Consider the following 56,284-nt stretch of genomic DNA (forward strand, 5'->3'; position numbering starts at 1 on the left):
AGGACGCCCCCGGAAGCGCGGGGGCGACGAGGGAGGACCACCCGATGCGCACCACCGCCGCCCGCCGTCGCGCACGCCGGACGTCCGTGGGCCTGGCGGTGGCCCTCCTGGCCGCGGCGGTCACGGGCTGTGACTCCGCCACCCCGCCGGCCGGCGGCGAGCGGGGGGCGCAGGCCGCGCCGCGCTGGAACACCGCGCCCGCCTCGGTGGCGGCCGTCGGCGACTCCATCACCCGTGGTTTCGACGCCTGTTCCGTGCTGGCCGACTGCCCGGAGGTCTCCTGGGCCACCGGCAGCGATCCCGCCGTACGGTCGCTGGCCGCCCGGCTGCTGGGCGACGCCGAGGTGCCCGCGCGCAGCTGGAACTACGCGGTGACCGGCTCGCGGATGGCGGACCTCCCGGGGCAGGTGGCCTCGGCGGCCCAGCACAAGCCCGGCCTGGTCACGGTCATGGTGGGCTCGAACGACGCCTGCCGGCCCACCCCTTCGTCGATGACCCCGGTGGCGGAGTTCCGCACCGATTTCGAGCGCGCCCTGAAGGACCTGCGGAGCGCGTCGCCGGAGTCCCAGGTGTACGTGTCCTCGGTGCCGGACCTCCAGCGGCTGTGGCAGCAGGGCAAGGACGACCCGCTCGTACGGCAGATCTGGAAGCTGGGGATCTGTCAGTCCATGCTGGCCGAACCGCTGTCGGCCGAGCCGGGGGCCACCGCCCGCCGGGAGAAGGTGCGGGCGCGGGTGGTCGAGTACAACGAGGTGCTGCGCGAGGTCTGCAAGGCCGACGCGTTGTGCCGCTACGACGGCGGCGCGGTCTTCCAGTACCCGTTCGGAGCGGACCAGCTGAGCCACTGGGACTGGTTCCACCCGGGCCGGGACGGGCAGGCGCGGCTCGCGGAACTCGCGCACCGACAGGTGACGGCGGCCGCGCCGCCGCGTTGACGCGCGGGGGGCCGGGAGCGGTGTCAGGGTCCGCCCCCGGCCCGGTTCACGGGTTGTTTCCGGCCAATTCCGCGCTACGGCGTGTCGCGGCGGCCCGCCGTCACAGGTCGAGGGTGGCGGTCAGCCGGGTGTCGGCGTGCGAGCGGCTCGCGCGGACCTCGTAGGTGCCGCCGATCCGCCGCCAGCCGTGCGCGTCCTCGTCCCAGATCTCGAAGGTCCGGGCGGGCAGCGCGATCTCCGCTTCGACGCTCTCGCCGGGGCCGGCCTCCACGCCCGCGAAGCCCGCCAGCCAGCTCGCCGGGCGCCCGTCGCGGTCGGCGGCGGGTGCCAGGTAGACCTGGACCACCTCGCGGCCCGGCCGGGTCCCGGTGTTGGTGAGCCGGACCCGTACCCGGTCGGGGCCCGCCTCCAGGGACTCGTACGCCCAGTCCGTGTAGCCGAGGCCGTGCCCGAACGGGTAGGCGGGCTCCACCCCGTGGGCCTCGTACGCCCGGTAGCCGATGAACAGCCCCTCGCGGTACTCCAGCCGCCCTTCGGCGGGGACGACCTCGGTGACGGGCGCGTCGGCGAGCGCGGCGGGCCAGGTGGTGGGCAGCCGGCCGCCGGGCTCCGCGTCGCCGAGGAGTACGTCGGCCAGCGCGGCCCCGCCCTCCTGCCCGGGGAACCAGGTCAGCAGCACGGCGGCGACGTCCCCGCGCCAGGGGAGCTCCACCGGGGAGCCCGCGTTGACGACGACCACGGTGTTCGGGTTGACGGCGGCGACGGCCCGCACCAGGTCGTCCTGGCGGCCCGGCAGCGCGAGGTCCCCCCGGTCGAAGCCCTCGGACTCCACCCGCTCGGTGGTGGCGACGACCACGACCGCCGTGTCGGCGGTGCGCGCGGCCTCCACCGCCTCGGCGATCAGCTCGTCGGCGTCGCGCCGGGGCCCGAGGTGGAGCAGGGAGAACATGACCGCCCGCAGCGGCAGCGCGCTCATGTCGGGGACCTGGTAGGTCAGCGACACCTCGACCGGCTCGCCCTCGCTGAGGACGGCCCTGGCACGCTCGCTGGGCGCTCCGAAGAAGGCCTCGAAGGGGTCGGCCTCGTCGCCCATCTCCTGGATGCCCTCCCACAGGACGCGGCCGCCGACGGCGAGGGCGAAGGCGCCGAGTCCGCGGGTCCCGAAGGCGTGCTCGCCGCTCTCGCGCGGCACGTACGTGCCGGTGACCTCGATGGACGCCATCGTCTCGTACGAGGCCCCCGCCGGCAGGTCGTCGCCGATCCACTGGACCTGCCCGCTCGGCAGGCCGCCCTCGCCGATGACGGCCCCGGAGGCGTCCCGGCAGACGGCGCGCAGTTCGAAGCCCTGCCCGGCGGGGACGAGTTCGTCGCTCGGGTCGGCACCGACCGCGAAGGTGAGCGCGCCCTCGGGCAGCGCGGCGGTGAGCCCGTCGAGCGGGGACACCACCCGCTCGGGGAAGACGGTCGCGGAGCCGCCGCCGAGGACGCGGGCGTCGCGGGCGGCGGCACCGATCAGGGCGACGGTGCGGCCGGGACCGGCGTCCAGCGGCAGGGCGCCGGCTTCGTTGCGCACGAGGACGAACCCGCGGGCGGCCAGCTCGCGGGCCAGCGCCTGCCCGTCGAGCGGGGCGGGCGGCTGGGCGACCGCGGCGGGGGCGCCCTCCAGCAGGCCCGCGCGGGCGGCGAGCCGCAGTACGTTGCGCACGGCCGTGTCGACGGCGGACTCGGGGACCTCCCCGGCGCGGACGGCGGCGGCGAGGGCGGGTCCGTAGACGGTCTGCGGGCCGGGCATGGCCACGTCGAGGCCGCCGAGGACGTCCCCGGTGGTGGAGCGGGCGGCCATCCAGTCGGAGACGTTGCAGCCGTCGAAGCCCCACTCGGCGCGCAGGACCTCGTTCACCAGGTGGTGGTGCTCGGTCATGGTGGTGCCGTTGACCCGGTTGTAGGCGGTCATGATGCCCCAGGGCCGGGCGTTCCCGACGATGGCCTCGAAGGGGGCGAGGTAGACCTCGCGCAGGGGGCGGGGGGCGATGACGCTGTCGACGGTGAAGCGCTCGGTCTCGGCGTCGTTGCCGACGAAGTGCTTGACGGTGGTGCCGACGCCGCCGTCCTGGACCCCGTTGACGTAGCCGCTGCCGATGGCGCCGGTGAGGTAGGGGTCCTCGGAGTAGCACTCGAAGTGGCGGCCGCCCAGCGGGGAGCGGTGCAGGTTGACGGTGGGCGCGAGGAGGACGTGGACGCCCTTGCGGCGGGCCTCCTGGGCGAGCAGCCGGCCGGCGCGGCGGGCGAGGTCCGGGTCCCAGGAGGCGGCGAGGGCGGTCGGGGAGGGCAGGGCGATGGAGGGGTCGTCGGCGGTCCAGCGCACGCCGCGGACCCCGATGGGCCCGTCGGACATGACCAGGGAGCCGAGTCCGATCCCGGGGAGGGCGGGCAGGCTCCACATGTCCTGCCCGGCCAGCAGCCGGGCCTTGGTGTCGAGGTCGAGCTTGCCGAGCGCGGCTTCCACGGCGTCCTCGCGGGCCTGGCTCTCTTCGCGTACCTGATCGGCATCGGTCACGGCCGTGCCTCCTCGTCGATTGCGTGCGGGTGCGGTGCGGATGGCCCCCATCGTGGACCCGTTACCTGTAGAGCGGTAGGTCTTGTAATGTTTTCGTGATGTCATCATGTCGTACGGTCCTGCTGGCAGGTGTGAGCGGAAGGAGTGCCGGGCGATGGCCAGAGCGAAGAGCGAGGAGCGGCGCGGCGAGATCGTCCGCGCGGCGGTCGAGGTGATCGCCGAGCGCGGCTACCGGGGCGCCTCCCTGGGATCCGTGGCCGAACGCGTGGGCCTGACCCAGCAGGGGCTGCTGCACTACTTCCCCTCCAAGGAGGCCCTGCTCGTCGCGGTCCTGGAGGAGCGCGACCGCTGGGACACCGGAGGCGGCTCGCGCGCCGCCGCCGGCACCTGGCGCCTGGACCTGCTGGAATCGCTGGTGGAGTACAACGCCATGCGCCCCGGCATCGTGCAGACCTTCTCGGCCCTGCTCGGCGAGAGCGTCACCGACGGCCACCCGGCCCGCGAGTTCTTCACCGACCGGTACGCGCAGGTGCGCGCGGAGATGGCCGCGCTGCTGCGCGCCGAGTTCGGCGACCGCCTCCCCTCCGGCCTCACACCGGAGCAGGCCGCTCCGCTGCTGACGGCGGTGATGGACGGCCTCCAGTACCAATGGCTGCTCGCCCCGGAATCGGTGGACATGCCCGCCGCGTTCCGCTCGTTCATCACCCTGCTGAGGGGCCCCGGCGCATAGCCGTGCCGCCCGACCGGGCATCCTTTCCCCGAACTTCCAGTGGGGGGGGACACGAGATGGAGTCACGAGAGCCGACCGGGCACGGGGCCGGGACGCGGGAGCAGCCCGGGGAACACGAGGAACCCGGTCAGCCCGGGCACCCCGAGCAGCCTGAGCAGCCTGAGCAGCCTGAGCAGCCTGAGAAGAAGGTCGCCTGGTCGGAGCTGTTCTTCGACCTGGTGCTCGTCTTCGCCGTCACCCAGGTCTCCGCCCTGCTGCACCACGACCACGGCTGGGCCGGCACCGGCCGCGCCCTGATCGTCTTCGTGCCCGTCTACTGGGTGTGGGTGGGCAACACCGTCCACGCCAACACCCATGACGCGGACCGGCCGCTGAACCGGATCGCTCTCTTCGCGGCCGGGCTGTGCGGCCTGCTGATGGCCCTGGCCCTGCCCGAGGCCTTCGGGGACCGCGGAATCCTCCTCGCCGGCGCCTACTTCTGCGCCCGCCTGGTGCTCGCCGCCCTCGCCCACGGCCGCAGCCGGCGCCCGAGACTCACCCCGGTCACCCTGTCGGTACTGATCAGCGGACCGCTGCTGCTGGCCGGCGCCTTCCTCGACGGCGGGCTCCGCGTCGGGCTGTGGGCCCTGGCCGCCGCCGTGGACCTGGCCGCGCCCCGGCTGACGCGCGCCAACATGGTCCGGCTGAACTTCGACTCGGGCCACCTCGCCGAACGGTTCGGCCTGTTCGTCATGATCGCGCTGGGCGAGTCGATCGTCGCCGTCGGCGCCCCGGTGGCCACCTCCCCCGACCTGGACGCGGGCTCGCTGACGGCCGTCGCCGTGGCCTTCGTACTCGTCTGCAGCCTGTGGTGGGTGTACTTCCACCTGGCCGCCGGAGCCGTCCGGCACGGGCTGGAGACCGCCGCCGTACGGGCCGACGTGGCCCGGCAGGTCCTCTCCTACGGGCACCTCTCGCTGATCGCCTCGATCATCGCGGTCGCCGTCGGCATGGCCGAAGCCGTCGCCCACCCCGGGGCGCGGCTCCCGCTCGGCGTCGCCGCCCTGCTGTACGGAGGCTGCGCCCTCTTCCTCGCCACCTTCGGCTACACCCGCTGGCACCTGTTCCGCTCCTGGTCGGTGACCCGGCTGGCGGCCGCCGCGGCCGTCCTGGCCCTGCTGCCGGTGGCCGCGCTGCTGCCCTCCCTCGGGGCGCTCGCGCTGCTGACCGCCGTGGTCACCGCCCTGAACCTGGTGGAGCTGGGCCTGGTGCGCCGCCGGGGCCAACTTCCCGGCGGCCCGGAGCAGGAGGCGCCCGAGGGGGCTGAGATCCTGAGCGCATGAAGATCGCCGCAGCCCAGCTGACCTGCGTCCCCGCCGACGTCACCGCCAACTCCGCGAGCGCCGCCGCCCTCGCCGACCGGGCGCGCGGGCAGGGCGCGGAGCTGGTGGTGTTCCCGGAGTTCACGCTCACCGGGTACGAGCTGGAGCACCTCGCCGCCGACCCCGGCCTGTGGCTCGCCGACGCCGAGGACCCCCGCCTGGACGGGCTGCGCTCCGCCGGCCTCGCCGTGGCCGTCAACGCCGCCCTGCGCACCGACGGGCCGCTGCCCGCCATCGCGACGCTGGTCTACGACGCGGACGGCGCGCACGTGACGACGTACGCCAAGCAGCACCTCTACCAACACGAACAGGGCGCCTTCGCCCCGGGCACCGCCGACGGCCGCTTCGAGCTCGGCGGCATCCGCTTCTCGCTGGGGGTCTGCTTCGACAACCACTTCCCGGAACTGGCCGCCCGGGCCGCCGCCGACGGCTGCACGGTGCACCTGGCGAGCTCCCTGTACGGCACGGGCGACGGCATCGCCGAGCGGGCGACCGTGCACCCGGGGATCGCGGAGGAGCACGGCCTGTACGTGGTCCTCGCCAACCACGTCGGCCCGGCGGGCCCCTGGACGGGCTGCGGCGGGGCGGCCATATGGGCACCGGGCGGTGCGCTGCTGGCCGAGGCCGACGGCCGCCGCCCGGACGTGGTCACGGTCGAGGTGCCCCGGGCCTGATCCGTTCCCCTGCCGAGTCCGGGAGGAGGTGCTTCGTGCCCCACTCCCCCAGCGCCTCCAGGGCCCCGTTCAGCTCCTCGCCGAGCGGGGTCAGGGAGTACTCCACGCGCGGCGGGACCTCGTCGTACACCTCGCGGTGGACTATGCCGTCGGTCTCCAGCTCGCGCAGCTGCGCCGCGAGCACCTTCTCCGACACCCCCGGGACCAGCCGGCGCAGCTCGCCGAAACGGCGGCGCGGGCAGCGCTCCAGCTCCCACAAGAGGGAGACCTTCCACTTGCCGTCGATCACCGACATCGCCGCGGCGATCCCGCAGTGATCCGCCCCCGGCCTCCGTGCCACCGCCATCGCGCCCACCCCTCCCACCTGCTCGCTCACCTCGGGGTAACCACCCACTCCGAAGTGCGTACTTGAGCGACCCGACGCCCGCCACCAGGCTAAACGGCATGACCGACACACACGTGACGAACCGTCCGCTCACCCTGCTCGGCCTCGGCGACATGGGCACCGCCCTGGCCCGCACCTGGCTCGCCGCCGGGCACCCCCTGACCGTCTGGAACCGCACCGCCGCCAAGGCCGAGGCCCTGGCCGCCGAGGGCGCGGCCGTCGCCGTGAGCGCCGCCGAGGCCGTCGCCGCGAACACCCTCGTCGTGCTCTGCCTGCTCGACGACGCCAGCATCGGGGCCACCCTCGACGGCATCGACCTGACCGGCAAGGACCTGGTCAACCTCACCACCGGCACCCCGGCCGAGGGACGCGCCCGGGCGGCCTGGGCCGAGGAACGCGGCGCCCGGTTCGTGGACGCCGGGATCATGGCCACCCCGTCGATGATCGGCGTCCCGGAGGCCGGCGCCTACGTCTTCCACAGCGGCTCCCGCGCCCTCTTCGACGCCCACCGCACGACCCTGGAGGTCCCGGCCGGGGCCCGCTTCGTCGGCGAGGACCCCGGCCACGCGGCCCTGCACGACGTGGCGCTGCTCAGCGCGATGTACGGGCTGTTCGGCGGGATCTCACACGCCTACGCCCTCATCGAGGGCGAGATCGCACCCGCGTCCCTCGCGCCGCTGCTGTCGGAGTGGCTGGGCGCGATGGGCTTCTTCGTCGGCACCGCCGCCGAGCGGCTGGCCTCGCGGGACTTCACCACCGGGGTGGTGTCCAACCTGGCCATGCAGGTCGCCGGCAGCGGCACCCTGCTGCGCACCGCCGCCGACCAGGGGGTCAGCCCCGAGCTGCTCAGCCCGTACCTGGACCTGATGCGCGAGCGGCTGGAGGCCGACCCGGCGGCCCACGCGGGCGAGGACACCGCCGGGGCGATCACCCTGCTGCGGCGGCGTTAGCCCGGGTCAGCCCTGGCTGTAGGGGTTGGGGGCCTGACCGTAGGGGTTGGAGGTCTGGCCGTAGGGTGCGCCCGGAGCCTGGCCGTAGGGGCCCTGCCCGTACCGCTGCCCGTACGGCCCCTGGGGCGCCGCCGGGTCCGTGCCGTACTGCTGCCCGCCGTCCCCGTCGGCCTCGTCCTCGTCCCCGCCCTCGGAGGAATCCGCGCCGACCAGCTCCCGCGCCATCAGGGTCGCCCCCGCCACCGCGCCGGGCATCAGGAACACCGCGACGAACGGGATCAGGAACGCCAGCACCAGCGGCACGCCGAAGCCCAGCGCCTGCGCCCGCCGCCCGCGCAGCAGGACCAGCTGCTCGGCCAGGTCCACCCGGCGCCGCTGGAGGGCGACGGAGGTGAGCTCCTGGGTGAGGAAGAACCCGGAGACGCAGAACCCGATCGCCGGAACGACGGTCTGCCCGAGCACCGGGATGAAGCCGAGGGCGAAGAGCAGGATCCCGTACAGCAGCACCCGCACCAGCAGCCGCACGCTGTCCCGGGCGGAGATCCACAGGTCCTCCCAGAACGAGCGCCCCGACTCGGGGACCTCGCCGCCCTCGGTCCGGTCGACCTGCTCGGAGAGGGACTCGTAGAAGGGCTGCCCGACCAGCAGGGTCACGGCGGTGAAGGTGATCACCGAGAGGAAGAGCCCGAGGGAGACGACCACGGCCGTCAGGAAGCCGCGGAAGAGCCGGAGCCAGGTCGAGGACCAGTCCGAGGCGAAGGGCGTGGCCCACTGGACGAAGTCGTCGGCGCCGTAGAGGAGGCCGACGAGCGCGGCGGCGTACAGCGCCAGCGCGACGAGGCCCGGCAGCAGGCCGAAGCCCAGCCAGCGGCCGTTCCGGAACACCCATCTCTGTCCGGCCAGCAAGTACCGGAAGCCCCCCGCAAGATCACGCATGGGGCCAGTTTATGGGCCGGGTACGGCGGAGGCCGCACCCCCCGGGGGGTGCGGCCTCCGCGAGGCCTGCGACGCGGTCAGGCGACGTTCAGCTCGACCGTGATGTTGCCGCGGGTGGCCTTGGAGTACGGGCAGATCTGGTCGGCCTTCTCGACCAGGCCCTTGGCGGTGGCGGCGTCCACGTTCGGGATCGAGGCCGTCAGCTTGACGATGATGCCGAAGCCCTCGTCGTTCTTGCCGATGCCGACCTCGGCGGTCACCGTGGAGCCGGTGACGTCGAGGTTCTCGTTGCGGGCGGCGACGCTGAGGGCACCCTGGAAGCAGGCGCTGTAGCCGGCGGCGAACAGCTGCTCCGGGTTGGTGCCGGCGCCGCTGCCGCCGAGCTCCTTCGGCGGGTTCACGACGACGTCGAGCTGGCCGTCGTTGGTGGCGACGCGGCCGTCACGGCCGTTCTCGGCGGTGGCGACGGCCGTGTACGCGACGTCGGTCTGCGTGATGGACATGAAGAACTTCCTCCAGATGAATCGCCGCGATGCGCGCCCACGATCGCGACGGTCGTGGAGTGAGCCTAACCCGAGAAGGAAACGATCATCTTTCCGGTGTTCTCCCCGCGCAGCATTCCGAGGAAGGCGTCCGTGGCGTTCTCGACGCCCTCGACGACGGTCTCGTCGTAGCGGAGCTCGCCGGAGGCCAGCCAGCCGGCCACGTCCTTGACGAACTGCTGCTGCAGTCCGTAGTGGTCGCCGACGAGGATGCCCTGCAGCCGCAGGCGCTTGCCGATGACCATCATCAGGTTGCGCGGGCCCGGGGTGGGCTCGGTGTCGTTGTACCCGGCGATGGCGCCGCAGAGGGTGGCGCGGCCGTGGACGTTCATGGCGGAGATGGCCGCTTCCAGGTGGTCGCCGCCGACGTTGTCGAAGTAGACGTCGACGCCGGTGGGGGCCGCCGCGGGCAGCTGCTCGGCGACGGGGGCGTTCTTGTAGTTGAAGGCGGCGTCGAAGCCGTACTTCTCCGTGAGGAGCGTCACCTTCTCGTCCGAGCCGGCGGAGCCGATCACCCGGGAAGCGCCCTTGATCTTCGCGAACTGGCCGACGAGGCTGCCCACCGCACCCGCGGCGCCGGAGACGAAGACGGAGTCGCCCTCCTTGAAGGAGGCGACCTCGAAGAGGCCCGCGTAGGCGGTCAGACCCGGCATGCCGAGGACGCCGAGGTAGGCGGAGAGCGGGGCGAGGGAGGCGTCGACCTTGGTGGCGTGCTGCGCGTCCACATCGGCGTACTCGCGCCAGCCCAGCGGGTGCAGGACGTGGTCGCCGACCTGGAAGCCCTCGGCGGCGGAGGCGACGACCTCGCCGACCGCACCGCCCTGCATCGGCTGGTCGAGCTCGAAGGGCGCGATGTAGGACTTGCCCTCGTTCATCCGGCCGCGCATGTAGGGGTCCACCGACATGTGCAGGTTGCGGACCAGGATCCGGCCGGGGGCGGGCTCGGCGGAGACGGGTACCTCGCGCAGGGCGAAGTCCTCGGCCACGGGCCAGCCCTGCGGACGGCGGACGAGGTGCCACTCGCGGCTGACGGCGGGGATCTGAGACATGAAGGACTCCTGAGGAACGAAGATTTACTTCAGAACGTGAAACAACCATGCGCCTGGATATTTCACGTTGTCAAGTAAACCGTTACTCTGGAGCCATGCCCAGTCGTCGCGCAGATCCAGTGACCGTCGAGGTCGTCGAGCTCATCGGCGATGTCGTGGCCCGCTACCACATGGAGTACGAGGAGGCGGCCGCCCGCCACCAGCTCACCGGTGCTCAGGCCAAGGTGCTCAACCTGTTGTCCCTGGAGCCGCTGCCCATGCGCCGCATCGCGCAGAAGCTGCGCTGCGAGCCCTCGAACGTGACCGGCATCATCGACCGGCTGGAGACCCGCGGCCTGGTCGAACGCCGCCCGGACCCGGCCGACCGCCGGGTGAAGCTGGCCGCCCCCACCGAGGAGGGCGTCGAGACCGCGGAGCGGCTGCGTGAGTCCCTGGACTTCGCGCGCGAGCCGCTGGCCGGGCTCTCCGAGGAGGAGCGCACGGCACTGCGCGACCTGCTCAGGCGGATGCTGGCCTGAGCCGGGAGCTGGCGGGCCGGGCGTAGCGCCCGGCGGGGCCGGCCACGGCCAGACCGGCCCGCGACCAGACCCGGTCCTAACCAGGCCGGACCCGGTCAGGACACGTCAGCAGAAGATCCAGAAGACGCAAGTGTCAGTCGGCTCGGGCTGTGGCTTGCCCGGCTTGGTCTTCGTCGGGGACGGCTTCGCCGTTCCCGTGGGGGCCGGCGCGGGCTGCCCCGGCCGGGACGGCTGTACGGACACCCCGCCGCCGGAAGCTTTCTGCGAGGGCGTACCCGCCGAGGCGGAGGCGCTCCCGCTCGCCGAAGGCGTCGCGGACCCGCTCGGGCTCCCGCTGGACCTGGCCGTCTTCGCCACCCCGCCGGAAGCCTTCGGCAGGACCGCCGGCACGGAGGGCCCCCCCACGCTCGGCAGCGCGTCCGGCTGTTTGGGCCCGTCGTCGGTCAGCACCACCTTGTCGGCCCGGTCGATGCCCTCGTCGTCGCCGACGATCCGGGCCACGGCTATCGAGCCGCCGGTCGCGAGCACCAGACCGAGCCCGAGCGCCAGCACGCCCCGGCCCCGTCTGCGGCGGGTGGCGGCCCGCTTGCGGGTGCCCGCGCGGCCCTCGTTCGGGCCCGACAGCACGACGAGCGAATCGGCGAACACCTCGGCCAGCGCGGGCTGCGGCTCGGGGCCCGGAGTCGGCGCGCTGGGCGCGGCGACCACCAGGTGCTCGGCCGGGGATCCGCACCCGGCGCAGGCGAGCGCGCCGTTGAGGTGCCTCTGACAGGCGGGGCAGAAGTAGTTCATGGCGCCCACAAACTATGCGGTCCCCGGCAACATAAGCATTCCGGGATCGTAAGGATCCTGTGTGGAATGGTTACGTCCATGACAGCGACCCCGAGTCCGGGGCGTCCGGGAGCCTTCGGGCCGGCCGCCTTCCAGCTGGTGCTGCTGCGCAGGATGGCGGACTTCCAGCCCGACCTCGCCGAGCGGGCCCGGCTGCGCCTGGGCGCCTCGCTCGCGGAGCAGCGGGAGGCCAACCGGCGCTGGCAGGCGATGGTGCGCTCCCCCCGCTCCCGCGGGGCCCTGGCGCGCTACCGGTCGGTACTCGGCCCGCCGGAGTCCGCGGAGCGGCGCCGCATCGGGGACCTGGAGTGCGAGGCCCTGCTGTGGCCGGTGCCGCTGTGGCCGGAGCTGCGGTTCGAGGTGCTGGCCGCGCCGGACGGGGCGGTGTGGAACGAGTGGCTGGTCCGGGCCCCGGGCGCGCGCGGGCCCGTACTGGAGACGGCCGGGGACCTGCTGCCCTGGTCGGCGACGGTGGACGAGGTGGCCCGGGCCTTCGCGCCGGCGCGGCCGATGGAGGGCACGGCGCCGACGCGCTGGCGGCTCGCGTTCACCGCGTCGGGCCAGCCGCTGGTGGCGGAGTTCACGTACGGGCTGCTCCAGCGGGTGGAGCCGGGTTAGGCGTGTCTAGGACCGCAGGAAGGCGCGGACTCCGGCCGAGGTGGCGTCGTCGCCGAGCAGGTCGTTGTGCTTCAGGCAGCCGACCGGCGTGTTGAGGGCGCCGGAGAGCGGGACGCTGCTGTCGGGGTTGACCACCTCGTCGCACTCCGACCAGAAGGTGGCGTACTTGACCGCACCCGGGGTCTCGTCACCCGCCGCCAGGTTCTTCGCCACGTACGAGCCCGGGGTCATGTCCCGGCACGCCTGGTCCCACAGGGCGCAGGCCCAGGCGGTGGACGTCCCGTGGTTGGGGCCGGCCAGCGAGACCCAGTGGTCCACGGTCGAGGAGCCGCCGCCGTACCTGACGTACCAGCGGCTGACGAGCGATCCGAAGGAGTGCCCCACGATGTCCACGCGCGCGGCGCCGGTCCGCTGCCGCACCTGGTCGACGTAGGCGGCGAGGCGGCCGGAGAGCACCTCGTTGACGGACTGGTGGGTGTCGTAGCCGAAGGAGAAGAGCTCGGAGTCCGCGTACCCGTCCGCCCTCAGGTCCTCGCGCAGCGACCCCCAGACCCCCGGGTCGGCGTTGTAACCGTGGACGAAGACCACCGGATTGCGGGCGGCGGGCGTGTCGGCCGCCCGGGAGGCGGCCGCCTGGGCCGGAAAGGGCGCCAGGAGGGCGAGGCAGAGGGTCAGGAACGCCAGGATCCTCTGGCGGGGCGTCAGCATCGGGTCCCCTTTACCTTGTTACGGGTGAGTAGCGCGGGTGGTCCGCGCATGCTGCTGCCTGTCGGTACAGAAATCCACCCCCGTGCAGCACCCCTCACCCGTACGCCACGCCCCACCCGGAGCATTCCAACGGGCGATATGCCCTATTTATCCGAGAAGATATGGAATGCGATCGGCAACCGCCGGTCTCATCCTTCGTCAGCGCTCTCGGGAGGATCTGCCGTGACCGTCAGTCTTGAGCAGTTGCGCCGTTGCCACGTCGCCGTCGACCTGGGAGCCGCGAGGACCCGCGTCTACGTCAAGGGAGCCGGACTGGTCGTCGACGAGCCCAGCGTCGCCGCGGTCAACACCCGCACCGGCGCCCTCATCGCCGTCGGCACCTTCGCCGAACGGATGACCGGACGCACGCCCGACTACATCCGCGTCGCACGCCCCGTCTCCGGCGGCACCGTCGTCGACATCGAGATGGCCCAGCGGATGCTGCGTCACCTGCTCGGCGAGAAGCTGCGCCGCGCCCTGCGCCGCAAGCCCCGCCTGCGCGCCGCCTGCTGCACCCCGCACGACGCCGACCCGCTCGCCCAGCGGGCGGCCGTGGAGACCATGGTCGGGCTCGGCGCCCGGCGCGTCGAACTGGTCGACACGCTGATCGCGGCGGCCGTCGGCTGCGGCCTGCCCGTGGAACAGCCGACCGCGACCATGATCATGGTGTGCGGAGCTGCGGCCACCCAGATCGCGGTGCTCTCCCTCGGCTCGATCGTCACCGCCGAACGCATCCCCGTCGGCGGCGAGGCCATCGACCACGCCGTCGTCCAGCACCTGCGCCACGCCCATGAGCTGATGCTGCCCAGCCAGGCCGTACGCCCCCTCCAGCTGGCCCTGCACGGCAACGGCATCACCCCCGAGGGCCCCGCCTCCACCCTGATCCACGGCCGTGACGTGGCCACCGGACTCGCCCGCTCCGTCCACGTGGACACCGCCGCCGTCCGGGACGCCATCCACACCCCGCTGACGGCCGTACTCGACGGCATCGGCAAGGTGCTGCGCGACTGCCCGCCCGACCTGGTCGCCGACCTGACGGACCGGGGGATCATGATGGTGGGTGGCAGCGCCCTGCTGCCGGGCCTCGACCAGATGCTGCGCGACTCCACCGGAATGCCCGTGGCCATCGCCGAACGGCCCGACGTGTGTGCCGTGCTGGGTCTCGGCGCGATGCTGGAAGGAAAGATCGCCCCCATGGTCCTCAACCCGCTGGCCGGATGACCCTGGACGGACCCGCCGGGGCCTCCGGGGCCGACGACGCCACCGGACCCGGCGGGGCCGGTGCGCCGTCGAGCCTTCCGGTGCTGCTGGAGGCGGTGCTCAGCGTCGGCTCGGAACTGGAGCTGCACACCACCCTCCAGCACGTCGTGGACTCCGCCACCGACCTGTGCGGGGCCCGGTACGGAGCGCTCGGGGTCGTCGACCCCGAGCGCGTCCGGCTGACCCAGCTGTTCACCTCCGGGATGACCGAAGCCGAACGCGCCGCGATCCCCCGGCTCCCCGACGGCCGCGCCGGCGTGCTCGGCGCACTGATCAGCGACCCCCGGCCGCTGCTGCTGGACGACCTGACGAAGGACCCCCGCTCGGCGGGCTTCCCGCCCGGCCACCCGCCCATGCGCAGCTTCCTCGGCGTGCCGATCCGGGTGCACACCGAGGTCTTCGGCAACCTCTACCTCACCGAGAAGCACGGCGGCGGACCCTTCACGGACGAGGACCTCGCGCTGATGCGCGTACTGGCCTCACAGGCCGGGATAGCGATCGGCAATGCCCGGCTGTACGAGACCGCGCGCCGGCGGGAGCGCTGGATCGAGGGCGCCGCCGCCGTCACCACCACCCTGCTGGCCGGGCGGCCCGCGGCGGACGCCCTGATGTGCGTGGCCGAACGCGCCCGGCTGCTCGCGGACGCGGCGGCGGGGGTGGTGCTCCAGCCCACGCCGGAAGGCGGCATGGAGATCGTGGCCGCCTCCACCCACGGCGACCCCGGTGACCTGATCGGGACCGCCATCGCACCCGGCTCACCGGTGCTGGAACAACTGCTGGGCGGGGAACCCGTCTTCATAGAGGACTCCGCGACCGACCCCCGGATGACCACCCACGTACGGGAACGCTTCGGGCCGAGCATGATGCTGCCGCTACAGAGCGGCGGACAGCTGATCGGCACCCTCGCCCTGCCGAGGGCCCGGGGCGGACCGCCCTACGACGCGGTGGACCGGCTGCTGGCCTCGCAGTTCGCCTCCCAGGCCGCACTGGCCCTCGTCCTGGCGGACGCGCAGCACGACCGCGAGCAGCTCGCCGTCTACGAGGACCGCGACCGCATCGCGCGCGACCTGCACGACCTGGTGGTGCAGCGGCTGTTCGCGACGGAGATGATGCTGGAGAGCACGCGGCGGCGGTCCGCCAACGCGGCCGCCGGCGAGGGGCCCGGCGACGGGACCGGCGACGAGGTCGGGGAGGAACTGGGCCGGGCGGTGGACGAGCTGGACTCCACCATCCAGGAGGTCCGCACCGCCATCTTCGCCCTCCAACAACCCCCGAGCGACGCCCCCACCACCTTCCGCGGCCGGGTGCTGCGCGAGACGGGCGGAGCCGCCGTCCTGCTCGGCTTCCAGCCCTCCGTGCACTTCGCGGGCGCGGTCGACGCCCTGCTCCCCGACCCGGTCACCACGGCCCTGCTGTCCACCCTGCGCAGCGCCCTGGCGGCCGCCCACCGCCGCACCGAGGTCACGTCGATCGAGGTGGAGATCGACGCCACCCCCTCCCGCGTCCGCCTCACGGTCTCCGACGACGGCCACACGGAGGCCGGCACCCGGGGCACGACGGTGGTGTGGGAGGCGGGGCTGTAGGGGATACGCGGCTCGCGGCACGGGCCCGCCATCTCCCCCTCGACGAGGGGGCGGGGGCGGCTCGGCGGCTGCCCACCCGCCCTCACCCGCTCGAGGGGGAGACAGGGGGCCCGCGCCGCAAGCCGCGTACCCCAGCCCCCGAACCGCAGGTAGCGGATGGCCCCCTGCGCAGGCTCCGCCTAGGGTGGCCGGGTGACGACCCGTCTCTCGGCCCGTGCCGCCATCGCCGCCCTCATCGATCCCGACACGTTCACCGAACTCCCCGCACCGCGCGCGGAGTCGCCCGCCGACGGGCCCATCGGCTGGGCCGGCTACGACGCCTCCCGGGGCCGGGCCGGCGCGCGGACCGGCGAGTCGGAGTCGGTGGTCGTCGGGACCGCCCTCGTCGGCGGCCGGCCGGCCACCGTGATCTCCTTCGAGTTCGGCTTCCTCGGCGGCTCCCTCGGGCAGCGCACCGGAGACCGGCTGGAGGCCGCGTACACGCATGCTCGGGAGCAGCGCCTGCCGCTGGTGTCCCTGATCGCGACCGGCGGCTCGCGGATGCAGGAGGGCATGCTGGCGCTGACCCAGCTCCAGCGGGTGGCGCGGCAGTGCGTGCTCACCCGGGCCGCCGGGCTGCCGCAGATCGCGGTGCTGCGCGACCCCACCACCGGCGGCGGGTGGGCCACCCTCGGGGCGGGGGCCGATGTGGTGCTGGCGCTGCCCGGGGCGCAGGTCGGCTTCGCCGGGTCCCGGGTGCGGCCGGCGGACGCCGATCCGGCGGCCTACACCGCCGAGGGGCAGTACGGGGCCGGGCACGTCGACGCCGTCGTGCCCGCGGCGGAGCTGCCGGGGGCCGTGGCGGACTGGCTGCGGGTGCTTGCCGCGCCCCGCGCCACCACCCCCGTCGAGCCCCCGGCCGCGCTGGCCGGCGTAGTGCCCCCGGAGACCGGCTGGGACGCCGTCCGGCAGGCCCGGCACCCGGACCGCCCGCGGGCGGGGGCGTACCTGGACGCGTACTTCGAGCTGCGCCTGCCGCTGCGCGGGGACCGGGCCGGGGCCGCCGACCCCGGGATGCTGTGCGGGTTCGGGCTGCGGGAGGGGCGGGCGGTCGCGTACGCGGCCCAGTGCGGCACGGCCACCCGCCCGGCGGGCTACCGTACGGCGGCCCGGGTGATCCGGCTCGCGGACCGGCTCGGCATCCCGGTGCTCACCCTGGTGGACACCCCGGGCGCGGCGAACGACGCTGCCGCCGAGCACGCCGGTGCCGGTCCGGCCATCGCCGACACGTTCGCGGCGCTCGCGGAGGCCGCCGTACCGGTGACCACCCTGCTGATCGGGGAGGGCGGCTCCGGCGGGGCACTGGCGCTGGCCGCGCCCGGGAACACGTGGGTCACCCCGGACAGCTACTTCTCGGTGATCGCCCCGGAGCTGGCGGCGGCCATCCTCAAGCGCCCCGCCGAGGAGGCGCCCGCGACGGCGGACCAGCTGCGCATCCGGCCGCAGGACCTGGTCGCGCTGGGCGTGGCCCGGGGAATCGTTCCTCCCCTGCGCTGATCCCGCAGACTGATCTCAGCCACTGAACGCCGTTTCCGGTCGGCGGAGTTGGGGACGTACGCTCCGCCGCATGTCACAGCCCGTGCAGCTCGTCGTCCTGATCACCACCCTCCCCGGCCGGGGCCCGGAGCAGGTCGAGGCGTACGAACGCCTCGCGCCGGTCGTCCGGGCCGAGGAGGGCTGCCTGCGCTACGACCTCCACGGGGTGAGCGGCGACCCCGACCGCTTCGTCCTCATCGAGCGGTGGGCGTCGCGGGCGGCGCTCGCCGCTCACGACGTCACACCGCACATGGTCGAGTCCGACGCCGCCTGTGCCGGGTTCCGGGCGGGCCCGGCGGAGGTGATCCGGCTGGACCCCGAACCGCTGGCCTGAGCGGACCCGACCCGGTCAGCGGTCAGCGGTCAGCGGTCAGCCGAAGCCGCGCGGCGGCCTCGGCGGCGGGGGTGTTCCCGCGGGCCGCCTCCAGCCGGGCAGGGCGCCGACTTGCCGGAGACCCCGGCGACGCCCCGGCCCGTGCACCGGCGGCGCGTCGAAAGGGGGGCGCTACGCCTGTGGCGAGCGGGCGTCGTAGCGGGCGAACGAGCGCCACCGCGCGGCCAGAGCGCCCAGCACCAGTACGCAGGCCAGCCCGCCGCCCGTGACGGCGACCGTCGGAGAGGCCAGGTCGGCGGCCGACCCCGCGAGGAAGTCCCCCAGCCGGGGTCCGCCCGCGACGACCACGATGAACACGCCCTGCAGGCGCCCCCTCATCGCGTCCGGTGTGGCCGCCTGGAGCATCGTGCTGCGGAACACCATCGAGACGGTGTCGGCGCAGCCGGCCGCTGCCAGGAAGAGCAGCCCCAGCCAGAGGTTCCGCGTCAGGCCGAAGACGGCGATGGCCAGCCCCCACGCCGCGACGGAGAGCAGGATGGCCAGCCCGTGCCGCTGGATCCGGCCCAGCCAGCCGGAGAACAGTCCGCCCAGCAGCGCGCCCACCGCGGGGGCGGCGACGAGCAGGCCGACGGTCTTCGCGTCGCCGCCGTACCAGAGCACGGCGACGGCCGGGAACAGCGCCTTCGGCTGCGCCAGCACCATGGCGGCCAGGTCCGCGAAGAAGGTCATCCGGACGTTCGGCCGGGTGCCGAGGAAGCGCAGGCCGTCGAGGACGGAGGCCCGCCCGCCCTTGCGGCCCTCCGGCAGCATCGAGGGCAGCCGCCACATGGCGTACAGGGCGGCGACGAAGGTCACCGCGTCGATCAGGTACGCCGCCTGGTAGCCCCACCAGCCGACGATCACGCCGCCCAGCACCGGGCCCAGCATCGTCCCGGAGGTCATGGTGACGGAGTTCAGCGCGTTGGCGGCGGGCAGCTGCTCGGGCGGCAGCAGCTTCGGGATCATGGCCGAGCGGGCGGGTCCGTTCAGCGCCCCGCAGACGGCCTGGAGGGCGACGACCGTGTAGAGCAGCCAGACCCGGTGGTAGCCGAGCAGGGCGGCGGCGGCCAGGCCGACGGAGAGGACGGTGAGTCCGGTCTGGCTGTAGAGGCCGAGCTTGCGCCGGTCGACGGTGTCGGCGATGGCGCCGCCGTACAGGCCGAAGGCGACGAGCGGGACGAGCGAGAACAGCCCGACGAGGCCGACGGAGAAGTTGGAGCCGGTGATCTCGTAGACCTGGAGCGAGATCGCGAGGGCGGTCATCGCCTGGCCCATCCAGGAGATGGTGCCGCCCACCCACAGCCGCCGGTAGTCGGCGGAGGTGCGCAGCGGGGTCAGGTCGGCGAATATCCGTCGCTTCGGTCGTGGAGGGGAGGCGGTTCCGGTCACAGGGGATGGTAACCAGGCCCCGCTGGGGCGGCCCTGGAGACCGGGGAGCGTTCACACACCCGCAACGCCCTCACCACGCGGATCCGGGGCCCCAGGCAGGGACCGGCCTTGCCGCTAACCCGCCACTGTCATCAGACATTTGACCAAATCGGCGTACCCTCCACGCCCCCTGTCCGCTCATGATGAAAAGACTCGTATGTCCAGGGAGGCGTAGTGATCGAACCTGGCAACAGCACAACGAGCACCAGCGTGAGCGGCGTTCCCACCCCCCTCACGGTCGGGGTCGAGGAGGAGTTCCTGCTCGTCGACGCCACCACCTTGCGGGTGGTCCCGGCCGCACCGCTCGTCCTCGCCACCGCCGCCGGGCTCCCGCAGCAGCTGCACGCCGAGGGGACCCGGTACCAGGTGGAGATCTCCACCCCGGTCGCGGATTCGGCGGTGACCCTCCGCGAGGAGCTCGCCGTCCTGCGGCGCGCGCTGTCCGCGGCGGCACGTGCGCACGGCTGCCGGCTGCTGGCCGCTCCCTCGCCCGTCGTGGCGGTGGAGGGGCCCCTGCACCTGACCGACGACGAGCCGCGCCAGCGGGAGCAGCACCGGCGGTTCGGCGCGCTGACGGACACCCTGGTGAGCTGCGGCCGCCACATCCACATCGGCACCCTCGACGTGGACACCGCGGTGGCCGTGTCCAACCGGGTCAGACCATGGCTGCCCACGCTGATCGCGCTGGCCGCCAACTCCCCCTTCTGGGGCGGCCGGGACACCGGGCACTCCAGCTGGCGGGCGATGGCCTGGTCGGGCTGGCCCTCGGCGGGGCTGCCCCCGCACTTCACGTCCACGGCCCACTTCCGGCACTCGGTGGAGACCCTGCTCGGCTCGGGGGCGGCCCTGGACACCAAGATGGTCTACTGGGACCTCCGTCCGTCCGGAAACTGGCCCACGCTCGAGATCCGGGCGCCCGACATGTCCCCGGACATCGACACGGCCGTGCTCCAGGCGGAGCTGGGGCGGGCCCTGGTGGCGTCGGCGCTGCGCGCCATCGCGGAGGGTCTGCCGGATCCGCCCGTACGGGACGACGTACTGCGTCTCGCGCGCTGGCGGGCGGCGCACGACGGCCTGGAGGGCTTCGGCCTGGACCCGTACACGGGTGCCGAGGTGCCGGCTGCCGACCTGGCGGAGGCGCTGCTCGACCTGGTGGCCCCGGACCTGGCCGCCGTGGGCGACCTGGACCACGCGGCGAAGACCCTGGGCGGGCTGCTGCGCGACGGATCGGGGGCCGCCCGGCAGCGTACGGCCTTCGCCCGCCGTGAGGACCTCACGGACGTGCTGCGCCACCTGGTGGAGGAGACGGAGAACTTCTAGCCGGTCCGTCCGGCGGCAGCGGCCGCGGGTGCCCGCTGGGGGCGTCCGCGGCCGCGGCGCGTCTCAGAGCCAGCCGCGCTGGGCGGCGCGCAGTCCGGCTTCGAAGCGGCTGGTGGCGTTGAGGCGTTCCATCAGCGCGGACATCTGGCGGCGGACGGTGCGCAGGGAGACCCCGAGCCGCTTGCCCGCGGCTTCGTCGGTCAGGCCGGAGGCCAGCAGCTTGAGCAGTTCGCGTTCACCGGCGGTGATCCCGTCCTCGGCGGCCTGTGCGCGGGCGGCGCCGAGCGGGACGGCCTGCTCCCAGGTCTGCTCGAAGAGGCTGACGAGGGAGGCGACGATGCCGGGGGAAGTGGTGCAGAGGGCACCGAGCTTGGAGTTCGCGGGGTCGATGGGGACCACGGCGGTCTTCCGGTCGAAGATCACCAGGCGGGGCGGCAGCACCGGGCTGGTGCGGACCTGCCCCCCGAGGTCGGTCGACCACTGCACGTAGGCCAGGGTGACGGGGTCGTTGCGGACGCTGTCCTGGTAGACCGAGCGCAGCTGGATGCCGCGTCGCAGGGCATCCGTGTCGAGGGGCCGTGAGGCCTCCAGGCTGGCCTGGGACTGGGCGCCGCCGGGAATGATCGAGAGGCATTCGACGGTGAGGTCCCGGGCGAGGACCTCCAGCCGGGACTGGATGGCGTCGAGGCCCACGAGCCGTTCGGCGCCGTCGGATTCGGTGTTGGGCCGCAGGCCCGCGAACTCCGCGACGGCGCGGGCCGCCGCCGCCTTGCTGGCCGCCAGTTCCTGCTGGCGGCGTATCAGTTCCTCTTCCTGGCGGCGCAGTATCTGCTCCAGCCCGGCTTCGGGGCTGACGGCCCGCAGTCCGCCCGCGTTGTCCCGCGAGGGGGTGAGCAGTTCGAGGTCGACGAGCCGGTCGAGCCCCTCGCGCACCTCCGCCTCGGTCATCCCCAGGCGTGCGCCCAATTCGGCCACTCCGCCGGTCGGATCGGCGAGCATCTCCCGGTAGACGGCCTCTACGAGGGTGTCCAGTCCCAACGCTTCCAGCATGCTTGTGCCCCCCGGCGTGTTGGTCCGACGGATGAATTCCCGCCGGTTGTCTTGATCCTAAAGGTGCGCAGGTCCGGCCATGGGCAGTCTCTTTCGATCTTGTCTCCGCGGCACCTTGGTGCCTGTCACCTTGGTGCCATCCGATTCCTCTTCTGCACCCATACGCGGGCTTGCAGGATGGTGTTCACCGGGACGGCGGGGCACGGAGCCCCACCCCAGGCCAGGGCCGAAAGGCCGGACCGGTGCAGCGCGCCCCAACCGCACCACACCGAAGCCGTTCGTGTTCCAGGGGGATCCATGTCTCGCACCGCTCGCCTGATCGCTGCCGCCGGCCTCACCGCCCTGCTGTCCTGCACCGCCGCCTTCACCGCCGCAACCGTCGGCCCGGGTCACATCGTGTGGGACTCGGTCCAGGCGGCCACGGCGCCGGGTCACATCGTGTGGGACTCGGTCCAGGCGGCGGGCCCGCAGACGGTCGGCGCGGACTCCTCCGCCGCGGACGAGAGCCTGATCGGCTGAGACCGACCGCCGACGCCCAGGGGCCGAACGGGCGAAGACCGGCAGCGGGAGCCGACCACCCCGGCCCTGCCGTGACGTACGCCACACCCCGCCCGCACGGCCTCCCCCCGGAAACGCCGAAGCCGCAGGTGCAATCGTTTCTGCACCTGCGGCTTGCGGTGGGGCGGGTGGGACTCGAACCCACGGCCGACGGATTATGAGTCCGCTGCTCTAACCGGCTGAGCTACCGCCCCTTTACGGCGTGGCGCGTACATGTGTGCGCGCCGTCTGCCGCAGCATAGCCGCTCATACGATCTCCTGCCTCGGATGCCCCGCATGATCGGCTGCGCTTGTTCAGAGAGACCGCGCTGAAGGCTGCCCGGTTCCCGGATCAGGACAAAAAGAAAGAGGACCCTCCCGGGTCCTCTCCTCTTCCTGCTCCCCCGACTGGACTCGAACCAGTAACCTGCCGGTTAACAGCCGGCTGCTCTGCCAATTGAGCTACAGGGGACCGCGCTCCCCCGACTGGACTCGAACCAGTAACCTGCCGGTTAACAGCCGGCTGCTCTGCCAATTGAGCTACAGGGGATTGCTGCGGTGCACCGAACAGCCCACCTCCGGCCTTGCCGGGGGGCGAGCGCCCGTTGCGAGTCATAGATTAGCGCAAGCAGGGGGGTGCTCCGCCAATCGGTATCGCAGCAGGCCGGGCACCGAGACAACGAAGGGTGGCAGGCATGCGCTACAAGGTCACGTTCCTCGCCGGGGTAGCCCTCGGATACGTGGTGGGCGCGGCGGCGGGACGCGAGCGGTACGAGGAGATGAAGAAGTCCGCCCGGCGCATCGCGCAGAACCCGGCGGTGCGCAACGCCGCCGAGACCGCCGGGCAGACCGGGCGGCAGTTCGCGGGCAAGGCGTTCGCGGCGGTGGGCGACAAGGTCGGCGACGCCGTCCCCGCCTCCGTGGCGAAGCACGTCCGGTCACTGCGCGACCGGAGGCAGGGTTCCGAAGACGAGTGGGGCACGAGCAACACCTGAGGCGGCTGGTTCCGGCCCGGCGTGCGGCAGAATTCTCCGCATGGGGATAGTCGCCGGGCTGGACAGCTCTTCCACCTTCACTCGCATCGTCGTCTGCGACACGGACACGGGGGCCGTGCTGCGCCAGGGCTACGCGCCCCATCCGCAGCCCGCCGGTGAGACCGTCCCCCATGAGACCGACCCGCAGGCCTGGCTGCTCTCCCTCGGCGAAGCCGCCGGGGGCGGGCTGCTGGAAGGCGTCCAGGCCATCGGCGTCTCCGCGCAGCAGCACGGCCTGCTGCCGCTGGACGCGCAGGGCGCGCTGATCCGTCCGGCCCTGATCGGCAACGACAAGCGCGGCCAGGTCGCCGCCGCCGACCTGATCGGTGCGCTCGGCGGCAAGGCCGCCTGGGTGGCCGCCGTCGGCGCCGTCCCGCACGCCGCGCAGCCGATCACGAAGCTCGCCTGGATGGCCCGCAACGAGCCGGAGGCCGCGCGCCGGGTCGCGGTGGTGATGTCCCCGCACGACTGGCTCGTCTGGCAGCTGCTCGGCCGGCCCGCGCGCCGCACCACCGACCGGGCCGGCGCCTCGGGCACCGGGTACTGGTCGGCGGCCACCGGCTCCTACCGGCCCGACCTGGTCGAGCTGGCGCTCGGGCACCAGGCGCTGCTGCCCGAGGTGCTCGGTCCCGCCGACGCCGCCGGGATGACGCCCGAGGGGCTGCTGATCTCCGCCGGTACCGGGGAGACCACCGCCGCCGCGCTGGGGCTGGGCATCGGCCCGGGGGACGCGGTGGTCTCGCTGGGCGCCTCCGGTTCGGTGATGGCCGTGCACCACGAGGCCCTGTCCGACCCGGGCGGCCTGATCACCTCCCTCGCCGACGCGGGCGGCATGCACCTGCCGGTGGTGAACACCTCCAACGCCGTACGGGCCCTGCGCGGCACAGCCGACATGCTGGGCACCGACCTGGAGGGGCTGAGCGCGCTCGCGCTGAAGTCGACCCCGGGTGCACACGGGCTCGTGCTCCTGCCGTACCTGGAGGGAGAGCGGACCCCGAACCTGCCGCACACCGCGGGGACCCTGTCGGGGCTGCGCCGGGACTCGATGAAGCCCGAGCACCTCGCGCGGGCCGCCTTCGAGGGGATGCTGTGCGGGCTGGTCGACGCCCTCGACGTGCTGCGGCACCGGGGCGTGGGGATCCGCCGGGTGTTCCTGCTCGGGGCCGCCGCCGAGCTGCCCGCCGTACAGGCCGCGGCGCCGGGGCTGTTCGGGACGCAGGTGGTCGTGCCCGCTCCGGCGGACTACGCGGCGCTGGGCGCGGCCCGGCAGGCGGCCTGGGCGCTCGGGGTGCGGCAGGGCACGCTGGCCCCGCACGTCCCGCCGCTGTGGCCGGCCCCTCCGGCCCAGGTGTTCGAGCCGGGCGAGGACTACCCGGCCTGGCAGGCCGTCCGCCAGCAGTACGTCACCACGCGGGAGCAGCTGCACCCGGGGGCGTTCGGGTTCTAGGGCGGGAGTCCGGACGGCCCCGGTCCTTTTGAACGGGCTTTGCGAAATCCGGTGGGGTTCGGGCCACCCGTTGGCCGAAGATGGAGTGAACCCCCTCGATCTTGCCTACCGGAGCCTGCGCGTGCTCATACGACTGCTGCGGACCCACCTGGGTCCGTACAAGAAACCCATCGCCGCACTGGTGCTGCTGCAACTCCTGCAGACCAGTGCGAGCCTCTACCTGCCCACCCTCAACGCGGACATCATCGACGACGGTGTCGTCAACGGGGACACCGGCTACATCCTGCGCTTCGGCGCTCTGATGCTCGGGGTCTCCCTCGTCCAGCTCGTCTGCAACGCCGGGGCCGTCTACTACGGTGCCCGCACGGCGGCCGCCCTCGGCCGCGACGTCCGCGCCTCCGTCTTCGACCGGGTGCAGAGCTTCTCCGCTCGGGAGCTGGGCCAGTTCGGCGCCCCCTCTCTGATCACCCGTACGACGAACGACGTCCAGCAGGTCCAGATGCTGGTGCTGATGACCTTCACCCTGATGGTCTCGGCACCGATCATGTGCGTCGGCGGCATCGCCATGGCGCTGTCGCTCGACGTGAAGCTGTCGGGCGTCCTGCTCGCGGTGGTGCCCGTGCTCGGCGTCTCGGTCGGCGCGATCGTCTGGAAGACGCGGCCCCTGTTCCGCCTGATGCAGGACCGTCTCGACGTCGTCAACCGCGTGCTGCGCGAGCAGATCACCGGCAACCGCGTGATCCGCGCCTTCGTCCGCGACGGCTACGAGGAGGAGCGCTTCCGCCGGGCGAACACCGAGCTGACCGAGGTCTCGCTGGCCTCCGGCAAGCTGCTCGCCCTGATGTTCCCGGTCGTCATCCTGGTCGTGAACATCTCCAGCGTCGCCGTCATCTGGTTCGGTGCGATGCGGGTGGACGGCGGCGGCATGGAGATCGGCCAGCTGACCGCCTTCCTCGCCTACCTGATGCAGATCGTCATGGCCGTGATGATGGCCACCTTCATGTTCATGATGGTGCCGCGAGCCGAGGTCTGCGCCGAGCGCATCCAGGAGGTCCTGGACACCGGGTCCAGCGTGGTCCCGCCCGCCGACCCGGTGCGTACGCTCGCCCGGCGCGGGCAGCTGGAGCTGCGCGGCGCCGACTTCCGCTACCCGGGTGCCGAGGCCCCGGTGCTGCGCGGGGTGGACCTGGTGGCCCGTCCCGGCGAGACCACCGCGGTGATCGGCTCCACGGGCAGCGGCAAGTCCACGCTGCTGGGCCTGGTGCCGCGGCTGTTCGACGCGACCGGCGGTGACGTGCTGGTCGACGGGGAGGACGTGCGCCGGATCGACCCGGAGCTGCTGGCCCGGACGGTCGGCATGGTCCCGCAGAAGCCGTACCTGTTCTCCGGGACGATCGCCTCCAACCTGCGCTACGGGCGCCCGGACGCGACCGACGAGGAGCTGTGGCGGGCCCTGGAGGTCGCCCAGGCCAAGGGCTTCGTGTCCGAGCTGGAGGGCGGGCTGGAAGCACCCGTCGCCCAGGGCGGGACGAACGTCTCCGGCGGTCAGCGCCAGCGTCTGGCGATCGCCCGCACGCTCGTGCAGCGCCCGGAGATCTACCTGTTCGACGACTCCTTCTCGGCCCTGGACTACGCGACGGACGCGGCGCTGCGGGCGGCGCTCGCCCAGGAGACCGAGGACGCGACGGTCGTCATCGTCGCCCAGCGGGTCTCCACGATCCGCGACGCCGACCGGATCATCGTCCTCGACGAGGGCCAGGTGGTGGGCGAGGGCCGTCACCACGAGCTGATGGCCGGCAACGAGACCTACCGGGAGATCGTGCTCTCCCAGCTGACGGAGGCGGAGGCCGCATGAGCGGGCCCGGAGGACGGATGATGACGGGGCCGGGCCAGCGGTCCCTGGACTTCAAGGGGTCGGGCAAGCGCCTGCTGCGCCAGCTGGCCCAGGACCGGGCGAAGCTGGGGGGCATGGTCGCCGCCGTGGTCGGCAGCGTCGGCTGCGCGGTGGTCGGGCCGAAGATCCTCGGCGAGGCCACCGACCTGGTGTTCGCGGGGATCGTCGGGCGGCAGATGCCGGACGGTCTGACCAAGCAGCAGGCGCTGGACGGGCTGCGCGACCGGGGCCAGGGCGGGATGGCGGACATGCTGTCCGGCACCGACTTCACCCCGGGGCAGGGCATCGACTTCGGTGCCGTCGGGGTCACCGCGCTGTGGGCGCTGGTGGTGTTCACCCTGGCGGGCCTGCTGATGCTGGTCGCGACGAGGCTGTCGAACCACGTGATGAACGGCACCGTCTACCGGATGCGCGAGGAGCTCCAGGCGAAGCTGTCGCGGCTGCCGCTGTCGTACTTCGACCAGCAGAAGCGCGGCGAGGTGCTGAGCCGGGCGACGAACGACATCGACAACATCGGCCAGACCCTCCAGCAGACGATGGGCCAGCTGATGAACTCGCTGCTCACGATCGTCGGCGTGCTGGTGATGATGTTCTGGATCTCGCCGCTGCTGGCGCTGGTCGCGCTGGTGACCGTACCGGTGTCGGTGGTGGTCGCGGCGAAGATCGGGAAGAAGTCCCAGCCGCAGTTCGTGGCGCAGTGGAAGAGCACGGGCGCGCTGAACGCCCACATCGAGGAGATGTACTCCGGCCACTCGCTGGTGAAGGTCTTCGGGCGGCAGAAGGAGTCGGCGGCGGTCTTCGCCGAGCACAACGAGGAGCTGTACCGGGCCTCCTTCAAGGCGCAGCTGGTCAGCGGCATCATGCAGCCGGTGATGTTCTTCATATCGAACGTCAACTACGTGCTGGTCGCGGTCGTCGGCGGTCTGCGGGTGGCCTCGGGCACCCTGTCGATCGGTGACGTGCAGGCCTTCATCCAGTACTCGCGCCAGTTCTCGATGCCGCTGTCGCAGGTGGCGTCGATGGCGAACCTGGTGCAGTCGGGCGTCGCCTCGGCGGAGCGGGTGTACGAGCTGCTGGACGCGCCGGAGCAGGAGCCGGACGCGGAGGTTCCGGAGCGTCCGGAGGAGCTGCGCGGTCAGGTCACCCTCGACAAGGTGGCCTTCCGCTACGAGCCGGACAAGCCGCTCATCGAGAACCTCTCGCTGACGGTGGAGCCGGGCCAGACGGTCGCCATCGTCGGCCCGACGGGCGCCGGCAAGACCACGCTGGTCAACCTGCTGATGCGGTTCTACGAGGTCACGGGCGGGGAAATCGCCCTGGACGGGGTGGACATCGCGAAGATGACCCGCGAGGAGCTGCGGGGCGGGATCGGCATGGTGCTCCAGGACACCTGGCTGTTCGGCGGCACGATCGCGGAGAACATCGCCTACGGCGCGTCCCGTGAGGTGACGCGCGCCGAGATCGAGGAGGCCGCGCGGGCGGCGCACGCGGACCGCTTCATCCGCACCCTGCCGGACGGCTACGACACGGTGCTGGACGACGAGGGCGCGGGCGTCAGCGCGGGTGAGAAGCAGCTGATCACCATCGCGCGGGCGTTCCTGTCGGACCCGGTGATCCTGGTGCTCGACGAGGCGACGAGCTCGGTGGACACCCGTACCGAGGTGCTGATCCAGAAGGCGATGGCGCGCCTGGCGCACGGCCGTACGTCGTTCGTGATCGCGCACCGGCTGTCGACGATCCGCGACGCCGACGTGATCCTGGTGATGGAGGGCGGTTCGATCGTGGAGCAGGGCACGCACGAGGAGCTGCTGGCGTCGGATGGCGCGTACGCGCGGCTGTACGCGGCGCAGTTCGCGCAGGCGGTGGCCGAGGTCGACTGACCGGCGGGCCGTGAGCGGGTGGGGGCGTCCTCCGGGGCGCCCCCTTTCCGTTTCCCTGCTCCTCGTGCGGGTCAGTCGAGGTAGCCGCGCAGCTGGTCGGCGAAGGCGTGGTCGCGCAGCTTGTTGAGGGTCTTGGACTCGATCTGGCGGATCCGCTCGCGGGTGACGCCGAAGATGCGGCCGATCTCCTCCAGGGTACGGGGGCGGCCGTCGGCGAGCCCGTAGCGGAGCTGGACGACCTTGCGTTCGCGTTCGCCGAGGGTCGAGAGGACGGCTTCGAGGTGTTCGCGCAGCAGGAAGAAGGCGGCGGACTCCATGGGGGAGGCGGCGTCACCGTCCTCGATCAGGTCGCCGAGGGCCACGTCGTCCTCCTCGCCGACCGGGGCGTGCAGGGAGACGGGCTCCTGCGCGAGGCGGAGCACCTCCAGGACCCGTTCGGGGGTCAGTTCCAGGTGGACGGCGACTTCTTCGGCGGTGGGTTCGTAGCCGCGTTCCTGGAGCATGCGGCGCTGGACGCGGATGACGCGGTTGATCAGTTCGACGACGTGGACGGGGACGCGGATGGTGCGGGCCTGGTCGGCGAGGGCGCGTGACATCGCCTGCCGGATCCACCAGGTGGCGTAGGTGGAGAACTTGTAGCCGCGGGCGTAGTCGAACTTCTCGACGGCCCTGATCAGGCCGAGGTTCCCCTCCTGGACCAGGTCGAGCATGGTCAGTCCGCGGCCGACGTAGCGTTTGGCGACGGAGACGACGAGCCGCAGGTTCGACTCGATGAGCCGGCGTTTGGCCATCCGGCCCATGACGACGAGTTTGTCGAGGTCCACGGCGAGCTGGGAGTCGAGGTCGGTGGCGCCGGCGAGTTTCTCCTCGGCGAAGAGGCCCGCTTCCACGCGCCGGGCGAGTTCGACCTCTTCGGCGGCGGTGAGCAGCGGGATCCTGCCTATCTCGCGCAGGTACTGGCGGAAGAGGTCGGCGGAGGGCCCGGTCCCGGCGCCGTTGTCGCGGCCGCGCACGCGCTGCGGGGGTGCCGGCTCGATGAGTTCGAGGACCTCGGGCTCCTCGTCGCCGGCGTCCTCCACCGTGTCGGCCTCGGCCTCGGGATCCGGATCGGAGGCGTCGTCGGCGGGGCGGCTCGCGTTCACGGTCAGGGTCTGGGTCTGCACGGGGGCGACCTCCAGGGCTCCGAGGACGGTGGCACCGCACCTCAGTGTGGGGTACGACACATCGCTGCCACGAGGGGCGTGCGAGCACTTTCTGAGCCCGCTGCGTGACGGATGGTTACCCCCTGGCGGGAATCCCGATGCGGATCGGACTCATGTCCGACCGGAGTTACGCGGGTTCCACGCGGACCGCGCAGACCTTGAACTCGGGCATCCGCGAGACGGGGTCCAGGGCCGGGTTGGTGAGGGTGTTGGCGCGGCCCTCGCCGGGCCAGTGGAACGGCATGAACACGGTGTCGGCGCGGACGGTGTCCGTGACGCGGGCCGGGGCGACGGCCCGCCCCCGGCGGGAGGTCACCGCGAGCGGGGTGCCGTCGGTGACGCCGAGGCGGGCCGCGAGGCGCGGGTGGAGTTCCACGAAGGGGCCGGGGGCGGCGGCGTTGAGTTCGGGCACGCGGCGGGTCTGGGCCCCGGACTGGTACTGGGCGACGACCCGGCCGGTGGTGAGCAGCAGCGGGTACTCGGCGTCGGGGACCTCGGCGGCGTCGCGGTGGGAGACGGGGGTGAAGCGGGCCCGGCCGTCGTCGGTGGCGAAGCGGTCCAGGAAGAGGCGGGGCTGTCCCGGGGAGCCTTCGGGGCAGGGCCAGAAGACGCCCTGTTCGGCTTCGATGCGGGAGTAGGAGATGCCGGAGTAGTCGGCGGGGCCGCCTTCGGAGGCGCGGCGGAGCTCTTCGAAGACCTCCTCGGGGTCGGTGGGGAAGCCCTTCTCCACGCCGAGGCGGGCTGCGAGCCCGTGCAGGAGGTCCAGGTCGCCGCGGACGCCGGGCGGCGGGGTGAGGGCGCGGCGGCGCAGCAGGACGCGGCCCTCCAGGTTGGTGGTGGTGCCGGTCTCCTCCGCCCACTGGGTGACGGGCAGGACCACGTCGGCGAGTGCGGCGGTCTCGGAGAGGACGACGTCGGCGACGGCGAGGAAGTCCAGGGAGCGGATCCGGTCCTCGACGTGGGCGGCGCGGGGGGCGGACACCACCGGGTTGGAGCCCATGAGGAGGAGGGCCTTGACGTCGCCGCCGAGGGCGTCGAGGAGTTCGTAGGCACTGCGGCCGGGGCCGGGCAGGCTCTGCGGGTCGACGCCCCAGACGCGGGCGACGTGTTCGCGGGCGGCGGGGTCGGTGAGCTTGCGGTAGCCGGGGAGCTGGTCGGCCTTCTGGCCGTGCTCGCGGCCGCCCTGGCCGTTGCCCTGGCCGGTGAGGCAGCCGTAGCCGGAGTGCGGGCGGCCGGCGCGGCCGGTGGCGAGGCAGAGGTTGATCCAGGCGCCGACGGTGTCGGTGCCCTTGGACTGCTGCTCCGGTCCCCGGGCGGTGAGGACCATGGCGGAGGAGGGGGTGCAGAACAGGTCGACGGCGCGGCGCAGTTCGGGGACGGGGATCCCGGTGATGCGCTCGACCAGTTCGGGCCAGTGGGCCATGGCTGCGGCGCGGGCGTCCTCCCAGCCGGTGGTGCGTTCGCTGATGAACTCCTCGTCGGCGCGGCCCTCGGCGACGACCAGGTGCAGGAGTCCGAGGGCGAGGGCGAGGTCGGTGCCGGGGCGGGGCGCGAGGTGGAGGTCGGCCTGCTCGGCGGTGCGGGTGCGGCGGGGGTCGACGACGATCAGGGTGCCGCCGTTGGCCTTGAGCTCGGTGAGGTAGCGCACGAAGGGGGGCATGGTCTCGGCGGGGTTGGAGCCGACGAGGACGACGCAGCCCGAGCGGGGGATGTCCTCCAGCGGGAAGGGCAGTCCGCGGTCGAGGCCGAAGGCCTTCTGGTGCGCGGCGGCGGCCGAGGACATGCAGAAGCGGCCGTTGTAGTCGATCTGGGAGGTGCCGAGGGCGACGCGGGCGAACTTGCCGAGGGCGTAGGCCTTCTCGTTGGTCAGGCCGCCTCCGCCGAAGACGCCGACGGCGTCGGGGCCGTGGGCGCGGCGGGTGCGGGCGAGTCCCTCGGCGACGGCGTCGAGGGCCTCCTCCCAGGTGGCCGGGACGAGCGGGCCGCCGGCGTGGGTGCGGACGAGCGGCTCGGTCAGGCGTACCCGGGAGGAGAGCACGGCGGGGGCGGTGCGGCCCTTGCCGCACAGCGCGCCCCGGTTCACGGGGAAGTCGGTGCGCTCCTCGACCGTCACCGCGTCGCCGTCCGGGGCCGGGCGCAGGTTCATGCCGCACTGCAGGGCGCAGTAGGGGCAGTGGGTGGCGGTGGCTTCCGGGGAGCTGTGCATACGGCCCAGGGTGCGGCCCGGGTGTTACGCGGGGGCTTCACCCCGCGTTACGCGCGGGGTACGCCGCCCTCCCAGGTCCCGGCCCCGCACGGTGAGCCGGACCCGATACGGCCCTTCCGACGGCGGGCGTGGCTAGGCTGACGGGGTCAGGACTGGAGGAGACCATGACCGCCACGCTGCCCGAGTGGCTCTACCCGCCGCGTGCCAGCGGCTGGGAGGCCGACGACCTCGACCACATCCCGAACCTGCCCCGCCACACCGAGCTCATCGACGGTGCACTGGTCTTCATGATGTCGCCCCAACGGTCCTGGCACGACCGTGTCATCCGCCGCCTGACCGCCGCGCTGGAGGACCGGGCCCCGGAGGAGAGCACGGTCGAGGCGCAGATGACCGTGCGACTGAGCGTGAAGAGCCGTCCCGAGCCGGATGTCATCGCCGCGTCGGTCGCCTACGACCCGGACCGGACCTGCTTCCTGCCCGAGGACGTGGCGCTGGTCGTCGAGGTGGTCTCCGAGGAGTCGCAGGAGCGGGACCGGGAGACGAAGCCCTTCAAGTACGCCCGGGCGGGGATCCGGCACTTCTGGCGCGTCGAGGAGGAGCACGGCCTCCCGGTGGTCCACGCGTACGAGCTCGACGACACGACCCGCACCTACGTCCCCACCGGTATCCACCGGGAGCACCTCAAGACGAGCGTGCCCTTCGACATCGAGATCGATCTGGCACGCCTGACTCGGTGAGCCCGGCCTACTGGCCGGTGAGGTACTTGACCGTCAGGCCGGCCGTCCAGCCGCCGTCCACGGCGAGTTCGGCGCCGGTCATGTAGCCGGCGGCGTCGGAGAGGAGGAAGGCGACGGCGGCCGCGATCTCCTCGGGGACTCCGACGCGGCCCAGCGGGGCGCCGGGGTAGTTGCCTTCGCCGGCCTGGATGCCGACGGGGGCGGTCATCGGGGTGAGCGTCATGCCGGGGTGGACGGAGTTGACGCGGATCTTCGCCTCGGCGAGCTCGACGGCGCCGATCTTCGACAGTCCGCGCACGCCCCATTTGGAGGCCCCGTACCCGGCGGTGAGGGCGAGTCCGGTGAGGCCGGCGGCGGAGGAGATGTTGACGACGGATCCGCCGCCGTTCGCCCGCAGCAGGGGTATCGCGGTCTTGATCCCGATGAACACGCCGACCAGGTTGACCTCGATGACCTGGCGGAAGTGCTCGACGCTCTCGTGTTCCAGGAACTGGCCGGTGGAGATGCCGGCGTTGTTGACGAGCCCGTCGATCCGGCCGAACTCGGCGACCGCGTACTCCAGCGCCGCCCGCCAGTCGGTCTCGCTGGTCACGTCGTGCCGCAGGAAGCGGGCCGCGTCGCCGAGCTCGGCGGCGGTTTCGGCGCCCTCGGCCTCCAGCAGGTCGGTGACCAGCACCCGGCCGCCGCCGTCGACGACCGCCTGCGCGGCTGCCGCGCCCAGGCCCCGTGCCCCGCCGGTGATGACGACGACCTTGCCGCTCAGATCCACCACAGCCACGATCCACACCCCTGACGCAGACACATCGGTATATGACTAATCGGCATATGCCGATCGCGGCGTCAGTCTGCCAGAGCGGCCAGGACCCGCGACACCCCCTCTTCCTTCGGGCCGAGGAACCTCGGCTCCGGCTGGAAGGCCGCGTCCAGGGCCGCCTTGCCGGCCGCGAAGACCTCGCGGGCGCCGCCGTAGTACCAGGTGGAGTCGTGCTCGTCGTCCACCCCGACGCCGTAGGAGTCCACGCCCGCCGCCTGGCACAGGGCCACCGCGCGGTGGATGTGGAAGTGCTGGCTGATCAGCACCGCCCGGCGCACCCCGAATATCTCCCGGACCCGCACGCAGGAGTCCCAGGTGTCGAACCCGGCGTAGTCGCTGACGATCCGGTCGTCGGGTATGCCGTGCCCCCTGAGGTACGTCCGCATCGCGCCCGGCTCGTCGTACTCGGTGCGGCTGTTGTCCCCGGTCACCAGGACCACCTTGACCTTGCCCGCGCGGTAGAGCTCCACGGCCGCGTCGAGCCGGTACGCCAGGTACGGCGTCGGGCGGCCCTTCCACAGGCCCGCCCCGAAGACCACCGCCACCCCCGCGTCGGGCGCCCCGGCGGTGGTCCGCAGCCGGTCGGCTGCCGCGGCGTGCGTCCACGTCGAGGGCAGCAGGGCCAGCACGCACAGCGCCATCACCGCCTGCACGGCCCGCCGGCGCGCCCGCACCGTCCGCGCCGTCCGCGCCGTCCGCGCCGTCCGCAGCAGCGCCCTCCACCGGCCGGCGCCGAACCGCCCCGCCCGCCCCTGCTCCCGCTCCCCCATGACCGATCCCCCTCGTCCCACACACCTTTCGCACGGATTGACGAACCACCCCCTCCCCCCAGTTCCACCCACCACGCCTTTCACTCGTACGAATGACCGAGTGAGCGGCAGGAAACCACCCGTCACCCCCGCGCAACGCCCACGCAATCCGGACCCCGCAGGATCGGTCCATGACGGAGCCGGTGCACCCTCCCGCCACCCAGTCCTTCCCCTTCGGCAGCGCGGCCGAGCTGCTGACCCGGATCACCGACCAGCTCGGCACCCAGCTCAGCGGCCTGCGCCCACCACGCGCCCGGCACCACGGAGTCCCCACATGCACCCCGCCCTCGTCGCCGTGGCCCACGGCAGCCGCGACCCGCGCGCCCCGCACACCGTCCTCGCCCTGCTCGAACGGGTCCGCGAGCTCCGCCCCGCCCTCGACGTCCGCCTCGGCCACATCGAGCTGAACCGGCCGCTGCTGGCCGACACCCTGCGGGACACCGCCGGGGCGGCCGTCCTCGTGCCGCTGCTGCTCGGACGCGGCACCCACGTCAAGCGCGACCTACCCGCCGCCGCGGCCCGGGCCGGACACCTGCGGATCCGGATCGCCGACCCGCTCGGCCCCCACCCGCTGCTCGTGGAGGCCCTGTTCGAGCACCTCCTGGAGGCCGGCTGGACCCCGGGCACGGCCGTCGTACTGGCCTCGGCCGGGTCCCTCGACCCCGACTCCGCCGCCGACACCCGCCGCGGCGCCCACTTGCTCTCCGAACGGCTCGGCGGGGTCCCCGTGGTCCCCGCGTACGCGTCGGCGGCCGCCCCGAGCGTCGCGGACGCCGTCCGGGCACTGGCCGCCCGGGGTCACCGCCGGACGGCCGTGGCCTCGTACTTCGTCGCCCCGGGCCGGTTCGCCGCCGCGAGCGCGGCCGCCGCCACCGGCCCGGCGGCGGCCCCGCTCGGCGCGCACCCGGCACTCGCCCGACTGGTGCTGCACCGCTACGACCAAGCGCTCGCCCGCAGCGCGCGGGAGCCGGAACTGGCCACCGCGTGAAGGCCGCGCAGGTTCGGTAGGTTCCGATTGCTCGGATTGTCGGTGACTCCGGTTAACGTCTCAGCATGGAAGGCACCGCGCACGTCCCCGCCTACGAGTCCTACGATCCGGCCGCCACCGAACGATGGGCCGCCGAGCCGGACAAACGGCCCGGCCGCACCGCCTTCCAGCGCGACCGCGCCCGGGTGCTGCACTCGGCCGCGCTGCGCCGCCTCGCCGGGAAGACGCAGGTCGTCACCCCCGGCACCCGCTCCTTCGACTGGGACGCGAGCCCCCGCACCCGGCTCACGCACTCCCTGGAGTGCGCGCAGGTCGGCCGGGAGCTCGGCGCGGCCCTCGGCTGCGATCCGGACCTGGTCGAAGCGGCCTGCCTCTCCCACGACATGGGCCACCCACCGTTCGGGCACAACGGCGAGGAGGCGCTCAACGAGTTCGCCAAGGACTGCGGCGGCTTCGAGGGCAACGCCCAGTCGCTGCGCCTGCTGACCCGGCTGGAGCCCAAGCGGTTCGTCGCCGGCCCGGACGGCGAGCAGCTGAGCGTCGGCCTCAACCTGACCCGCGCCTGCCTCGACGCGGCCACCAAGTACCCCTGGGCGCGCGGCGGCCACCCCACCGACCCGGACTCGGTGAAGTTCGGCGCCTACGAGGACGACCTGCCGGTCTTCGAGTGGCTGCGGCGCGGTGCGCCCGCCGACCGCAAGTGCTTCGAGGCCCAGGTCATGGACTGGGCGGACGACGTCGCGTACTCCGTGCACGACTTCGAGGACGGCCTGCACGCCGGTCACCTCGACCCCAACCTCCTCTTCGCCGAGCCCGAGCGGGCCGCCATCTGGCAGGTGGCGATCGGCCGTTACGTGCCCGCCGACACCTCCCCGGAGGAGCTGCGCGAGGCGCTGGACCGGCTGATGGAGGAGGACTGGTGGCCGCACGGCTACGACGGTTCGGCGGTGGCGCAGGCCCGCCTGAAGGACGCCACCAGCCAGCTGATCGGCCGCTTCTGCCTGGCCGCCGAGGGCGCCACCCGCGAGGCGTACGGCTCCGGCCGGCTCACCCGGTACGCGGCGGAGCTGGTGGTGCCGCGCGACGCGCGCAACGAGTGCGCGGTCCTCAAGGCGGTCGCCGACCTGTACGTGATGCAGCGCGACGAGCAGGAGCGGCTGAGGGCCGACCAGCGCATCGTCCTGGCCGAACTGGCGGAGGCGCTCAGCGCCCGCGCGCCGGAGGGCCTGGACCCCCAGTTCCGGGCGATCTTCGACGCGGCGGCGGACGACAGGGCCCGCAAACGCGCGGTCATCGACCAGATCGCCTGCCTGACCGACGCGGCCGCCCGTTCACTGCACGCGCGCCTCACCCGACGCGGGCGGCGCGCCGAAGGGTGAGCCGATCGGGCCACTCCCCCTTCACGCGGCAGGCTGGGTGCGGGACGCTCGCAAGATGGCCGCAAGTGGCCGACAGGTTATGAGGAGGCATCAGGTGGTCGACGCAAACCAGACGTTCATCATCGTCGGCGCGGGGCTGGCCGGGGCCAAGGCCGCCGAAACGCTGAGGGCGGAGGGGTTCACGGGCCGGGTGATCCTGATCGGCGACGAGCGCGACCATCCCTACGAGCGGCCCCCGCTGTCCAAGGGATACCTGGTGGGCAAGGAGGAGCGCGACAGCGTCTTCGTGCACAAGCCGTCCTGGTACGCGAGCGCCGACGTCGAGCTGCACCTGGGCCAGCCCGCGGTGCACCTGGACCGTGCGGCGAAGACGGTGCGCCTGGGCGACGGCACCCTGATGCACTACGACAAGCTGCTGCTGGCCACCGGTGCCGAGCCGCGCCGCCTGGACATCCCGGGCACGGGCCTGGCCGGGGTGCACCACCTGCGCCGGCTCGCCCACGCCGACCTGCTGCGCAAGGCACTGACCTCCCTGGGCCGGGACAACGGCCACCTGCTGATCGCCGGCGCGGGCTGGATCGGCCTGGAGGTGGCGGCGGCGGCCCGTACGTACGGCGCGGAGGTGACCGTGGTCGAGCCGCTGGCGACCCCGCTGCACGCGGTGCTCGGCCCGGAGGTCGGCCGGCTCTTCACCGACCTGCACGCCGAGCACGGGGTGCGCTTCCACTTCGGCGCGAGGCTGACGGAGATCGTCGGCCAGGACGGCATGGTGATGGCCGCCCGCACCGACGACGGGGAGGAGCACCCGGCGCACGCGGTGCTCGCCGCGATCGGAGCGGCGCCGCGGACCGCGCTCGCCGAGACCTCGGGGCTGGCGCTGGTGGACCGGGAGCACGGCGGCGGCATCGCCGTGGACGCCTCGCTGCGCACCTCCGACCCGGACGTCTACGCCGTCGGGGACGTGGCCGCCGCCCACCATCCGGCGCTGGGCACCCGGCTGCGCGTCGAGCACTGGGCCAACGCCCTCAACGGCGGTCCGGCCGCCGCGCGGGCGATGCTGGGGCAGGAGGTCTCGTACGAGCGGGTGCCGTACTTCTTCTCCGACCAGTACGACGTGGGCCTGGAGTACTCCGGGTACGCCCCGGCGGGCGGCTACGACCAGGTGCTGGTGCGCGGGGACGTCGGCAAGCGGGAGTTCGTCGCGTTCTGGCTCTCGGAGGGCCGGGTGCTGGCCGGGATGAACGTGAACGTGTGGGACGTCGTCGAGCCCATCCAGGCCCTGATCAGGTCGAAGACGCCGGTGGACCGCGAGAAGCTGGCGGATCCTTCCGTTCCGCTTGAGTCCCTGGTGCCGGCGGAGGGGGCCTGACGGGTTCGCCGCCGCCCGGCCGTAGAATTCACGGGTGGCAGGACGGATCAACGACGACGACGTGAAGGCGGTACGGGACGCGGTCCCGATCGACGCCGTGGTCTCGGAGTACCTCCAGCTGCGCAACGCCGGCGGCGGCAACCTCAAGGGCCTGTGCCCCTTCCACGACGAGAAGTCCCCGTCCTTCCAGGTCAGCCCCAGCAAGGGCTTCTACCACTGCTTCGGCTGCCAGGCCGGCGGGGACACCCTCGACTTCATCATGAAGATCGACCACCTCTCCTTCTCGGAGGCGGTCGAACGGCTGGCCGGCCAGGCCGGGATCACCCTGCGGTACGAGGAGGGCGGCTACACCGCCGGCACCAGCGGCCGCGGCGAGCGGATCCGCCTGGTGGAGGCCCACAAGGCCGCCGCCCTCTTCTACGCGGAGCAGCTCGGCGGCGCCGAGGCGGAGATCGCCCGCCGCTTCCTGGCGGGGCGGGGCTTCGACCAGGCGGCGGCCCAGCACTTCGGCGTGGGCTACAGCCCGGCCGGCTGGGACCACCTGACCCGGTTCCTGCGCGGCAAGGGCTTCACCGACAAGGAGCTGATCCTCTCCGGGCTGGCCCAGGACAGCCGCAGCGGCAAGCCCATCGACCGGTTCCGGGGCCGGCTCATGTGGCCGATCCGGGACATCAGCGGCGAGGTGGTCGGCTTCGGCGCGCGCAAGCTGCGCGAGGACGACAACGGGCCGAAGTACCTGAACACCCCCGAGACGGCGATCTACAAGAAGTCCCAGGTGCTGTACGGCATCGACCTGGCGAAGAAGGAGATCGCGAAGACCTCGCGGGCCGTGGTCGTCGAGGGCTACACCGACGTCATGGCCTGTCACCTGGCCGGGGTCACCACCGCGATCGCCACCTGTGGCACGGCCTTCGGCGGGGACCACATCAAGATCCTGCGCCGGCTGCTGATGGACAACGCGACCGCCGAGGTGATCTTCACCTTCGACGGTGACGCGGCCGGCCAGAAGGCCGCGCTGCGCGCGTTCGAGGACGACCAGAAGTTCGCGGCGGAGACCTCCATCACCATCGCCCCGGGCGGCATGGACCCCTGCGACCTGCGCCTCGCGCAGGGCGACGCGGCGGTGGCCGGGCTGGTCGACTCCCGCACCCCGCTGTTCGAGTTCGCCCTGCGGCACATCGTGGGCCGGCACAACCTGGAGAACCCGGCGGGGCGGGCGGCCGCGCTGGCCGAGGCCGCACCGGTCGTCGCCAGCATCAAGGACCTCTCGATCCAGCACGAGTCCGCCGTCCAGCTGGCCGGGATGCTGGGCATCCTCGACGAGCAGTTCGTGGTCAAGCGGGTGGCCCAGCTGGCACGCTGGGCGCGCGAACGCGGCAACCAGCCGCAGCAGCAGGGCCGGGGCCGCCCCCAGGAGCCGGCCCCCGCACCGCCGTCGGCGGCCGTCGGCGGCGGGCCCGCGCTGAACCTGCGCAGCCCCGCCCACCGCACCGAGCGCGAACTCCTCAAGCTGGCGCTCCAGCGGCCGGCCCTGGTCTCCCCCGCCTTCGACGCGTACGGGATCGACGAGTTCACCGCCCCGCCCTACGCGGCCGTCCGCCAGGCCATCCAGGACGCCGGCGGCGCCTCGCAGGGCACCGAGGACTACCTGGTCCGGGTCCGCGAGGCCGCTCCGAACGACACCGTCCGGGCGATGGTCACGGAACTGGCGGTGGAGGCCATCCACGCCAAGACGGTGGACGAGGTCTACGCGGGCGTCCAGCTCGTGCAGGTCCGGCTGCGCGCCGTCGACCGCCGGGTGCTGGAGATCCAGGGCGCCATGACCCGGCTGAGCCCGCAGGCCCCGCCGGAGCAGCACGCGGCGATCCAGCAGGAGCTGTGGGTGCTCCAGCAGTACGGGCAGCGGCTGCGCAACCGCGGCGCCGAAGGGCTGTAGACGCCGCTCAGCGCCGCAGCCAGTCCCCGCCCGGGATCTCGGTGCCCGTCGCCGCGAGGCGGCGGGCCAGCGGGCCGGCCGCCAGGTAGACCCAGGCCCGGACCCGGCTGCCGTCGGGGCGCACGGCCTCGCGGGCGACCCGGTCGTAGACGTTCCCCGGGCGCCCCGGGCCGGCGTACTCCTCCAGCAGGTCCAGGGCGACCAGCAGTTCCGCGTACGCCCCCGGCGCGGCGGTGACCAGCTCCCCGGCTATGGCGGAGCCGGGGCGGTCTACGGCGTACGGATAGCCGGGCCCGTCGTACAGCGCCGCGTCCGGCAGCCGGGCGGGCTCCTCGGCCGCCGTACGGCCCTTCAGGAACAGGTCGTGGTTGACCTCCCCCGGCCGCAGCGTCCCGTACACGAAGAACGGCAGCGCGCCGGATCCGGTTCCCGGTCCGGATCCCGGCCGATCGGCCGATGTCACTGGGCCCTCCCTCGACTACGACTGGACGGTGCGGGGGTCCGGGCCCTAAGGCCCTTCTTCGCCGCGCACCCCCACCGTACGCACCGCTGTTACACAATCTCCCGGCTCCCGTGACGGGCGCCCCATAACGTCTGGTTCCACCCGTTTCCCGACCCCACCCCGCTCCCCATGACGCGATCTCCCCGCCGTTCCCCCGGCACCGCCACCACCACCGCCGCCCTGCTGTTCTGCGCCGCCGCGTCGGCCGTGGCGGGCTGCGCCGCGCCCGGCGGGCTCGCCCCGGGCGAGCCCGTGGCGCCGGTCTCCCCGCAGCCGCAGCCGGAGGCGCTGTGGCCGGCCTGGTCGGAGGGCTCCCCGCGGGCGCCCGGGGTGGCCACCGGCACCCACCAGCCGCCGCCCGCCCCGCTGCCGGACGCGCCGGAGGCGGGTCCCGAGGGGCTGGCCTCGGTGGACGCGATGGCCGTCGTGAAGGCGGACAAGCGGATGCGGCTGCTCACCGGCAAGGGGATGATCAACGCCCCGGGCCGGGCGGGGATCCGCCCCCCGGTCTACCTCGATCTGACCGGTGACGGGAAGAAGGAGATGGTCGTCGCCGCCGACATCGAGACCGGCCGCACCGCGCTCACCGTGTACGCCGCCCGGGGCAAGGGGATCGTCCCCATCCTGTTCACCGTCGGCCGGCGGATGGCCGCCGAGTCGATCGGCCCGGACCTGCTGGTCCGCACCGCACCCGACGACGGCTCCGAGCAGGCCGTCCGCTACCACTGGGACGGCACCCGGATGACGGTCGTCAACGACGAGCGCCGCTACACCAAGCCCCAGGACCCCTCGTGAGGGCCCGGATCCCCGCCCCGCCCGCCGGCTGCGGACGGCGGCTGCGCGCCCTCGGCCTGCGCTGGAAGATCGCCGCGCTGCTGGCGGCCGGCTGCTCTCTGGTCGCCGTCACCATCGGCGTACTGATCCACGAGGCCCGCGTCCGCCAGGTGTCCGACTCCGCCCGCAAGAGCGCGGTCGAACAGCTGGTCCGCGTACGGCAGATCTACGAGATCACCGGGCGGCTCGACTCCGACAAGGTCGGGGAGGCCGACGCCCGGATCGACTGCCCCGCCACCCCGGAGGAGCTGCGCGGGGCGGCCCTGGGCGGACGCCGCACCACCTACCTCGACCTGACCGGGCCGGACCCGGCGGTGTGGGCGGCCCGGCCGGTGGGCAGCGGGCACGTGCTGACGGTGCGGCAGTCCCTGGCCGCCGAGCAGGCCGAGCTGGAGGAGCTGGACGCGCAGCTGGTCGCCTCCGGGACGGGCGTGGTGGCGCTCGCGGCCGTCGGCGGGGCGCTGCTGGCCAGCCGGCTCAGCAAGGACCTGCGGACGGCCGCCGAGACGGCCCGGCGGATCAGTGCGGGCGACCTGGACGCCCGGATCGGGCCGTCGGGGCCGCCGGGGACCCGGGACGAGGTGGCCGAGCTGTCCTCGGCGGTGGACACCATGGCGGCCAGCCTCCAGCGGCGGCTGGAGGCCGAGCAGCGGTTCACCGCGGACGTGGCGCACGAGCTGCGCACCCCGCTGACGGGCCTGCACACGGCGGCCGAGCTGCTGCCCGCAGGGCGGCCGACGGAGCTGGTCCGGGACCGGGTCGCGGCGCTGCGGACGCTGACGGAGGACCTGCTGGAGGTGGCCCGGCTGGACGCCGACCGGGAGGAGGCGCGGCTGGAGGTGCACGCGCTGGGACCGCTGGTGGCGTCGATCACGGAGCGGTCGGGGGTGGCGGCGGCGGTGGTCGGCGCGGACGGGACCGCCGGGGGGCCGGGCGGGGTACGGGTGCGCACCGACGCCCGGCGTCTGGAGCGGATCCTGACGAACCTGCTGGTCAATGCCCGGCGGCACGGGAGCGGTCCGATCACGGTGACGATGTCGGGGACCTCGGTGACCGTCCGGGACCAGGACGGCCCGGGCTATCCGCGGACCCTGCTGCGCGAGGGGCCTCGGCGGTTCGTGACGGGCACTCCGGAGCGGGGCCAGGGGACCGGGCTCGGGCTGACGATCGCCTTCGGGCAGGCCCGGCTGATCGGCGCGGAGGTGTCCCTGTCGAACCCGGAGCCGGCGGGCGCGGCGGCTGTGGTGACCCTGCCGCCGGCCTGACGTCACCCGGACGGCGTGGGCCCACACGGATGCCCTTCTACGGCCCTGACCTGCCCGGATACCGTTCGGCGGGGCATCAGGGGCGGGATCTGGCGCAGGCTCGGCAGGCGGTGGGCGGGCGGGCGGGTTTACCTCGGAACACGACCCCGTGTCCCCAGGAGTACCCATGCGCCGCAGCACCGCCCACGTGCTCACCGCCACCGCGCTGACCGCCGTCGCCTTCGCCGGGCCGGTCGCCGGGGCGGTGGCCGCCGCGGAGCTCGGCATGACGGCCTTCGCGCCCGGGGACTTCGCCGTGCTGGAGGTGTGGCCGAAGTCGGCCGGCCCGGGTGCCACCGTCACCGTGCACACGAAGGCCTGCGGCCGGGGCAGCCGGGCCGAGGGCGATGCCAGCACGGTGGAGGGCGGCCGCTTCGAGCTGGCGCCGGGCAGCCGCGAGGACGTGGTCACGGGCCGGTTCCGGATCGGCCAGGGCCTGCGGCCGGGCACCTACGGCATCGGCGCCACCTGCGCGAACGGCAAGTTCGCCACCGGCGACCTGGTCGTCACCGAACGCGGCCCGCAGGGCCACGTACGGACCGGGGTGGGTGGTGGCACGACCACCGCCACCGACCCCGCCAAGATCACGGCGGGAGCGGCAGTGCTGGCCGCGGCCGCCGTCGGCGGTACCTGGCTCCTGCGTCGCCGGGCGAGCGGCACGCGGAGCTGACGGGCGCCCACCGCGGCTGCGGCCGCGGTCCGACCGGTACCGCCCCCCGTCGCCCGCCCCGCGAGGTCCCCCCGTTCGCGGGGACGGGCGACGGCCACTCCAGCAACGGCGAGACGAGGGGTACGGCGCATGCGTGGCGGCTTCCCGGGCCTGCGGGAACGCCCCGGAACCTGTGGAAGGGGCTCCGCCGGGGCGCTCGCGGCACGGGCCGGGCTGGTCGCGGCCGCCGTCTGCGTCGGCGTCTGGCTCATCGGCAGCGGCTCGGCGGTCACCGTGCGGCCCCCGCTGCCCTCCGCCGCCGAGGCGCTGAGCGCGCAGCTCCTCTACCCCGGGAGCATCGACCCGCTCCCCGGCTCCCCGCCCGTACGGATCAGGATCCCGTCGATCCGGGTGGACGCCCCGCTGGCCGGGCTGGGCCTGGACCGAGACGGCAGCCTCGAAGTGCCCCCGCCGGCCCGCCGGGAGCTCGCCGGCTGGTACCGGGACGGGACCACGCCGGGCGCGACGGGCACCGCCGTGATCGCGGGACACGTCGACCACGCCAGCGGGCCGGCCGTCTTCTACCACCTGGGCGCGCTGCACCGGGGGGCGGCGGTCGAGGTCGACCGCGCGGACGGGCGTACGGCCGTGTTCACCGTGCACGCGGTCGAGGTGTACGACGCCGGGGCCTTCCCGGACCGGCGCGTGTACGGGCCCTCGCCGCGCGCGGAGCTGCGGGTGATCACCTGCGGCGGCGCGTTCTCCCCGCGCACCGGCTACCAGGGCAACGTGGTCGTCTTCGCCCACCTCACGGGGACGTACTGAGCCGCCGCCCCCACCACCCGGCTACCCCCACTGTTCGAGGCCGAGCTTGACCACCAGCGCGCCCACCACGGTGAGCAGGACCCCGCGGACGAAGCCGCTGCCCTTCTTCAGGGCCATCCGGGCGCCGACCATGCCGCCGGCCAGGTTGAAGACCGCCATCAGGGCGGCCAGCTGCCAGAACACCATCCCCTGGTAGGCGAACATCGCGAGCGCCCCCGCGTTGGTGCAGCAGTTGACGATCTTGGCGGTGGCGGAGGCGGTGACCAGGTCGAGGTGGAGCAGGGCGGTCAGGGCCAGCACCAGGAAGGTTCCGGTGCCGGGTCCGATGAGGCCGTCGTAGCAGCCGATGCCCAGGCCGGCGAGGGCGATGGTGAGGAGCACGCGGCCGCGGGAGACGGGAGAGGCGGAGGGGGCGGCGCCGAAGCCCGGCTTGAAGATGACCACGGCGGCGACCACCACCAGCACCCCCATGATCAGCGGGCGCATGGCGTCCTTGCTGATCCCGCCGGCGAGCGCGGCGCCGCCCATCGATCCGGCGAGCGCGGCCAGACCGATGCGGACGGCGAGCTTCACGTCGACCGGGGTCTTGCGCGCGTAGGTGGCGGCCGCCCCGGCGGTGCCGACGATGGCCACCGCCTTGTTGGTCCCGAGGACGGCGGCGGGCTGGGCGCTCGGCAGGCCGAGCAGCAGGGCCGGCAGGAGCAGCAGTCCGCCGCCGCCGACCACCGCGTCGATCCAGCCGGCCGCCGCGGCGGCCGCGCACAGCACGATGATCATGGTCGTTGATATGTCAGGCACGGCCACGACCCTAGGTACCGCATCCGTGCAGGGACCATCGATGCCCGGAAACTTGCGCAAAGGTTGAGCTTCGGCGCTGCTTCCAAGGGCCTCACGCACCCTCGGCACGGGCGCTGAGGTCGGTGTTCCGTCCGGGTAACAGGGGCGATGCGGCGGGGAAACAGCCCGCCCGCAGGCTCGTGCCATGACCTCGGAACAGCGTGTGGTGGTGATCGGCGGCGGCCTGGCGGGCCTGCGGCTCGCCGCGCGGCTGGGCCCCGGTGCGGCCGTGACCGTACTCGGGGAGGAAACCCACGCCCCCTACAACCGGGTCCTGCTGGCCGAGGTGCTCGCGGGCCGGTACGCACCCGAGGTCACCGCGCTCCCGGCCCCCGGCCCGGCGCTGCGCCGGGGTGTCCGGGCGGTGCGGATCGACCGCGCGGACCGGGCCGTGCACTGCGACGACGGCAGCGTGGAGCGGTACGACACCCTCGTGCTGGCCACCGGCTCGAACCCGGTGCTGCCGCCGCTGCGCGGGCTGTTCGCCCCGGACGGGAGGGAACTCCCCGAGGGCGTGCACGCGTTCCGCACCATGGACGACTGCCTGGCGCTCGCGGCGGCCGTACGCCCCGGCGTGCGGGCGGTGGTGATCGGCGGCGGCCTGCTGGGCGTCTCCGCGACCCGTGCACTGGCCGCGCGGGGTGCGCAGGTGGTCCTCGCCCAGCAGGCGGAGCGCCTGATGGAACGCCAGCTGGACGCCGACGCCTCCGCCCTGCTGCGGGACCACCTGACCGCGCTCGGCGTGGAGATCCACACCGAGTGCCGGGTCAGGGGCCTGACCACGACCGGCACCCCGCCGCGCGGGGCCTCCGCCCCGGCCCACCGCAAGGTGACCGCCGTCGAGCTCGCCGACGGCTACCGGCTGGAAGCCGACGTCGTCGTCCTCGCCTGCGGGGTCCGCCCCCGCGTCGGACTCGCCCAGGCGGCCGGGCTGGAGGTCCGCAAGGGCGTCGTCGTCGACGGCCGGCTGCGCACGAGCGACCCGCGCGTCCACGCCATCGGCGACTGCGCCGAGCACGACGGCCGGGTCTACGGCCTGGCGGGACCCGCCCTGGAGCAGGCCGACGCCCTCGCGGCGGTCCTGCGCGGGGACGGCGCCGAGTACACCGGCACCCGCGCCCTCACCCGCCTCACCCTCCCCACGGCCGGCGGCCCCGGCCCCTTCGACCTCGCCGCGTTCGGTGACCCCACCCCGCTCCCCGGCGACGACGTGCTCCGCCTCGCGGACGCCACCCGCCGCACCTACCGCAAGGTCGTCCTGCGCGGCGACCGGCTCGTCGGCGGGGTGCTGCTCGGGGAGCTCTCCACGGTGGGGGCCCTCGCCCGCACCTGGGAGGGCGACGAGTTCCTGACAGCCCCGCACGACCCGTTCCACCTGCTCACCGACGACGGAGGCCACTGATGACCGTGCCCGAGCCCCTGCCCGCGATCGTGCTCATCGGACACGGCATGGTCGGCCAGCGCTACCTGGAGGCCCTCGCCGAGCGCGGTGCCACCGCGACGCACCGGATCACCGTGCTGTGCGAGGAGCCCCGGCCCGCCTACGACCGGGTCCACCTCACCTCGTACTTCTCCGGAAGCACCCCCGAGGACCTCTCCCTCACCCCGGCCGGCTTCATGGCGGAGCACGGGATCGAGCTGCACCTCGACGACCCCGCCGAGCACCTCGACACGGCCGCCCGTACCGTCACCTCCCGCTCCGGGCGGGTGATCCCGTACGACGTGCTCGTGCTGGCGACCGGCAGCCACCCCTTCGTGCCGCCCGTCCCCGGCAAGGACGCCCCGGGCTGCTTCGTGTACCGCACCATCGAGGACCTCCTCGCGATCGAGGAGTACGCCAAGACCCGGTCCAGCGGCGCCGTCGTCGGCGGCGGTCTGCTCGGCCTGGAGGCCGCGGGCGCCCTCCAGGGGCTCGGACTCGCCACCCGCATCGTGGAGTTCGCCCCGCGCCTGATGCCCGTCCAGGTGGACGAGGGCGGCGGCGCGGCCCTGCTGCGCACCATCGAGTCCATGGGCCTGACGGTGCACACCGGCGTCGGCACGCAGGAGGTGCTGACCGGCGAGGACGGCTCGGTGTGCGGGATGAGCCTCTCGGACGGCTCCACCGTCGAGACCGAGCTGGTGGTCTTCTCGGCCGGGGTCCGCCCCCGCGACCAGCTGGCCCGCGCGGCCGGTCTGGCCGTCGGCGAGCGCGGCGGCATCACCGTCGACGCCCGCTGCCGCACTTCCGACCCGCGCGTGTACGCCATCGGCGAGTGCGCGCAGGCCGTCGACGGCCGTGTCTACGGGCTGGTCGCCCCCGGCTACGAGATGGCCGAGACCGCCGCCGAGGACCTCCTGGGCCGGGAGAAGGAGTTCACCGGCGCCGACCTGTCCACCAAGCTCAAGCTGCTCGGCGTGGACGTGGCCTCCTTCGGCGACGCGCACGGCACCGCCGAGGGCAGCCTGGACGTGGTCTGGTCCGACTCCCGCTCCGGCGTCTACAAGAAGCTGGTCGTCGCCGCCGACGGGGTGCTGCTCGGCGGTGTGCTGGTCGGCGACGCCGACTCGTACGGAACGCTGCGCCCGCTCACCGGCAGCGTCCTGCCGGTCGCCCCCGAGCAGTTGGTGCTGCCCGCCGGGGTCGGCGCGCCCGTCGCGCTCGGCCCCTCATCGCTGCCGGACACCGCGGTGATCTGCTCCTGCCACAACGTCACCAAGAAGGCCATCGCCGCCTGCGCCACCCTGCCCGAGGTGAAGAAGTGCACCAAGGCCGGCACCGGCTGCGGAAGCTGCCTGAAGACGATCGGGCAGCTGCTGCCGGCCGCCGCCGACAAGGGGCTGTGCGGCTGCTTCCCGCACACCCGGGCCGAGCTGTACGAGATCGTCCGCACCCGGCGCCTGACCTCGTACCAGGAGCTCCTGGACGGCCACGGCCGTGACGCGGCGCGCGGCGGCGACGGCTGCGAGGTCTGCAAGCCCGCCGTCGGCTCGATCATCGCCTCCCTGGCCCCGACCCTGGGCGCCAGCGGCTACGTACTGGACGGGGAGCAGGCCGCCCTCCAGGACACCAACGACCACTTCCTCGCCAACCTCCAGCGCAACGGCTCGTACTCGGTCGTCCCGCGCATCCCGGGCGGCGAGATCACCCCCGACAAGCTGATCGTGATCGGGGAGGTGGCCCGGGACTTCGGCCTCTACACGAAGATCACGGGCGGTCAGCGCATCGACCTGTTCGGCGCGAGCGTGGACCAGCTCCCGCGGATCTGGGCACGGCTGGTCGAAGCCGGCTTCGAGTCCGGGCACGCGTACGGCAAGGCCCTGCGGACGGTGAAGTCCTGCGTGGGCCAGACCTGGTGCCGCTACGGGGTGCAGGACAGCGTGCGGATGGCCATCGACCTGGAGCTGCGCTACCGGGGGCTGCGCGCCCCGCACAAGCTGAAGTCCGCGGTGTCCGGCTGCGCCCGCGAGTGCGCGGAGGCCCAGAGCAAGGACTTCGGGGTCATCGCGACGGCGAACGGCTGGAACCTGTACGTCGGAGGGAACGGCGGGGCGACCCCGCGCCACGCGGACCTGCTGGCGCAGGACCTGTCGGACGCCGAACTCGTGCGGCTCATCGACCGGTTCCTGATGTTCTACATCCGCACCGCCGACCGGCTGGAGCGGACGTCCACCTGGCTGGACCGGCTGGAGGGCGGCCTGGACCACCTGCGGGACGTGGTGGTGCACGACTCGCTGGGGCTGTGCGACGAGCTGGAGGCCCTGATGGCCGACCACGTGGCGCACTACCGCGACGAGTGGGCCGAAACGCTGTCGGACCCGGAGCGGCTGGGCCGGTTCGTGTCCTTCGTCAACGCGCCCGGCGCGCCCGACCCGACCGTGAAGTTCGTACCCGAGCGCGACCAGGTCAAGCCCGACCTGGCCGTCCTGACCATTGGAGGACCGGCCCGATGACCGTCGAACTGAAGGTGGCCGAAGGCTGGCTGACGGTGTGCCCGCTGTCGGCGCTCGTCCCCGGGCGCGGGGTCGCGGCCCTGCTGCCCGACGGGAGCCAGGCGGCTGTCTTCCTCGACCGCGCGGGGCGCCCGTACGCGATCGGCAACCAGGACCCCTTCACCGGCGCGCACGTCCTGTCGCGCGGGCTGGTGGGGCGGGCGGAGGGGCGGCCCTTCGTGGCCTCGCCGCTGCTGAAGCAGCGCTTCGACCTGGAGTCGGGTCGCTGCCTGGACGACGAGGGGGTGACGGTCCGCACGTACCAGGTGCGGACCGCCTCCGCCCCGTAGGACATCAGCCCTGGACCGCGGCCGGGTCCATCCAGAAGTACTCCCACACGTGGTGGTCCAGGTCCTCGAAGGCGCGCCCGTACATGAAGCCGAGGTCCATGACCGGGCGGGGCTCGGTGGCGCCGGCCGCGAGGGCGGCGTCGACCACCTCGTCGACCTTCTCGCGGCTGTCGGCGCTGAGCGCGACCATGACCTCGGTGGCCTTCGAGGCGTCGGCCACCGGCTTGGTGGCGAACTCCTTGAACTTCTCCTCGGTCAGCAGCATCGCGAAGATGGTGTCGCTGATCACCATGGAGGCGGCCGTCTCGTCGGTGAACTGCGGGTTGAAGGAGTAGCCGAGCTTCTCCCAGAAGGCCTTCGCGGCGTCCAGGTCCTTCACCGGCAGGTTGACGAAGATCATCTGAGCCATCTCGGTTCCTCTTCCCTCGTGTGCGCGTGCGTGGTGCGCGGTACGCGGTGCGTTGTCGAAGGGGTAGACCCGGGGCACCGGCAGAACTCATCGGCGCCCGGCGAAGTTTTTTCAGGAATTACGTTTCCGCAGGTCAGAAGCGCTGGAACGGCGGCGTCCGGCCGCCCGGCGGGCTGTGACGACTGCCCGTGTGCCGGTCGCTCCCGCGTCATGCGGAGTTGGCACCCCGTCCATGCTGCGCCCCTAGGTTCCTCGACGCATGCGACCCCGCGCCCGGCCGGACGCGGGGGCCCTCCTCCCACAGGAGTGACCGTGGAACGTCGTACCTTCCTGCGCGGTGCCGTGATCGGCACCTCCGCCGCCGCCTTCGCCGGAACCCTCAGCCACGGGGCCGCGTACGCCGCGCCGGCCCAGCCGGGCGCCGGGCCCTACGGGGCCCTCGGTGCGGCGGACGCGAACGGGATCATGCTCCCGTCCGGGTTCAGCAGCCGGGTCATCGCCCGCTCCTCGCAGACGGTGAGCGGCACCTCGTACACCTGGCACAGCGCCCCCGACGGCGGTGCGTGCTTCGCGGACGGCAGCGGCTGGATCTACGTGTCGAACTCGGAGATCAACCCGAGCGGCGGCGCGAGCGCGGTGAAGTTCAACTCCTCGGGCACGGTCACCGGGGCGTACCGGATCCTGTCGAACACCCGGCAGAACTGCGCGGGCGGCAAGACCCCGTGGAACACCTGGCTGTCGTGCGAGGAGGTCAGCCTCGGCTACGTCTACGAGACCGACCCGTACGGGGTCAACGCGGCCGTGCAGCGGCCCGCGATGGGCCGCTTCAAACACGAGGCCGCGGCGGCCGACCCGGTGCGCCAGGCGGTCTACCTGACCGAGGACGAGACGAACGGCTGCTTCTACCGGTTCCTGCCCGCCACCTGGGGCAACCTCTCCTCCGGCACGCTCCAGGTCATGGTCGCCGGAAGCGGCACCTCCGGCTCCTTCAGCTGGCAGAACGTGCCGGACCCCGACGGCTCCCCGACCACGACCCGCACCCAGGTCTCCGGCGCCAAGCACTTCAACGGCGGCGAGGGCTGCCACTACGCGAGCGACACCGTCTGGTTCACGACCAAGGGCGACAACCGGGTCTGGCAGCTCAACCTGGCGAGCAGCACCTACGAGCTGGCCTACGACGACTCCCTGGTCCCCGGCGGCGCGGCGCCGCTGACCGGTGTCGACAACGTCACCGGGTCGACGTACGGGGACCTGTACGTCGCGGAGGACGGCGGCAACATGGAGATCTGCGTGATCACCCCGGACGACGTGGTGGCGCCCTTCCTCCGGATCACCGGCCAGTCCTCCTCGGAGATCACCGGCCCCGCCTTCTCCCCGAACGGCGGCCGGCTCTACTTCAGCAGCCAGCGGGGTACGAGCGGCTCCTCGACCGGCGGCATCACCTACGAGGTGACCGGGCCGTTCCGCGTCTGACGCCCGCACCGCGGACACGCGGCCCGGCGGGGAGCAGCCGACCTCCCCGCCGGGCCGCGGACGCGCCCGGTGAACCGATCCTTCAGGAGACCACGGCACCGCCCTTGAGCAGGGCCGCCCCCAGCGGGGTCACCGTGTGCAGGACCGCGTTGCCGTGGCGCAGGGTCGTCACCAGGCCCGCCTCGCGCATCACGCAGGCGTGCTGGCTCGCCGAGGCCAGGGAGACCCCGGCCCGGCGGGCCAGCTCGCTGGTGGTGGCCCCGTCGCCGATGGCCCGCAGCACCACCGAGCGGGTGTGGCCCACCAGCTTGCCCAGGGTGCGCTGGCGCTGCTCCTCGGCCGGCCTGGCGGCCTCCCCGCCCGCCCCCGCGGAGGCCAGCTGCGCGGCGGCCGGGTAGACCAGCACCGGCGGCAGCTCCGGGTCGTGCAGGGTCACGGCCGTCCGGCGGCAGAAGAAGGACGGCTGGAGCAGCAGCCCGCGCCCGCGCAGCCGTACGTCCCGGTCCACCGGGTACTCGCACTCCAGCACCGGGGCCCGCCAGCGCAGCATCGGCGGCAGCGAGGCGAGCAGCTCGTCCGCGCCCCCGTCGAGGAGCGCGCGGCCGCGTGCCGCCCGCTCCGCCTCGACCTGGGCCTGGATGTGCGTCCAGTACGGCTCCACGGCCGCCCGGTGGTACGCGCGCAGCTCGCCCAGCAGCCGGGGCAGGTGCTTGGTGCCGCCGTCGATGAACTCCCGCAGCCGGGCCGGCGGCGGGGTCCCGAAGGCGGCACCGAAGCCCGTCCCGGCCCCGGCGCCCACGAGGGACAGCTCCCGGCGCAGCCGCTCGGGGCGCAGCCCGCGCAGCGCGTCGAGCCCGAGGTCCCACCCGTACTGGCCCTCGGCCGGGGTCAGGAAATCGGGGAAATAGCCGCGAGCCGGTATGAGCGCACCCAGCAGCCTTGTTTCACCATTCAACCTGCTCCGGGTTTCCGTGCGCCATTCGCCGAAGAACCGGGCGTCACGCCGGTCCCTTAAGCGATGAAAACTAAGAATCGTTTCCCACAACGCATCGGGACGCCCTGCCATCCGTACGCGTGCCAGGTCCACTCCAGTGAAATGGATACGAAGCACCGAACCCCCACCTGTGCAACCGCAATCCCCCCGCCCCACGAGTATGCATGCCGTCACACGTGGTCACCACGCCCTTTCGGCCACAGTTGAAACCCCTTTCGGCAGAGGCGTGACAAGCGAAATCCTGTACTCCGCCAGGCACACTCCGGTGCGACCGAAACGCTCCGTGAAGGCCGTGGGGGGCTTTGCGGGGCCTGGCGGTCGGTCGCACCGGGAAGCGCCGACGTGCCTGGCAGATAGGCGGCAGGCGGTGGACGGGTGGGGATCCGTCCACCGCCTGGCGCTGTAATGACATTGTTGAAAATTTCGCGATACGGGACGTCTCGCGAACTGCTCCCGAAATGGGTCGCGCCCTCCCCCGGCAGTCAGGGAACCGGGGGAGGGCGCAGTCAGGGGGGCTCGGTGAGCCCTGGAAGGCCCTCAGGGGGCCCTGCGGGGCCCCGAAGGGCCCCTGGGGGGGTTCAGCGGCTGTCGGAGCCCTTGGCCTCGGCGGCCGCGCGGCCGGCCTCCAGGCGCGCCACCGGGATCCGGAACGGCGAGCAGGAGACGTAGTCGAGGCCGACCTCGTGGAAGAAGTGCACCGACTCCGGGTCGCCGCCGTGCTCACCGCAGACGCCGAGCTTGAGGTCGGGGCGGGTGGCCCGGCCCTGCTCGACCGCGTGGCGCACGAGCGAGCCGACGCCGTCCTTGTCGATCGTCTCGAACGGCGAGACCCCGAAGATGCCCTTCTCCAGGTAGGCCGTGAAGAAGCTGGCCTCGACGTCGTCGCGGGAGAAGCCCCACACCGTCTGGGTCAGGTCGTTCGTGCCGAAGGAGAAGAACTGCGCGGCCTCGGCGATCTGGGCGGCGGTCAGCGCGGCGCGCGGCAGCTCGATCATCGTGCCGATCGACAGCTTGAGGCTGGTGCCGGTGGCGGCCTCGACCTCGGCGATGATCGCGTCGGCCTCCTCGCGGACGATCTCCAGCTCCTGGACGGTGCCCACCAGCGGGACCATGATCTCGGCGCGCGGGTCGCCCTTGGCGTTCTTGCGCTCGGCGGCGGCCTCGGCGATCGCCCGGACCTGCATGGCGAACAGGCCGGGGATGACCAGGCCGAGGCGGACGCCGCGCAGACCCAGCATCGGGTTCTGCTCGTGCAGCTTGTGCACGGCCTGGAGCAGGCGCAGGTCGTTCTCGTTGGCGTCCTTGCGGGACTCGGCGAGGGCGACGCGCACCGACAGCTCGGTGATGTCCGGCAGGAACTCGTGCAGCGGCGGGTCGAGGAGGCGGACGGTGACGGGCAGTCCGTCCATCGCCTCGAACAGCTCGACGAAGTCCTTCTTCTGCAGCGGCAGAAGGGCACTGAGTGCCGCTTCGCGCTCGCCGTCGGTGTCCGCGAGGATCAGGCGCTCGACCATCTCGCGGCGCTCGCCGAGGAACATGTGCTCGGTGCGGCACAGGCCGATGCCCTGGGCGCCGAAGCGGCGGGCGCGCAGCGCGTCCTCGGCGTTGTCGGCGTTGGCGCGGACCCGCAGGCGGCGGACGCGGTCCGCGTACGCCATGATCCGGTGCACGGCGGCGACGAGCTCGTCGGCGTCGTCGGCGCCGGCGTGCATGCGGCCCTCGAAGTACTCGACGACCGGGGACGGCACGACGGGTACCTCACCGAGGTACACCTTGCCGGTGGAGCCGTCGATGGAGACGACGTCGCCCTCTTCGATGACCGTCTCGCCGACCGTCATCCGGCGGCGCTTGGTGTCGACGTCGAGCTCCTCGGCGCCGCAGACGCAGGTCTTGCCCATGCCGCGGGCCACGACGGCGGCGTGCGAGGTCTTGCCGCCGCGCGAGGTCAGGATGCCCTCGGAGGCGATCATGCCGTCGAGGTCGTCCGGGTTGGTCTCGCGGCGGATCAGGATGACCTTCTCGCCGGAGCGGGACCACTTGACGGCCGTGTACGAGTCGAAGACGGCCTTGCCGACCGCGGCGCCCGGGGAGGCGGCGATGCCGCGGCCGAGCAGCTCGGTCTTGGCGTCCTCGTCGAAGCGCGGGAACATCAGCTGCGCCAGCTGGTGGCCCGTGACGCGCTGGAGGGCCTCCGCCTCGCTGATCAGGCCCTGGTCCACGAGCTGGGTGGCGATGCGGAAGGCGGCGCCGGCGGTGCGCTTGCCGACACGGGTCTGGAGCATCCACAGCTGGCCGCGCTCGATGGTGAACTCGATGTCGCAGAGATCCTTGTAGTGGGTCTCCAGCGTCGTCATGATCGTCATGAGCTGGTCGTACGAGGCCTTGTCGATGGCCTCCAGGTCCGCGAGCGGGACCGTGTTGCGGATGCCCGCGACGACGTCCTCGCCCTGGGCGTTCTGCAGGTAGTCGCCGTAGACGCCGGCGTGGCCGCTCGCGGGGTCGCGGGTGAAGGCGACGCCGGTGCCCGAGTCGGGGCCCAGGTTGCCGAAGACCATGGAGCAGACGTTGACCGCGGTGCCCAGGTCGCCGGGGATGCGCTCCTGGCGGCGGTAGAGCTTGGCGCGGTCGGTGTTCCAGGAGTTGAAGACGGCCTCGACGGCGAGGTCGAGCTGCTCGCGGGCGTCCTGGGGGAACTCCCGGCCGGCCTCCTTGGCGACGATCTTCTTGAAGACCTTGACCAGCTTCTTGAGGTCGGCGGCGTCGAGGTCGGTGTCGACGGTGACCTTCTTGGCGGCCTTGGCCTCGTCGAGGGCGTCCTCGAAGAGCTCGCCCTCGACGCCGAGGACGGTCTTGCCGAACATCTGGATGAGGCGGCGGTACGAGTCCCACGCGAAGCGCTCGTTGTCGGCCTGGGCGGCGAGGCCGACGACGGACTCGTCGGAAAGGCCGATGTTGAGGACCGTGTCCATCATGCCCGGCATGGAGAACTTGGCTCCGGAGCGGACGGAGACCAGCAGCGGGTCGTCCGACTGGCCGAGCTTCTTGCCCATCTTCGCCTCGAGGGCGGCGAGGTGCGCGCTGACCTCGTCGCGGAGCTCGGCCGGGGCCGTGCCGCTCTCGAGGTAGACCTTGCAGGCCTCGGTGGTGATGGTGAAGCCGGGAGGGACGGGAAGACCCAGGTTGGTCATCTCGGCGAGGTTGGCCCCCTTGCCGCCGAGAAGGTCCTTGAGGTCCCGGTTGCCCTCGGTGAAGTCGTAGACGAGCTTCTGATCTTTGTTTTCCGACACGGGTCTCGACTCCTCGAGGACTCGGGTGGCTGCCCTGACGGCCAGGAACATACCCAGATCGAAGGCTTCGCGGTACGTCCACTTGGCCGTCATGAGGGCGTAACCACCCGTGCGCCAGTGGATCGAAAGTAACCGGTCGGTAATGCGAACGTACGAAGAGCCTTCAGAAGCCGAAGCGTGAGAGGCCTCCTGAGGCTTGATCGCGCTCGGATGAGCGATCATCGATACATTTGCGTTCAACTCTTGAACGCACAAAGGGTGGCACCCAGTGCCACCCTTTGGAAGTCTTAGCCGTGACTTACGCGCTCATCTGAGCGAAACCCATCCCATGCGTGGCGTATATCACGCGGCACGGAGGGCGATTTCTCAGCCTCCGGACGTGTCCAGCTCGGCGTCCTCGCTCACACCGGCGCAGTCGTAGGGATCCTTCAACCAGCCGTCCGGCAGGACAACTCGGTTGTTTCCGGACGTCCTGCCCCGCGGGCCGTCCGCCCCGTCGGGCCACGGCTGGTCCAGGTCGAGCTCGCTCAGATGAGCGTCCAGCTCGGCCAGGGAGGAGGTGACCGCCAGCTTGCCCCGCATCTCGGAACCGACGGCGAAACCCTTGAGGTACCAGGCGACGTGCTTACGGAAATCGATCACACCGCGCGCCTCGTCGCCGATCCACTCCCCCAGCAGCTGCGCGTGCCGCAGCATGGTGCCCGCGACCTCCCGCAGGTTGGGCTTGTGGAAGTCCTCCGGACGGCCCTCGAAGGCGGCCACGAGGTCGTTGAACAGCCACGGCCGCCCCAGGCAGCCGCGGCCGACCACCACGCCGTCGCAGCCGGTCTCGCGGACCATGCGCAGCGCGTCCTCGGCGCACCAGATGTCGCCGTTGCCGAGCACGGGGATCTCCGGGACGTGCTCCTTGAGCCGGGCGATGGCCTCCCAGTCGGCAGTGCCGCCGTAGTGCTGCGCGGTGGTGCGGCCGTGCAGGGCGATGGCGGTGACCCCCTCCTCGACGGCGATCCGGCCGGCGTCGAGGTAGGTGAGGTGGTCGTCGTCGATGCCCTTGCGCATCTTCATCGTCACCGGCAGGTCGCCGGCGCCCGCGACGGCCTCGCGCAGGATCGCGCGCAGCAGGTTGCGCTTGTACGGGAGGGCCGAGCCGCCGCCCTTGCGGGTGACCTTGGGGACCGGGCAGCCGAAGTTGAGGTCGATGTGGTCGGCGCGGTCCTCTTCGACGATCATGCGGACCGCCTTGCCGACGGTCAC

49 protein-coding genes and 3 tRNA genes (1 of these 52 only partly in view) are annotated in these 56,284 nt (G+C 73.1%); 30 read left to right on the top strand and 22 right to left on the bottom strand.

The window, feature by feature from the left end; genetic code table 11:
* The first annotated feature begins 44 nt into the window (after positions 1-44).
* Positions 45-935 carry an SGNH/GDSL hydrolase family protein gene (locus tag ACZ597_RS27565; RefSeq protein ID WP_471335322.1) on the top strand — a complete coding sequence of 297 codons (891 nt, stop codon included), beginning with the start codon at positions 45-47 and terminating at the stop codon, positions 933-935.
* A 100-nt stretch (positions 936-1,035) separates the two neighbouring features.
* Here ACZ597_RS27565 and ACZ597_RS27570 read toward each other — a convergent pair whose 3' ends face one another.
* Positions 1,036-3,543 (bottom strand): beta-glucosidase, encoded by a 2,508-nt coding sequence (locus ACZ597_RS27570; protein ID WP_471335325.1) that lies wholly within the window; start codon positions 3,541-3,543, stop codon positions 1,036-1,038.
* Between the two features lie 103 nt (positions 3,544-3,646).
* On the opposite strand from ACZ597_RS27570, the gene ACZ597_RS27575 reads away from it, so the two are divergent.
* From ACZ597_RS27575 to ACZ597_RS27585, 3 genes are read left to right on the top strand one after another with little or no spacing between them, the layout of a single operon-like run.
* Positions 3,647-4,222: a TetR/AcrR family transcriptional regulator gene (locus ACZ597_RS27575; RefSeq protein ID WP_471335327.1), complete on the top strand. Its 576-nt coding sequence runs from the start codon at positions 3,647-3,649 to the stop codon at positions 4,220-4,222.
* A 56-nt stretch (positions 4,223-4,278) separates the two neighbouring features.
* Positions 4,279-5,544 carry a low temperature requirement protein A gene (locus ACZ597_RS27580; protein WP_471335330.1) on the top strand — a complete coding sequence of 422 codons (1,266 nt, stop codon included), beginning with the start codon at positions 4,279-4,281 and terminating at the stop codon, positions 5,542-5,544.
* Positions 5,541-6,257 carry a carbon-nitrogen hydrolase family protein gene (locus ACZ597_RS27585; RefSeq protein ID WP_471335333.1) on the top strand — a complete coding sequence of 239 codons (717 nt, stop codon included), beginning with the start codon at positions 5,541-5,543 and terminating at the stop codon, positions 6,255-6,257. The genes ACZ597_RS27580 and ACZ597_RS27585 overlap by 4 nt, the downstream gene beginning before the upstream one ends.
* Here the strand turns inward: ACZ597_RS27585 and ACZ597_RS27590 are convergent.
* Positions 6,232-6,603, bottom strand: a complete 372-nt coding sequence (locus ACZ597_RS27590) for a winged helix-turn-helix transcriptional regulator (RefSeq protein WP_471335626.1) — start codon at positions 6,601-6,603, stop codon at positions 6,232-6,234. The two genes, ACZ597_RS27585 and ACZ597_RS27590, sit on opposite strands and share 26 nt — an antisense overlap.
* Positions 6,604-6,701: 98 nt before the next feature.
* Between ACZ597_RS27590 and ACZ597_RS27595 the strand changes: the two genes are divergently transcribed.
* Positions 6,702-7,592, top strand: coding sequence for an NAD(P)-dependent oxidoreductase (locus ACZ597_RS27595; RefSeq protein WP_471335336.1), 891 nt, complete (start codon positions 6,702-6,704; stop codon positions 7,590-7,592).
* 6 nt (positions 7,593-7,598) lie between these two features.
* Here the strand turns inward: ACZ597_RS27595 and ACZ597_RS27600 are convergent, their stop codons facing one another.
* From ACZ597_RS27600 to ACZ597_RS27610, 3 genes are all read right to left on the bottom strand, one after another.
* On the bottom strand, positions 7,599-8,528 hold the full coding sequence (locus tag ACZ597_RS27600) for an EI24 domain-containing protein (protein WP_471335339.1): 930 nt from the start codon (positions 8,526-8,528) through the stop codon (positions 7,599-7,601).
* Positions 8,529-8,605: 77 nt separating this feature from the next.
* Positions 8,606-9,031 carry an organic hydroperoxide resistance protein gene (locus ACZ597_RS27605; protein ID WP_471335342.1) on the bottom strand — a complete coding sequence of 142 codons (426 nt, stop codon included), beginning with the start codon at positions 9,029-9,031 and terminating at the stop codon, positions 8,606-8,608.
* 65 nt (positions 9,032-9,096) lie between these two features.
* Positions 9,097-10,119, bottom strand: a complete 1,023-nt coding sequence (locus tag ACZ597_RS27610; protein ID WP_471335345.1) for an NADP-dependent oxidoreductase — start codon at positions 10,117-10,119, stop codon at positions 9,097-9,099.
* A 95-nt stretch (positions 10,120-10,214) separates the two neighbouring features.
* Between ACZ597_RS27610 and ACZ597_RS27615 the strand changes: the two genes are divergently transcribed.
* Positions 10,215-10,637, top strand: a complete 423-nt coding sequence (locus ACZ597_RS27615; RefSeq protein WP_427711991.1) for a MarR family winged helix-turn-helix transcriptional regulator — start codon at positions 10,215-10,217, stop codon at positions 10,635-10,637.
* Between the two features lie 105 nt (positions 10,638-10,742).
* Here the strand turns inward: ACZ597_RS27615 and ACZ597_RS27620 are convergent, their stop codons facing one another.
* Positions 10,743-11,429: an SCO2400 family protein gene (locus ACZ597_RS27620; RefSeq protein WP_471335348.1), complete on the bottom strand. Its 687-nt coding sequence runs from the start codon at positions 11,427-11,429 to the stop codon at positions 10,743-10,745.
* A 78-nt stretch (positions 11,430-11,507) separates the two neighbouring features.
* On the opposite strand from ACZ597_RS27620, the gene ACZ597_RS27625 reads away from it, so the two are divergent.
* Positions 11,508-12,086 (top strand): hypothetical protein, encoded by a 579-nt coding sequence (locus ACZ597_RS27625; protein WP_471335351.1) that lies wholly within the window; start codon positions 11,508-11,510, stop codon positions 12,084-12,086.
* A gap of 6 nt (positions 12,087-12,092) precedes the next feature.
* Here the strand turns inward: ACZ597_RS27625 and ACZ597_RS27630 are convergent, their stop codons facing one another.
* Entirely contained in the window at positions 12,093-12,794 is a 702-nt protein-coding gene (locus ACZ597_RS27630; RefSeq protein WP_471335354.1) for an esterase/lipase family protein, read from the bottom strand.
* Positions 12,795-13,016: 222 nt separating this feature from the next.
* Here ACZ597_RS27630 and ACZ597_RS27635 point away from each other — a divergent pair, with 222 nt between their 5' ends.
* The 4 genes from ACZ597_RS27635 to ACZ597_RS27650 all read left to right on the top strand — a co-directional run bounded on the left by ACZ597_RS27635 (position 13,017) and on the right by ACZ597_RS27650 (position 17,585).
* Positions 13,017-14,054: a rod shape-determining protein gene (locus ACZ597_RS27635; RefSeq protein WP_405980805.1), complete on the top strand. Its 1,038-nt coding sequence runs from the start codon at positions 13,017-13,019 to the stop codon at positions 14,052-14,054.
* On the top strand, positions 14,051-15,676 hold the full coding sequence (locus ACZ597_RS27640) for a sensor histidine kinase (RefSeq protein WP_471335357.1): 1,626 nt from the start codon (positions 14,051-14,053) through the stop codon (positions 15,674-15,676). Before ACZ597_RS27635 ends, ACZ597_RS27640 begins: the two co-directional genes overlap by 4 nt.
* A gap of 192 nt (positions 15,677-15,868) precedes the next feature.
* Entirely contained in the window at positions 15,869-17,212 is a 1,344-nt protein-coding gene (locus tag ACZ597_RS27645; protein ID WP_471335360.1) for a carboxyl transferase domain-containing protein, read from the top strand.
* A 70-nt stretch (positions 17,213-17,282) separates the two neighbouring features.
* The gene (locus tag ACZ597_RS27650; RefSeq protein ID WP_471335363.1) at positions 17,283-17,585 is read left to right on the top strand and encodes a putative quinol monooxygenase; all 303 of its coding nucleotides are present in this window, start codon (positions 17,283-17,285) and stop codon (positions 17,583-17,585) included.
* Positions 17,586-17,756: 171 nt separating this feature from the next.
* Here ACZ597_RS27650 and ACZ597_RS27655 read toward each other — a convergent pair whose 3' ends face one another.
* Complete coding sequence (locus ACZ597_RS27655; protein ID WP_471335366.1) at positions 17,757-19,013, bottom strand: MFS transporter; 1,257 nt, start codon at positions 19,011-19,013, stop codon at positions 17,757-17,759.
* A 249-nt stretch (positions 19,014-19,262) separates the two neighbouring features.
* Between ACZ597_RS27655 and ACZ597_RS27660 the strand changes: the two genes are divergently transcribed.
* Positions 19,263-20,372 carry a carboxylate-amine ligase gene (locus ACZ597_RS27660; protein ID WP_471335368.1) on the top strand — a complete coding sequence of 370 codons (1,110 nt, stop codon included), beginning with the start codon at positions 19,263-19,265 and terminating at the stop codon, positions 20,370-20,372.
* Between the two features lie 63 nt (positions 20,373-20,435).
* Here the strand turns inward: ACZ597_RS27660 and ACZ597_RS27665 are convergent, their stop codons facing one another.
* A complete protein-coding gene (locus ACZ597_RS27665; RefSeq protein ID WP_471335373.1) occupies positions 20,436-21,422 on the bottom strand; it encodes a helix-turn-helix transcriptional regulator in 987 nt (328 codons plus the stop codon).
* A gap of 297 nt (positions 21,423-21,719) precedes the next feature.
* Here ACZ597_RS27665 and ACZ597_RS27670 point away from each other — a divergent pair, with 297 nt between their 5' ends.
* Positions 21,720-21,941, top strand: a complete 222-nt coding sequence (locus tag ACZ597_RS27670) for a hypothetical protein (protein WP_471335376.1) — start codon at positions 21,720-21,722, stop codon at positions 21,939-21,941.
* A gap of 159 nt (positions 21,942-22,100) precedes the next feature.
* On the opposite strand, the gene ACZ597_RS27675 is transcribed toward ACZ597_RS27670, so the two are convergent.
* The 3 genes from ACZ597_RS27675 to ACZ597_RS27685 form a co-directional block, all read right to left on the bottom strand.
* Positions 22,101-22,174, bottom strand: a tRNA-Ile gene (locus ACZ597_RS27675).
* Positions 22,175-22,358: 184 nt separating this feature from the next.
* Positions 22,359-22,431, bottom strand: a tRNA-Asn gene (locus tag ACZ597_RS27680).
* Between the two features lie 5 nt (positions 22,432-22,436).
* Positions 22,437-22,509: transfer RNA gene (locus ACZ597_RS27685), tRNA-Asn, on the bottom strand.
* A 145-nt stretch (positions 22,510-22,654) separates the two neighbouring features.
* On the opposite strand from ACZ597_RS27685, the gene ACZ597_RS27690 reads away from it, so the two are divergent.
* The 4 genes from ACZ597_RS27690 (at position 22,655) to ACZ597_RS27705 (ending at position 28,214) form a co-directional block, all read left to right on the top strand.
* The gene (locus tag ACZ597_RS27690; RefSeq protein ID WP_471335379.1) at positions 22,655-22,954 is read left to right on the top strand and encodes a YtxH domain-containing protein; all 300 of its coding nucleotides are present in this window, start codon (positions 22,655-22,657) and stop codon (positions 22,952-22,954) included.
* A gap of 40 nt (positions 22,955-22,994) precedes the next feature.
* On the top strand, positions 22,995-24,440 hold the full coding sequence (locus tag ACZ597_RS27695) for an FGGY family carbohydrate kinase (protein WP_471335382.1): 1,446 nt from the start codon (positions 22,995-22,997) through the stop codon (positions 24,438-24,440).
* A 121-nt stretch (positions 24,441-24,561) separates the two neighbouring features.
* Positions 24,562-26,295, top strand: a complete 1,734-nt coding sequence (locus tag ACZ597_RS27700) for an ABC transporter ATP-binding protein (protein WP_471335385.1) — start codon at positions 24,562-24,564, stop codon at positions 26,293-26,295.
* Positions 26,292-28,214, top strand: coding sequence for an ABC transporter ATP-binding protein (locus tag ACZ597_RS27705; protein ID WP_471335388.1), 1,923 nt, complete (start codon positions 26,292-26,294; stop codon positions 28,212-28,214). Before ACZ597_RS27700 ends, ACZ597_RS27705 begins: the two co-directional genes overlap by 4 nt.
* A 71-nt stretch (positions 28,215-28,285) precedes the next feature.
* Here the strand turns inward: ACZ597_RS27705 and ACZ597_RS27710 are convergent, their stop codons facing one another.
* Together ACZ597_RS27710 and ACZ597_RS27715 are read right to left on the bottom strand one after the other, a co-directional pair.
* Entirely contained in the window at positions 28,286-29,437 is a 1,152-nt protein-coding gene (locus ACZ597_RS27710; protein WP_471335391.1) for an RNA polymerase sigma factor, read from the bottom strand.
* Positions 29,438-29,543: 106 nt separating this feature from the next.
* Positions 29,544-31,622 carry a molybdopterin oxidoreductase family protein gene (locus tag ACZ597_RS27715; protein ID WP_471335393.1) on the bottom strand — a complete coding sequence of 693 codons (2,079 nt, stop codon included), beginning with the start codon at positions 31,620-31,622 and terminating at the stop codon, positions 29,544-29,546.
* Positions 31,623-31,786: 164 nt separating this feature from the next.
* Between ACZ597_RS27715 and ACZ597_RS27720 the strand changes: the two genes are divergently transcribed.
* Positions 31,787-32,359 carry a Uma2 family endonuclease gene (locus ACZ597_RS27720; RefSeq protein ID WP_471335396.1) on the top strand — a complete coding sequence of 191 codons (573 nt, stop codon included), beginning with the start codon at positions 31,787-31,789 and terminating at the stop codon, positions 32,357-32,359.
* Between the two features lie 7 nt (positions 32,360-32,366).
* Here ACZ597_RS27720 and ACZ597_RS27725 read toward each other — a convergent pair whose 3' ends face one another.
* Together ACZ597_RS27725 and ACZ597_RS27730 are read right to left on the bottom strand one after the other, a co-directional pair.
* Positions 32,367-33,131, bottom strand: coding sequence for a glucose 1-dehydrogenase (locus ACZ597_RS27725; protein WP_471335629.1), 765 nt, complete (start codon positions 33,129-33,131; stop codon positions 32,367-32,369).
* Positions 33,132-33,199: 68 nt separating this feature from the next.
* Positions 33,200-33,943: a SanA/YdcF family protein gene (locus ACZ597_RS27730; RefSeq protein WP_471335399.1), complete on the bottom strand. Its 744-nt coding sequence runs from the start codon at positions 33,941-33,943 to the stop codon at positions 33,200-33,202.
* 313 nt (positions 33,944-34,256) lie between these two features.
* Between ACZ597_RS27730 and ACZ597_RS27735 the strand changes: the two genes are divergently transcribed.
* The 4 genes from ACZ597_RS27735 to dnaG all read left to right on the top strand — a co-directional run bounded on the left by ACZ597_RS27735 (position 34,257) and on the right by dnaG (position 39,654).
* Positions 34,257-34,970: a sirohydrochlorin chelatase gene (locus ACZ597_RS27735; RefSeq protein ID WP_471335402.1), complete on the top strand. Its 714-nt coding sequence runs from the start codon at positions 34,257-34,259 to the stop codon at positions 34,968-34,970.
* Between the two features lie 65 nt (positions 34,971-35,035).
* Positions 35,036-36,349 carry a deoxyguanosinetriphosphate triphosphohydrolase gene (locus ACZ597_RS27740; protein ID WP_471335405.1) on the top strand — a complete coding sequence of 438 codons (1,314 nt, stop codon included), beginning with the start codon at positions 35,036-35,038 and terminating at the stop codon, positions 36,347-36,349.
* Between the two features lie 94 nt (positions 36,350-36,443).
* Entirely contained in the window at positions 36,444-37,718 is a 1,275-nt protein-coding gene (locus ACZ597_RS27745) for an NAD(P)/FAD-dependent oxidoreductase (protein ID WP_471335408.1), read from the top strand.
* Between the two features lie 34 nt (positions 37,719-37,752).
* A complete protein-coding gene (gene dnaG / locus ACZ597_RS27750; RefSeq protein ID WP_471335411.1) occupies positions 37,753-39,654 on the top strand; it encodes a DNA primase in 1,902 nt (633 codons plus the stop codon).
* Positions 39,655-39,661: 7 nt separating this feature from the next.
* On the opposite strand, the gene ACZ597_RS27755 is transcribed toward dnaG, so the two are convergent.
* Positions 39,662-40,117, bottom strand: coding sequence for a gamma-glutamylcyclotransferase family protein (locus ACZ597_RS27755; RefSeq protein ID WP_471335414.1), 456 nt, complete (start codon positions 40,115-40,117; stop codon positions 39,662-39,664).
* Positions 40,118-40,285: 168 nt separating this feature from the next.
* On the opposite strand from ACZ597_RS27755, the gene ACZ597_RS27760 reads away from it, so the two are divergent.
* From ACZ597_RS27760 to ACZ597_RS27775, 4 genes are all read left to right on the top strand, one after another.
* On the top strand, positions 40,286-40,951 hold the full coding sequence (locus ACZ597_RS27760; protein WP_471335417.1) for a hypothetical protein: 666 nt from the start codon (positions 40,286-40,288) through the stop codon (positions 40,949-40,951).
* A complete protein-coding gene (locus ACZ597_RS27765; RefSeq protein WP_471335420.1) occupies positions 40,948-42,255 on the top strand; it encodes an ATP-binding protein in 1,308 nt (435 codons plus the stop codon). The genes ACZ597_RS27760 and ACZ597_RS27765 overlap by 4 nt, the downstream gene beginning before the upstream one ends.
* 166 nt (positions 42,256-42,421) lie before the next feature.
* Positions 42,422-42,964, top strand: coding sequence for a hypothetical protein (locus tag ACZ597_RS27770; RefSeq protein ID WP_471335423.1), 543 nt, complete (start codon positions 42,422-42,424; stop codon positions 42,962-42,964).
* 129 nt (positions 42,965-43,093) lie between these two features.
* Positions 43,094-43,768: a class F sortase gene (locus ACZ597_RS27775; RefSeq protein WP_471335425.1), complete on the top strand. Its 675-nt coding sequence runs from the start codon at positions 43,094-43,096 to the stop codon at positions 43,766-43,768.
* Positions 43,769-43,789: 21 nt separating this feature from the next.
* Here ACZ597_RS27775 and ACZ597_RS27780 read toward each other — a convergent pair whose 3' ends face one another.
* Entirely contained in the window at positions 43,790-44,566 is a 777-nt protein-coding gene (locus ACZ597_RS27780; protein ID WP_471335427.1) for a sulfite exporter TauE/SafE family protein, read from the bottom strand.
* Positions 44,567-44,750: 184 nt separating this feature from the next.
* On the opposite strand from ACZ597_RS27780, the gene ACZ597_RS27785 reads away from it, so the two are divergent.
* The 3 genes from ACZ597_RS27785 to nirD are packed head-to-tail and all read left to right on the top strand — an operon-like array spanning position 44,751 to position 48,867.
* The gene (locus ACZ597_RS27785) at positions 44,751-46,007 is read left to right on the top strand and encodes an NAD(P)/FAD-dependent oxidoreductase (RefSeq protein ID WP_471335430.1); all 1,257 of its coding nucleotides are present in this window, start codon (positions 44,751-44,753) and stop codon (positions 46,005-46,007) included.
* On the top strand, positions 46,007-48,538 hold the full coding sequence (nirB, locus tag ACZ597_RS27790; RefSeq protein ID WP_471335434.1) for a nitrite reductase large subunit NirB: 2,532 nt from the start codon (positions 46,007-46,009) through the stop codon (positions 48,536-48,538). Before ACZ597_RS27785 ends, nirB begins: the two co-directional genes overlap by 1 nt.
* Positions 48,535-48,867 carry a nitrite reductase small subunit NirD gene (gene nirD / locus ACZ597_RS27795; RefSeq protein WP_471335437.1) on the top strand — a complete coding sequence of 111 codons (333 nt, stop codon included), beginning with the start codon at positions 48,535-48,537 and terminating at the stop codon, positions 48,865-48,867. Before nirB ends, nirD begins: the two co-directional genes overlap by 4 nt.
* A 4-nt stretch (positions 48,868-48,871) precedes the next feature.
* Here nirD and ACZ597_RS27800 read toward each other — a convergent pair whose 3' ends face one another.
* Positions 48,872-49,276, bottom strand: coding sequence for a VOC family protein (locus ACZ597_RS27800; protein WP_471335440.1), 405 nt, complete (start codon positions 49,274-49,276; stop codon positions 48,872-48,874).
* Positions 49,277-49,588: 312 nt separating this feature from the next.
* On the opposite strand from ACZ597_RS27800, the gene ACZ597_RS27805 reads away from it, so the two are divergent.
* Positions 49,589-50,749, top strand: coding sequence for an alkaline phosphatase PhoX (locus tag ACZ597_RS27805; protein WP_471335443.1), 1,161 nt, complete (start codon positions 49,589-49,591; stop codon positions 50,747-50,749).
* 82 nt (positions 50,750-50,831) lie between these two features.
* Here ACZ597_RS27805 and ACZ597_RS27810 read toward each other — a convergent pair whose 3' ends face one another.
* The 3 genes from ACZ597_RS27810 to dusB all read right to left on the bottom strand — a co-directional run.
* The gene (locus ACZ597_RS27810; protein WP_471335446.1) at positions 50,832-51,860 is read right to left on the bottom strand and encodes an ArsR/SmtB family transcription factor; all 1,029 of its coding nucleotides are present in this window, start codon (positions 51,858-51,860) and stop codon (positions 50,832-50,834) included.
* Between the two features lie 461 nt (positions 51,861-52,321).
* Positions 52,322-55,030 (bottom strand): pyruvate, phosphate dikinase, encoded by a 2,709-nt coding sequence (gene ppdK / locus ACZ597_RS27815; RefSeq protein ID WP_471335449.1) that lies wholly within the window; start codon positions 55,028-55,030, stop codon positions 52,322-52,324.
* Between the two features lie 366 nt (positions 55,031-55,396).
* Positions 55,397-56,284, bottom strand: partial view of a tRNA dihydrouridine synthase DusB gene (gene dusB / locus ACZ597_RS27820; RefSeq protein ID WP_470972238.1) — the 3' portion only. It continues 255 nt past the right edge of the window; 888 of the gene's 1,143 nt are visible here — the last part of the coding sequence; its start codon lies off the right edge, out of view; it ends in the stop codon at positions 55,397-55,399.

This window comes from Streptomyces sp. NPDC040718 (assembly GCF_055593565.1).

Bases quoted from the DNA above. Each gene is read 5' to 3' on its own strand.
- ACZ597_RS27565 (WP_471335322.1), top strand. From the start codon at position 45: ATGCGCACCACCGCCGCCCGCCGTCGCGCACGCCGGACGTCCGTGGGC.
- ACZ597_RS27570 (WP_471335325.1), bottom strand. From the start codon at position 3,543: ATGGGGGCCATCCGCACCGCACCCGCACGCAATCGACGAGGAGGCACG.
- ACZ597_RS27575 (WP_471335327.1), top strand. From the start codon at position 3,647: ATGGCCAGAGCGAAGAGCGAGGAGCGGCGCGGCGAGATCGTCCGCGCG.
- ACZ597_RS27580 (WP_471335330.1), top strand. From the start codon at position 4,279: ATGGAGTCACGAGAGCCGACCGGGCACGGGGCCGGGACGCGGGAGCAG.
- ACZ597_RS27585 (WP_471335333.1), top strand. From the start codon at position 5,541: ATGAAGATCGCCGCAGCCCAGCTGACCTGCGTCCCCGCCGACGTCACC.
- ACZ597_RS27590 (WP_471335626.1), bottom strand. From the start codon at position 6,603: ATGGCGGTGGCACGGAGGCCGGGGGCGGATCACTGCGGGATCGCCGCG.
- ACZ597_RS27595 (WP_471335336.1), top strand. From the start codon at position 6,702: ATGACCGACACACACGTGACGAACCGTCCGCTCACCCTGCTCGGCCTC.
- ACZ597_RS27600 (WP_471335339.1), bottom strand. From the start codon at position 8,528: ATGCGTGATCTTGCGGGGGGCTTCCGGTACTTGCTGGCCGGACAGAGA.
- ACZ597_RS27605 (WP_471335342.1), bottom strand. From the start codon at position 9,031: ATGTCCATCACGCAGACCGACGTCGCGTACACGGCCGTCGCCACCGCC.
- ACZ597_RS27610 (WP_471335345.1), bottom strand. From the start codon at position 10,119: ATGTCTCAGATCCCCGCCGTCAGCCGCGAGTGGCACCTCGTCCGCCGT.
- ACZ597_RS27615 (WP_427711991.1), top strand. From the start codon at position 10,215: ATGCCCAGTCGTCGCGCAGATCCAGTGACCGTCGAGGTCGTCGAGCTC.
- ACZ597_RS27620 (WP_471335348.1), bottom strand. From the start codon at position 11,429: ATGAACTACTTCTGCCCCGCCTGTCAGAGGCACCTCAACGGCGCGCTC.
- ACZ597_RS27625 (WP_471335351.1), top strand. From the start codon at position 11,508: ATGACAGCGACCCCGAGTCCGGGGCGTCCGGGAGCCTTCGGGCCGGCC.
- ACZ597_RS27630 (WP_471335354.1), bottom strand. From the start codon at position 12,794: ATGCTGACGCCCCGCCAGAGGATCCTGGCGTTCCTGACCCTCTGCCTC.
- ACZ597_RS27640 (WP_471335357.1), top strand. From the start codon at position 14,051: ATGACCCTGGACGGACCCGCCGGGGCCTCCGGGGCCGACGACGCCACC.
- ACZ597_RS27650 (WP_471335363.1), top strand. From the start codon at position 17,283: ATGTCACAGCCCGTGCAGCTCGTCGTCCTGATCACCACCCTCCCCGGC.
- ACZ597_RS27665 (WP_471335373.1), bottom strand. From the start codon at position 21,422: ATGCTGGAAGCGTTGGGACTGGACACCCTCGTAGAGGCCGTCTACCGG.
- ACZ597_RS27670 (WP_471335376.1), top strand. From the start codon at position 21,720: ATGTCTCGCACCGCTCGCCTGATCGCTGCCGCCGGCCTCACCGCCCTG.
- ACZ597_RS27690 (WP_471335379.1), top strand. From the start codon at position 22,655: ATGCGCTACAAGGTCACGTTCCTCGCCGGGGTAGCCCTCGGATACGTG.
- ACZ597_RS27695 (WP_471335382.1), top strand. From the start codon at position 22,995: ATGGGGATAGTCGCCGGGCTGGACAGCTCTTCCACCTTCACTCGCATC.
- ACZ597_RS27705 (WP_471335388.1), top strand. From the start codon at position 26,292: ATGAGCGGGCCCGGAGGACGGATGATGACGGGGCCGGGCCAGCGGTCC.
- ACZ597_RS27715 (WP_471335393.1), bottom strand. From the start codon at position 31,622: ATGCACAGCTCCCCGGAAGCCACCGCCACCCACTGCCCCTACTGCGCC.
- ACZ597_RS27720 (WP_471335396.1), top strand. From the start codon at position 31,787: ATGACCGCCACGCTGCCCGAGTGGCTCTACCCGCCGCGTGCCAGCGGC.
- ACZ597_RS27730 (WP_471335399.1), bottom strand. From the start codon at position 33,943: ATGGGGGAGCGGGAGCAGGGGCGGGCGGGGCGGTTCGGCGCCGGCCGG.
- ACZ597_RS27735 (WP_471335402.1), top strand. From the start codon at position 34,257: ATGCACCCCGCCCTCGTCGCCGTGGCCCACGGCAGCCGCGACCCGCGC.
- ACZ597_RS27740 (WP_471335405.1), top strand. From the start codon at position 35,036: ATGGAAGGCACCGCGCACGTCCCCGCCTACGAGTCCTACGATCCGGCC.
- ACZ597_RS27760 (WP_471335417.1), top strand. From the start codon at position 40,286: ATGACGCGATCTCCCCGCCGTTCCCCCGGCACCGCCACCACCACCGCC.
- ACZ597_RS27770 (WP_471335423.1), top strand. From the start codon at position 42,422: ATGCGCCGCAGCACCGCCCACGTGCTCACCGCCACCGCGCTGACCGCC.
- ACZ597_RS27775 (WP_471335425.1), top strand. From the start codon at position 43,094: ATGCGTGGCGGCTTCCCGGGCCTGCGGGAACGCCCCGGAACCTGTGGA.
- ACZ597_RS27785 (WP_471335430.1), top strand. From the start codon at position 44,751: ATGACCTCGGAACAGCGTGTGGTGGTGATCGGCGGCGGCCTGGCGGGC.
- nirB (WP_471335434.1), top strand. From the start codon at position 46,007: ATGACCGTGCCCGAGCCCCTGCCCGCGATCGTGCTCATCGGACACGGC.
- nirD (WP_471335437.1), top strand. From the start codon at position 48,535: ATGACCGTCGAACTGAAGGTGGCCGAAGGCTGGCTGACGGTGTGCCCG.
- ACZ597_RS27800 (WP_471335440.1), bottom strand. From the start codon at position 49,276: ATGGCTCAGATGATCTTCGTCAACCTGCCGGTGAAGGACCTGGACGCC.